This window comes from Methylobacterium goesingense, from assembly GCF_022179225.1.
Taxonomy (GTDB): Bacteria; Pseudomonadota; Alphaproteobacteria; order Rhizobiales; family Beijerinckiaceae; genus Methylobacterium; species Methylobacterium goesingense.
Map to the genome: position 1 here is coordinate 1 of NZ_BPQL01000074.1, position 42,236 is coordinate 42,236.

The 42,236-nt window shown below is 70.7% G+C and carries 41 protein-coding genes and 2 pseudogenes; 21 read left to right on the forward strand and 22 right to left on the reverse strand.

All coding sequences use genetic code 11. From position 1 onward, the window contains the following. The 5 genes from MFF30_RS14255 to gloB all read right to left on the reverse strand — a co-directional run. On the reverse strand, window positions 1–542 hold a 542-nt coding region (locus MFF30_RS14255; RefSeq protein WP_444543513.1), incomplete at its 3' end, for a succinate--CoA ligase subunit alpha. A gap of 8 nt (window positions 543–550) precedes the next feature. Then, window positions 551–1,747 carry an ADP-forming succinate--CoA ligase subunit beta gene (sucC, locus tag MFF30_RS14260; protein ID WP_238280055.1) on the reverse strand — a complete coding sequence of 399 codons (1,197 nt, stop codon included), beginning with the start codon at window positions 1,745–1,747 and terminating at the stop codon, window positions 551–553. Window positions 1,748–1,856: 109 nt separating this feature from the next. Continuing rightward, entirely contained in the window at window positions 1,857–2,819 is a 963-nt protein-coding gene (gene mdh, locus MFF30_RS14265) for a malate dehydrogenase (RefSeq protein WP_238280056.1), read from the reverse strand. 272 nt (window positions 2,820–3,091) lie between these two features. Beyond that, window positions 3,092–3,721, reverse strand: coding sequence for a TetR family transcriptional regulator (locus tag MFF30_RS14270; RefSeq protein WP_306424579.1), 630 nt, complete (start codon window positions 3,719–3,721; stop codon window positions 3,092–3,094). A gap of 259 nt (window positions 3,722–3,980) precedes the next feature. After that, complete coding sequence (gene gloB, locus MFF30_RS14275) at window positions 3,981–4,778, reverse strand: hydroxyacylglutathione hydrolase (protein WP_238280058.1); 798 nt, start codon at window positions 4,776–4,778, stop codon at window positions 3,981–3,983. A gap of 237 nt (window positions 4,779–5,015) precedes the next feature. Here gloB and MFF30_RS14280 point away from each other — a divergent pair, with 237 nt between their 5' ends. From MFF30_RS14280 to MFF30_RS14305, 6 genes are all read left to right on the forward strand, one after another. Further along, a complete protein-coding gene (locus tag MFF30_RS14280; RefSeq protein ID WP_238280059.1) occupies window positions 5,016–5,750 on the forward strand; it encodes a class I SAM-dependent methyltransferase in 735 nt (244 codons plus the stop codon). Window positions 5,751–5,754: 4 nt separating this feature from the next. Further along, window positions 5,755–6,456: a MarC family protein gene (locus tag MFF30_RS14285; RefSeq protein WP_238280060.1), complete on the forward strand. Its 702-nt coding sequence runs from the start codon at window positions 5,755–5,757 to the stop codon at window positions 6,454–6,456. A gap of 78 nt (window positions 6,457–6,534) precedes the next feature. Next, window positions 6,535–7,332, forward strand: a complete 798-nt coding sequence (dapB, locus tag MFF30_RS14290) for a 4-hydroxy-tetrahydrodipicolinate reductase (protein ID WP_238280061.1) — start codon at window positions 6,535–6,537, stop codon at window positions 7,330–7,332. Between the two features lie 165 nt (window positions 7,333–7,497). Then, a complete protein-coding gene (locus tag MFF30_RS14295; RefSeq protein WP_238280062.1) occupies window positions 7,498–8,136 on the forward strand; it encodes a 2,3-bisphosphoglycerate-dependent phosphoglycerate mutase in 639 nt (212 codons plus the stop codon). Between the two features lie 11 nt (window positions 8,137–8,147). Beyond that, a complete protein-coding gene (locus MFF30_RS14300) occupies window positions 8,148–8,825 on the forward strand; it encodes an alpha-ketoglutarate-dependent dioxygenase AlkB (RefSeq protein ID WP_238280063.1) in 678 nt (225 codons plus the stop codon). 120 nt (window positions 8,826–8,945) lie between these two features. Further along, a complete protein-coding gene (locus MFF30_RS14305) occupies window positions 8,946–9,920 on the forward strand; it encodes a hypothetical protein (protein ID WP_238280064.1) in 975 nt (324 codons plus the stop codon). Window positions 9,921–10,003: 83 nt separating this feature from the next. On the opposite strand, the gene grpE is transcribed toward MFF30_RS14305, so the two are convergent. After that, a complete protein-coding gene (gene grpE / locus MFF30_RS14310; protein WP_238280065.1) occupies window positions 10,004–10,633 on the reverse strand; it encodes a nucleotide exchange factor GrpE in 630 nt (209 codons plus the stop codon). An 82-nt stretch (window positions 10,634–10,715) separates the two neighbouring features. Further along, a complete protein-coding gene (locus MFF30_RS14315; RefSeq protein ID WP_238280066.1) occupies window positions 10,716–13,505 on the reverse strand; it encodes a [protein-PII] uridylyltransferase in 2,790 nt (929 codons plus the stop codon). 238 nt (window positions 13,506–13,743) lie between these two features. Between MFF30_RS14315 and MFF30_RS14320 the strand changes: the two genes are divergently transcribed. The 4 genes from MFF30_RS14320 to MFF30_RS14335 all read left to right on the forward strand — a co-directional run bounded on the left by MFF30_RS14320 (window position 13,744) and on the right by MFF30_RS14335 (window position 18,032). Beyond that, a complete protein-coding gene (locus tag MFF30_RS14320) occupies window positions 13,744–14,277 on the forward strand; it encodes a hypothetical protein (RefSeq protein ID WP_238280067.1) in 534 nt (177 codons plus the stop codon). Window positions 14,278–14,420: 143 nt separating this feature from the next. Continuing rightward, window positions 14,421–16,454 (forward strand): YgiQ family radical SAM protein, encoded by a 2,034-nt coding sequence (locus tag MFF30_RS14325; protein WP_238280068.1) that lies wholly within the window; start codon window positions 14,421–14,423, stop codon window positions 16,452–16,454. Between the two features lie 195 nt (window positions 16,455–16,649). Then, on the forward strand, window positions 16,650–17,357 hold the full coding sequence (gene rpiA / locus MFF30_RS14330) for a ribose-5-phosphate isomerase RpiA (RefSeq protein ID WP_238280069.1): 708 nt from the start codon (window positions 16,650–16,652) through the stop codon (window positions 17,355–17,357). Between the two features lie 60 nt (window positions 17,358–17,417). Further along, the gene (locus MFF30_RS14335; protein WP_238280070.1) at window positions 17,418–18,032 is read left to right on the forward strand and encodes a DUF2059 domain-containing protein; all 615 of its coding nucleotides are present in this window, start codon (window positions 17,418–17,420) and stop codon (window positions 18,030–18,032) included. A 22-nt stretch (window positions 18,033–18,054) separates the two neighbouring features. Here the strand turns inward: MFF30_RS14335 and MFF30_RS14340 are convergent, their stop codons facing one another. Together MFF30_RS14340 and MFF30_RS14345 are read right to left on the reverse strand one after the other, a co-directional pair. Then, window positions 18,055–19,428, reverse strand: a complete 1,374-nt coding sequence (locus tag MFF30_RS14340) for a PleD family two-component system response regulator (RefSeq protein ID WP_238280071.1) — start codon at window positions 19,426–19,428, stop codon at window positions 18,055–18,057. A 63-nt stretch (window positions 19,429–19,491) separates the two neighbouring features. After that, entirely contained in the window at window positions 19,492–19,872 is a 381-nt protein-coding gene (locus MFF30_RS14345; protein WP_238280072.1) for a response regulator, read from the reverse strand. An 81-nt stretch (window positions 19,873–19,953) separates the two neighbouring features. Here MFF30_RS14345 and MFF30_RS14350 point away from each other — a divergent pair, with 81 nt between their 5' ends. Then, a complete protein-coding gene (locus MFF30_RS14350; protein WP_238280073.1) occupies window positions 19,954–20,250 on the forward strand; it encodes a DUF3572 domain-containing protein in 297 nt (98 codons plus the stop codon). A gap of 133 nt (window positions 20,251–20,383) precedes the next feature. After that, a complete protein-coding gene (locus MFF30_RS14355) occupies window positions 20,384–20,791 on the forward strand; it encodes a DoxX family protein (protein ID WP_238280074.1) in 408 nt (135 codons plus the stop codon). A 4-nt stretch (window positions 20,792–20,795) separates the two neighbouring features. On the opposite strand, the gene MFF30_RS14360 is transcribed toward MFF30_RS14355, so the two are convergent. Continuing rightward, window positions 20,796–21,455: a class I SAM-dependent methyltransferase gene (locus tag MFF30_RS14360; protein WP_238280094.1), complete on the reverse strand. Its 660-nt coding sequence runs from the start codon at window positions 21,453–21,455 to the stop codon at window positions 20,796–20,798. A gap of 11 nt (window positions 21,456–21,466) precedes the next feature. Further along, window positions 21,467–22,069: a hypothetical protein gene (locus MFF30_RS14365; protein ID WP_238280075.1), complete on the reverse strand. Its 603-nt coding sequence runs from the start codon at window positions 22,067–22,069 to the stop codon at window positions 21,467–21,469. Window positions 22,070–22,157: 88 nt separating this feature from the next. Here MFF30_RS14365 and MFF30_RS14370 point away from each other — a divergent pair, with 88 nt between their 5' ends. From MFF30_RS14370 to MFF30_RS14380, 3 genes and pseudogenes are all read left to right on the forward strand, one after another. Next, window positions 22,158–23,369, forward strand: coding sequence for a DNA topoisomerase IB (locus MFF30_RS14370; protein WP_238280076.1), 1,212 nt, complete (start codon window positions 22,158–22,160; stop codon window positions 23,367–23,369). A gap of 247 nt (window positions 23,370–23,616) precedes the next feature. Beyond that, a complete protein-coding gene (locus tag MFF30_RS14375; RefSeq protein ID WP_238280077.1) occupies window positions 23,617–24,624 on the forward strand; it encodes an SDR family oxidoreductase in 1,008 nt (335 codons plus the stop codon). Window positions 24,625–24,793: 169 nt separating this feature from the next. Beyond that, window positions 24,794–25,258 (forward strand): annotated as a pseudogene (locus tag MFF30_RS14380) (cytochrome ubiquinol oxidase subunit I); the annotation flags it as partial. Between the two features lie 75 nt (window positions 25,259–25,333). On the opposite strand, the gene MFF30_RS14385 reads toward MFF30_RS14380, so the two are convergent. The 8 genes from MFF30_RS14385 to crcB form a co-directional block, all read right to left on the reverse strand. After that, on the reverse strand, window positions 25,334–26,023 hold the full coding sequence (locus tag MFF30_RS14385) for a LuxR C-terminal-related transcriptional regulator (RefSeq protein WP_238280079.1): 690 nt from the start codon (window positions 26,021–26,023) through the stop codon (window positions 25,334–25,336). A gap of 253 nt (window positions 26,024–26,276) precedes the next feature. Next, a complete protein-coding gene (locus MFF30_RS14390) occupies window positions 26,277–27,173 on the reverse strand; it encodes a diguanylate cyclase domain-containing protein (RefSeq protein WP_238280080.1) in 897 nt (298 codons plus the stop codon). Window positions 27,174–27,253: 80 nt separating this feature from the next. Next, on the reverse strand, window positions 27,254–27,718 hold the full coding sequence (locus MFF30_RS14395) for a hypothetical protein (protein ID WP_238280081.1): 465 nt from the start codon (window positions 27,716–27,718) through the stop codon (window positions 27,254–27,256). A 194-nt stretch (window positions 27,719–27,912) separates the two neighbouring features. Beyond that, a complete protein-coding gene (locus MFF30_RS14400; protein WP_238280082.1) occupies window positions 27,913–28,167 on the reverse strand; it encodes a hypothetical protein in 255 nt (84 codons plus the stop codon). A gap of 170 nt (window positions 28,168–28,337) precedes the next feature. After that, window positions 28,338–28,496: a hypothetical protein gene (locus tag MFF30_RS14405; RefSeq protein ID WP_238280083.1), complete on the reverse strand. Its 159-nt coding sequence runs from the start codon at window positions 28,494–28,496 to the stop codon at window positions 28,338–28,340. A gap of 94 nt (window positions 28,497–28,590) precedes the next feature. Next, a complete protein-coding gene (locus MFF30_RS14410) occupies window positions 28,591–28,941 on the reverse strand; it encodes a hypothetical protein (RefSeq protein ID WP_238280084.1) in 351 nt (116 codons plus the stop codon). Next, entirely contained in the window at window positions 28,938–29,120 is a 183-nt protein-coding gene (locus MFF30_RS14415; protein ID WP_238280085.1) for a hypothetical protein, read from the reverse strand. The genes MFF30_RS14410 and MFF30_RS14415 overlap by 4 nt, the downstream gene beginning before the upstream one ends. Window positions 29,121–29,433: 313 nt before the next feature. Continuing rightward, entirely contained in the window at window positions 29,434–29,802 is a 369-nt protein-coding gene (crcB, locus tag MFF30_RS14420) for a fluoride efflux transporter CrcB (protein ID WP_238280086.1), read from the reverse strand. A 377-nt stretch (window positions 29,803–30,179) separates the two neighbouring features. Here crcB and MFF30_RS14425 point away from each other — a divergent pair, with 377 nt between their 5' ends. Beyond that, window positions 30,180–31,274, forward strand: a complete 1,095-nt coding sequence (locus MFF30_RS14425) for a DUF2778 domain-containing protein (RefSeq protein ID WP_238280087.1) — start codon at window positions 30,180–30,182, stop codon at window positions 31,272–31,274. A 74-nt stretch (window positions 31,275–31,348) separates the two neighbouring features. On the opposite strand, the gene MFF30_RS14430 is transcribed toward MFF30_RS14425, so the two are convergent. Genes MFF30_RS14430 through MFF30_RS14440 form a run of 3 tightly spaced genes read right to left on the reverse strand, consistent with a single transcriptional unit; the run spans window position 31,349 to window position 35,128 of the window. Further along, the gene (locus tag MFF30_RS14430) at window positions 31,349–33,601 is read right to left on the reverse strand and encodes a xanthine dehydrogenase family protein molybdopterin-binding subunit (protein ID WP_238280088.1); all 2,253 of its coding nucleotides are present in this window, start codon (window positions 33,599–33,601) and stop codon (window positions 31,349–31,351) included. A gap of 10 nt (window positions 33,602–33,611) precedes the next feature. Then, complete coding sequence (locus MFF30_RS14435) at window positions 33,612–34,625, reverse strand: FAD binding domain-containing protein (protein ID WP_238280089.1); 1,014 nt, start codon at window positions 34,623–34,625, stop codon at window positions 33,612–33,614. After that, complete coding sequence (locus tag MFF30_RS14440) at window positions 34,622–35,128, reverse strand: (2Fe-2S)-binding protein (RefSeq protein ID WP_238280090.1); 507 nt, start codon at window positions 35,126–35,128, stop codon at window positions 34,622–34,624. Before MFF30_RS14440 ends, MFF30_RS14435 begins: the two co-directional genes overlap by 4 nt. A gap of 386 nt (window positions 35,129–35,514) precedes the next feature. Between MFF30_RS14440 and MFF30_RS14445 the strand changes: the two genes are divergently transcribed. From MFF30_RS14445 to MFF30_RS14465, 5 genes and pseudogenes are all read left to right on the forward strand, one after another. Then, window positions 35,515–36,909 carry a M20/M25/M40 family metallo-hydrolase gene (locus MFF30_RS14445; protein ID WP_238280091.1) on the forward strand — a complete coding sequence of 465 codons (1,395 nt, stop codon included), beginning with the start codon at window positions 35,515–35,517 and terminating at the stop codon, window positions 36,907–36,909. Between the two features lie 200 nt (window positions 36,910–37,109). Further along, entirely contained in the window at window positions 37,110–37,817 is a 708-nt protein-coding gene (locus tag MFF30_RS14450) for a hypothetical protein (RefSeq protein ID WP_238280092.1), read from the forward strand. After that, the gene (locus tag MFF30_RS14455) at window positions 37,814–39,853 is read left to right on the forward strand and encodes a glycosyltransferase (protein ID WP_306424578.1); all 2,040 of its coding nucleotides are present in this window, start codon (window positions 37,814–37,816) and stop codon (window positions 39,851–39,853) included. Before MFF30_RS14450 ends, MFF30_RS14455 begins: the two co-directional genes overlap by 4 nt. Beyond that, entirely contained in the window at window positions 39,850–41,919 is a 2,070-nt protein-coding gene (locus tag MFF30_RS14460) for a glycosyltransferase (RefSeq protein WP_238280093.1), read from the forward strand. Before MFF30_RS14455 ends, MFF30_RS14460 begins: the two co-directional genes overlap by 4 nt. Next, window positions 41,916–42,236, forward strand: a pseudogene (locus MFF30_RS14465) (hypothetical protein); the annotation flags it as partial. The gene MFF30_RS14460 and the pseudogene MFF30_RS14465, both read left to right, overlap by 4 nt.

Below are 42,236 nucleotides of genomic sequence, written 5' to 3' on the forward strand. Positions count from 1 at the left end.
TCGCCGCCGATGCCCACCGCCGTGGTCTGGCCGAGGCCCGCATTGGTGGTCTGGAACACCGCCTCGTAGGTCAGCGTGCCGGAGCGCGAGACGATGCCGACCGAGCCCGGCTTGAAGATGTTGGCCGGCATGATGCCGATCTTGCACGCGCCCGCCGTGACGATGCCGGGGCAGTTCGGGCCCACCAGGCGGGACTTCGAGCCTTCCAGGGCGCGCTTGACCCGCACCATGTCGAGCACCGGAATGCCCTCCGTGATGCAGACGATGAGCGGAACCTCCGCCTGGATCGCCTCGCAGATCGCGTCCGCCGCGCCCGGCGGCGGCACGTAGACGACGGATGCCGTCGCGCCGGTGGCTTCGCGCGCCTCCGCCACCGTGTCGAAGACCGGCAGGTTGAGGTGCTTGGAGCCGCCCTTACCGGGCGAGGTGCCGCCGACCATCTTGGTGCCGTAGGCGATGGCCTGCTCGGAGTGGAAGGTCCCGTTCTTGCCGGTGAAGCCCTGGCAGATGACCTTGGTGTTCGCGTCGATCAGGATGGACATGGGTACTCTCAGCCCTTCTTCACGGCGGCGACGATTTTCTGCGCGGCGTCGTCGAGATCGTCGGCCGGGATCACGTTCAGGCCGGAATTCCGGATGATCTCCTTGCCCTTCTCGACGTTGGTGCCTTCAAGCCGCACAACCAGCGGCACCTGGAGGCCGACAGCCTTGACCGCCGCGATCACGCCGTTGGCGATCACGTCGCACTTCATGATCCCGCCGAAGATGTTGACCAGGATGCCCTTCACCTGCGGGTCGGCGGTGATGATCTTGAAGGCCGCCGTGACCTTCTCCTCACTGGCGCCGCCGCCGACATCGAGGAAGTTCGCCGGCTCCTCGCCGTAGAGCTTGATGATGTCGAGGGTCGCCATGGCGAGGCCCGCGCCGTTGACCATGCAGCCGATGGTGCCATCGAGGGCAATGTAGGCCAGGTCGTACTTGGAGGCCTCGATCTCCTTGGCGTCCTCCTCGGTCTCGTCGCGCAGGGCCACGATGTCGGGGTGGCGGTAGAGGGCGTTCGAGTCGAAGGAGATCTTGGCGTCGAGGCACTTGAGGTGGCCGTCGCCGGTGAGCACCAGCGGGTTGATCTCCAGCATGCTCATGTCCTTGGCGGTGAACGCCGCGTAGAGCTTGGTGGTGAGATCGCCGGCTTCCTTGGCCTGGGCGCCGGAGAGGCCGAGCGTCTTGGCGACGAGGCGGCCGTGATGGGGCATCACCCCGGTGGCGGGATCGACCGAGAAGGTGACGATCTTCTCAGGGGTGTCGTGCGCCACCGTCTCGATGTCCATGCCGCCTTCCGTGGAGACGACGTAGGCCACCCGGCCGGTCTCGCGGTCGACGAGCATCGAGAGGTAGAACTCCGCCTCGATCTGGGCGCCCTCCTCGATGTAGAGGCGGTTGACCTGCTTGCCGGCCTCGCCGGTCTGGATCGTCACCAGGGTCTGGCCCAGCATCTCGCCGGCGAATTGCTTGACCTCGTCGAGGGACTTGGTGACGCGCACGCCACCCTTGGCGCCGGCCGGCGCACCCTTGAAGGTGCCCTTGCCGCGGCCGCCCGCGTGGATCTGCGACTTCACCACCCAGACCGGACCGCCGAGTTCTTTCGCGGCGGCCTCGGCCTCCTCCGGCTTGAAGATCGCCACGCCCTTGGAAACGGGCAGGCCGAATTCCTTCAGCACCGCCTTGGCCTGGTATTCGTGAATGTTCATGAACGTTTCTCCGCCTCGTCCCGGCGCCGGGCGCGGGAGTTCAGGACACGACACCGGCACCGTCGCGCCGGCCGCGAAAGCGGCCGACACGCGATGCTTCTCACTGTGGTCAGGCCAGCGCGGGGTTCACGCCCTTGCAGGCCTCGATCAGGGTCTTCACGGCGCCGACCGACTTGTCGAACATCGCCTTCTCGTCGCCGTTGAACTCGACTTCGAGGACGCGCTCGACGCCGTTCGCGCCGATCACGATCGGCACGCCCACATACATGTCGGAGACGCCGTACTCGCCGTTGAGGTAGGCGGCGCAGGGGAGCACGCGGCGCTTGTCGCGCAGGTAGCTCTCGGCCATGGCGATGGCCGACGCCGCGGGCGCGTAGAAGGCCGAGCCGGTCTTGAGCAGGTTGACGATCTCGCCGCCGCCCTTGCGGGTGCGCTCGACCATGGCGTCGAGCTTCTCCTGGCTGGTCCAGCCGAGCTTGACCAGGTCGGGGAGCGGCACGCCCGCCACGGTGGAGTAGCGCACCAGCGGGACCATGTCGTCGCCGTGGCCGCCGAGCACGAAGGCGGTGACGTCCTCGACCGAGACCTTGAACTCGTCGGCGAGGAAGTGGCGGAAGCGGGCGGAATCGAGGACGCCGGCCATGCCGACCACCTTGTGGGTGGGCAGGCCTGAGAACTTCTGCAGGGCCCAGACCATCGCGTCGAGGGGGTTGGTGATGCAGATCACGAAGGCGTCGGGCGCGTGCTCCTTGATGCCGGTGCCGACGGCCTCCATCACCTTGAGGTTGATGCCGATCAGGTCGTCGCGGCTCATGCCGGGCTTGCGCGGCACGCCGGCGGTCACGATCACCACGTCGGCCCCGGCGATCGCCGCGTAGTCGCTGGCGCCGGTGTACTTGGCGTCGAAACCGTCGACGGGCGCGGATTCGGCGATGTCGAGGCCCTTGCCCTGCGGGACGCCGTCGGCGATGTCGAACAGCACGACGTCGCCGAGTTCCTTCAGGCCCGCCAGATGCGCGAGGGTTCCACCGATCTGTCCGGCGCCGATGAGCGCGATCTTGCTGCGTGCCATGGGGGAAACGAACCTCCGCTCTTGAAGTGACGGGTCACGTCGCTCGGGGCTCGTAAAACCACCGGCGCGTTGCTGCGGCGGTGTGTGGCCGAAAAGGCCCAGAGCTTCAACCGAGACACCCGTTACAAAGCAGGGTTCGGGCCAAGCCGTGGGCGGCACGCCTCGCGCCGCAGTTGAAAAAAGCTCTGTCGGCGCAATTGCTTAGGAAAGATCGACGCGATGCCGTTCGACGGCAAAGCTCAAGTGACAAGATTTCCAATCTGTCACTTCACCTAGAGCGTGCCAGTCCGCAGCACCTTCTGGATGGCCAGGATCACCGCACCGAGACGCGCCTCAACGAGGTCGCGCGGCAGGTCCGCATCGTGCTGAATCGCCAGTGGATGGGTGAAGCGGTAGCTCGCGTCGAAGATGTGGGCGATGGCCCGCTCGCGGTCGCGCGCCACGAACGCCCCGGCCCCGATGCCCTCTTCCACTACGCGCTCCACGAGGCTGCGCAGGCGCACCCGGTGGCGCCGGGCGATGGGCCGCGCGGCCACGGTGGCGTCGAGGTGGACCGCGAACAGGTTCGGCTCGTGGACCAGGGTCTCGCGCTGGACGCTGGCGAGCGCGGTGAGCAGGCGCTCGATCTTGTCGTCGGCCGGGTCGGGCGCATCCGCGATGCGAGCGAGTTCGGCCTCCACGTCGCGCAGCCAGCGCCCCGCCACGGCATCGAGGAGCGCGTCCTTCGAGGGGAAATAGCGGTAGACGTTGGCGTGCGTCATGCCCGCCTCGGCCGCCACGGCCACCACGGTGACCCGCTTGGGCCCAAGGCGGCGCAGATGCTCGGTGGCGACGGCGAGCAGGCGCGCATCGACGGCCAGGGGTGCCGCGGCCCGTGGGGCCGGGCGGGCGACGCGCGGCACCGTGATGCGGACGGCGCCCTCCCGGGCCGCCTGATCCTCCGAGGGTTCACTTCCCCGATCAAGGCTGAGGTCGATCTCGTGCCCGAAGGCGAAGGGCGGGCCAGGCGGCTGCATCAAATCGGACACCGGGGCTCGTGATGGACGGGACGGCACCTGCCGGAGGAGTTCCGCTTCCTCAGAGGCGGGCTTCATACCGGAAAGTCCAAGGAGGCCAACATCAATGACAGCACCAGCCTCGCTGTAACGCCCCTTTAACGACTCAGAACCGGTTCTTCCAGGCCCTTAGTGCAGTAAAGACAACCGACGGCTGGGTGCCGGGCGCGAGATCCACGCTTCGGACGAGGTTCGGATCGCCGACGCGCAGGAACGGGTTGGTCGCACGCTCCGCCCCCATCGTGCTCGGGATCAGGAATCGGCCCTCCGCTTTGGCCCGCTCGGCCTCGGCCGCGCGGGCGGCGAGCGCGGCGTTGCTGGGCTCGGCCGCCAGGGCGAAGCGCGCGTTGGAGAGCACATAGTCGTGCCCACTATAGACCGCCGTGTCGTCCGGCAGGGGCAGGAAACGCTCCAGGGAGCGCCACAGGGTGGCGGGCTCGGCCTCCATCACCCGGCCGCATCCGAGGGTGAACAGGGTGTCGCCGGCGAACACCACGCGCGCATCCGCGAACCAGTAGGTGACGTGGTCGGCACAGTGTCCCGGCGTCTCCCAGACCTGCGCGGTCAGGTTGCCGATCCGGACAACGTCCCCCTCGCGCACCGTGACGTCGACCTCCGGCACCGCGTCGCCCGCCTTCAGGGGCGCCGTGACCCGGGCTCCCGTGCGGCGCTTCACCTCCGGGATGCCCTCGACGTGGTCGCCGTGCCGATGGGTGACGAGGATGTCGGTCAACGTCCAGCCGGTCTCGTCGAGGGCCTTCAGGACGGGCCCCGCCTCCGGCACGTCGATCGCCGCGCAGGCCCCGGTGGCGGGGTCGCGGACGAGCACGCCGATATTGTCGCTGCGGCAGAGGAAAGTGCGGATCTCGGGAGCCGGGGACGATGGGGTGCTCTGGGCGGTCATGGGAAGGCTCCTGGCCGGACTGGAGATCGGTGGTCGTTCGGGAGATGGTCCCCGCGCACGCCGGGTCCAGGGGGTGCGTGTCCCCCACCCGGTTTACCCCGCTCGGTTTCCCCCGCTCGGTTTCCCCCGCTCCTTGGACGGCCGAGGCCGATCCGGGCTTGTCGCGGGGGGCGGCGGCCCCCATTGATGCCCTGCACCCGTTTTTTCGCGCCGCGCCGGCCGCACGAAACCCGCCCCATGCGCCTCGACGTCACAGACCTGCGCGCCTTCTACGCGAGCCCCCTCGGGGGCGTGACGCACCGCATCGTCGCGCGCGCGATCCACGGCTTCCTCGGCTCGGTCTCGGGCCTGCGCGTGCTGGGGCTCGGCTACGCCACGCCCTATCTCGGCCCCGTCCACGTCATCGCCGAGCGGACGCTGGCCTTCATGCCGGCGACCCAAGGGGTGGTGAACTGGCCCGGCAGCGGACGCTCCTGCTCGGCGCTGGCCGACCCCACCATGATGCCCCTGCCGGAAGCGGCGGTGGACCGGGTCATCCTCGTCCACGCGCTGGAATCCGTGGAGAGCCCGACAGAGCTGCTGCAGGACGTCTGGCGGGTGCTGACCCCGGGCGGGCGCATGATCCTGGTGGTGCCGAACCGGCGCGGCGTCTGGGCCCGGCGCGACGCGACGCCCTTCGGGCACGGCCAGCCCTACAGCCGCTCGCAGCTCGCCCGACTGATGCGGACCACCCAGTTCTCCCCCGAGGGCTGGGCCGAAACGCTCTACATGCCCCCGGTGGAGAACCGCCTGCTGCTGCGCACGGCGAGCGCCTGGGAGCGGATGGGCACCGGCCTGTCGATGCCCTTCGCCGGGCTGCACGTGGTGGATGCCACCAAGCAGCTCTACCGGCCCGTCGCCGTGCGCCGAGTGCGCAGGGCCACCCGCCTCGCCCCGGCCCGCGTGCTGGTGCCGGCCCCCTCCCCCGGCTGAGCGCATGCTGAACCTCTTCGCCCCCGAGGTGGCGCTCCAGAGCTTCGTGCTCGCCTTCTCCTCCCTGTTCTCCATCGTGAACCCGGTGGGCTCGTCCCTGATCTTCGCGCAGGTGGCGGCCGCCCACTCGCATGGCGAGCGCCTGGAACTCGCTAAGCGCATCGGCCTCTACGCCGCCCTGATCATGCTGGCCGCCCTCTGGGCGGGGGCGCCGATCCTGAATTTCTTCGGCGTCTCGCTCAGCGCCCTACGCATCGCCGGCGGCCTCGTGGTGGCGGCCTCGGCCTGGACTCTGCTGACGGCCCCCGAAGCGCGCGAGGCCCGCAAGCAGGCGGAGGCGACGCGCGATCCCGCCGGCAACACCGCCGGCAACCTGGCCGAGATCGCGTTCTTCCCCCTGACGCTGCCCTTCACCACCGGCCCCGGCACCATCGCGGTGGCGATCGCGCTCGGCTCCAGCCGGCCGGCACCCGGCCCCGAGCGGATCGGCTTCTACGTGGGCATGTCCCTGGCGGCCCTGGCCATCGCCGTGCTGGTGCGCTTCACCTACGGCTCGGCCGACCGGGTGGTGACCTGGATCGGCCCCGTCGGCGCGCGGGTGCTGGGACGCCTCTTCGCCTTCCTGCTCCTCTGCGTCGGCACCCAGATCACCGTCAACGGCGTCACCGATGTGCTCGGGCCGCTGCTGGCGCAGGTGGGGCGCTGAATCCTTGTCCGCTCCGGCCGGAGGCTGTACCGCAGCGCGGACGCGACAGGTGGCGACAAGCTCTGGAGGCTGAGGACGATGCGGCTCGTGGTGGTCGGCGCCGACGGGCGCATGGGGCGGATGCTGATCCGCGCGGTGGCGGAGACCGAGGGCTGCACCCTGTCGGGCGCCATCGAGCGGGAGGGCTCCGCCGCCCTGGGTCAGGATGCCGGCACGCTGGCGGGCCTCGGCGCGCTCGGCGTGCACGTCACGGACGATCCGCTGCCGGTCTTCGCGGCGGCCGAGGGCGTTCTCGACTTCACCGCGCCCGCCGCCACCACCTTCTTCGCCGAACTCGCCGCCCAGGCCCGGATCGTCCACGTGGTCGGCACCACGGGGATGCAGGAGGCGGATCTCGCCAAGCTGACGGCGGCCGCCCACCACGCCCGCATCGTGCGCTCGGGCAACATGTCGCTGGGCGTCAACCTCGTCGCCGGCCTCGTGCGGAAGATGGCGGCGGCCCTCGGCGAGGATTTCGACATCGAGATCGTCGAGATGCACCACCGCATGAAGGTGGACGCTCCCTCCGGCACCGCGCTGCTGCTGGGCGAGGCGGCGGCGGAGGGGCGCGGCGTGGCGCTCTCCGACACCCGCGTCTCGACGCGGGACGGCCATACGGGCGCCCGCCGGCCGGGCGACATCGGCTTCGCCACCCTGCGCGGCGGCACGGTCGTGGGCGACCACAGCGTGGTCTTCGCCGGACCGGGCGAGCGCATCACGGTGAGCCACCACGCCGAGGACCGGGCGATCTTCGCCCGCGGCGCCGTGCGAGCCGCCCTCTGGGCCTTCGACAAGCCGCCGGGCCTCTACGGCATGGCCGACGTGCTCGGCCTCTGATGCTGGCCCGGGACCGGACATCGGCCCCGCGTCATCCTGCGTTCAGATTCAGGCGCGCAAGAGCGCGCGCGTCACGGTTTCGTTGCGCTGCAACATGTGGCAGACACCAGCCCCCAACCCGTCTCGCAGACCCACCCCGTCAGAGACCAAGAGGATCGTCCCCCGATGGAGCGCCTTCTCGTCCTCGCTCGCCACGGCCAGAGCGACTGGAATCTCAAGAAGCTGTTCACGGGCTGGCGTGACCCCGAGCTGACGGATCTCGGCGTCGAGGAGGCGCGCAACGCCGGTCGCTGGCTCAAGGAGCAGGGCTACGGCTTCGACGTGGCCTTCACCTCCAACCTCAAGCGGGCCCAGCGCACCTGCGCGCTGATCCTGGAGGAGATGGACCTCGGCGACATCGAGACCATCCGCAACGAGGCCCTGAACGAGCGCGACTACGGCGACCTCTCCGGCCTCAACAAGGACGATGCCCGCGAGCGCTGGGGCGATGCCCAGGTGCACCAGTGGCGCCGTTCCTACGACGTGCCCCCGCCCGGCGGCGAGAGCCTCAAGGACACCGCCGCCCGCGTGCTGCCCTACTACATCCAGTTCATCCTGCCCCGCGTCATGGCGGGCGAGCGCGTGCTGGTGGCCGCGCACGGCAACTCGCTGCGCGCCCTCGTGATGGTGCTCGACGGCATGACCACGAAGACCATCGCCAGCCTCGAGATCGCCACCGGCATCCCGCTCGTCTACCAGCTCAAGGCCGACACCACGGTGGAGAGCAAGACGGTGCTCGAGCACGACATCGACCACAAGGTCTGACGCCAGTCGCCGTGGCGTCCGAAGATCCAGCCGGGATCGTCCTCGTTCCCGGCCTGATCCACGTCCCGGGCTACCTCGACGGGGCGGCGCAGGCGCGCCTCGCCGCCGCGCTGGACGCGGCGCTGGAACGGGCGCCGGCCTACACGCCCTGCATGCCGGGCACCGGGCGTCCGTTCTCGGTGCGGATGTCGAATTGTGGCCCCCTCGGCTGGGTTTCCGACCGGGCGGGCTACCGCTACCAGCCTCACCATCCCGGGACGGGACGGCCCTGGCCGCCGATTCCGAACGTGGCCCTGGCCGCTTGGGAGGCCCTCTCGGGCTATCCGGCACCTCCCGAGGCCTGCCTCGTCAATCTCTACGCCAGCGACGCCCGCATGGGCCTGCACCAGGACCGGGACGAGGACGACCTCGACGCGCCCGTGGTCTCGCTGTCGCTCGGGGCCACCGCCCTGTTCCGCTACGGCGGCCTCGCCCGCAACCACCCGACCCGTTCGGTGCGCCTGCGCGCCGGTGACGCTCTCGTGATCGGCGGCCCCGCCCGCCTGATCCACCACGGGGTGGACCGGCTGATCCCGGAGGCGCCCGACCTGCTGCACGGGGGCGCCGGCCCGGCGCCGATGCGCACCCTGCCGCCGGGCGGCCGTTGCAACCTGACCCTGCGACGCGTGACGCGTCCCTCGGGCGCTTGACAGCGGCGGGGTTGTGGGCCGACCCATCGCGTCAGTTTCACGGCGGCGCGCCCATTCCGGCGGACGTGCCGGCCGACCTGCCCGGCGCGAGAGACCGGGGCCTTGCGGAGAATCGATGCGATGCGTCTGCGTAACCTCGTCCGTCCCAGCTCGATCCTGCCCGTCTCGATCCTGGCCCTCGTCCTGGGGCTGACGGGCCCCGCCCTGGCGGCCGACCCGGTGTTCCCGCCGAGCTCGCGTTTCGGCTTCGATCCGCCCTCCGACATGGTGTCCTCGAAGCGCTTCTCCGGGCTGGAGCGGCTGGAGGGCGGGGCGACGGTCTCGGTGGTGGAACTGCCGGCCAATGCGTTCGCCGACCTCGAGACCAACTTCACCGACGAGAACCTGAAGGCGCAGGGCTTCGTCGTCTCGAGCCGGCAGGCCATCAAGGTCGCGGGCGACGTCGACGCGGTGCTGTTCACCGGCGAGCAGCCGGCCCTGGAATCCGCCGGCACGCCCACGATCAAGAAATGGATGCTGCTGGTCGGCGATCCGACCGTCACCGGCATCATCATCGCGCAGGCGACGCCCGATGCCGCGACCGAGGAGACGATGAAGCGGCTCCTTACCGGCATCCACATCCGCGCGGCGCTCACCCTGGAGCAGCAGGTCGCCGCCCTGCCCTTCCGCATCGGCAACGAGGCCGGCTTCCGGCCCGTGCGGGTGCTGGCCGGCAACTCGGTGCTGCTGACGCAGGGGACGAAGGACGAGATGCTCGGCCTGGAGCAGCCGATCCTGGTGCTGGCGCAGGCCGTGCAGCCCCCACCGGCCACGGAGCAGCGCGACGCCTTCGCGCGCGCCGCCCTCTACTCCAATCAGACGATGAAGGACTTCGTGATCGAGCGGGCCCAGAGCTACCGCCAGAACGGCGTCGACTGGCACGAGATCGTGGCGCGCGCCGTGGACACGGCCTCGAGCACGCCGGTGGTCATCTCGCAGACGATCCGCTTCGCGCCGGACGGCTACCTGCGGGCGGTCGGTGTGGTCAAAGCCGAGAACCGCGAGGGTGTGCTGGCGAAGTTCCGCGAGGTCGTGGACAGCGTGCAGCTGCGCTAGGGGCCGGAACACGCGCTCCCCTCCCCCTTGTGGGGAGGGGGGAGGTACAGAGAAAGTGCCTTCGGGGTAGGCTGAACGCCCGCTCAGGCCGCGTCGGCCGGGGCCGCGCTCGGCTTCGGGCCGCCCTTGGCCACGCCGACCAGGGCGGGGCGCAGAACGCGGTCGCCGATGACGTACCCGGCCTGCATGACCTGGACGACGGTACCGGTGGGAACCTCGGGGTCGGGCACCTCGAACATCGCCTGGTGGCGGTTCGGGTCGAAGCGCTGGCCCTTCGGTTCGATCAGCTTGACGCCGTGGCGCTCCAGGGTCTTGGCGAGGTCGCGCTCGGTGAGCTCGATGCCGTCGATCAGCGCCTTGAAGGCGCCGTCCGCGCTCGCCCGGTCCGCTTCGGGGATGCTCTCCAGGGCGCGCCGGATGTTGTCGGCGGAGTTCAGGAGGTCGCGGGCGAAGTTCGTCACCGCGTAGGCGCGCGCATCGGCGACCTCGCGCTCGGTGCGCCGGCGCAGATTCTCCATCTCGGCCAACGTGCGCAGGACCCGGTCCTTCAGTTCGTCGCGCTCGGCCAGCAGGGGCGCCAGGGCGTCGGCCTGGGGGGCCGCCTCGGCGGCGGGGGTCTCCGGAGCCTGCGGGGCGCCTGAGGTCTCGCCCGGGGTCTCATGGACCGCCTGGGTCGGGTCGCGCCGCTCGTCGTGCATGTCGTTCGCCATCATGGGATATCGTCGGGGACGGGTGTCGGGGTTGGCGCTGATATCAGGCGACGTCGCCGTGAAATCAAGCGCGCCCGGCCTGGGGTCACGCCTCCCGGGGGGGCGGCGAGTCGATCAGCGCGTCGAGTCCCTCGGCCCGCAGGGCCGCGACGTCACTGGCGAAGACCTCCATCACGGCGGAGCGGATCGCCACTTGGCGGTCGGGCTGCGTCACCCGGGTGCCGGTGAGGTCGGTCACGTAGAACACGTCCACCGCCCGCTCGCCGAAGGTCGCCACATGGGCCGAGGTGATGTTGAGGCTGAGCCGGCTCAGCGCCGTGGTCAGCTCATAGAGCAGGCCCGGCCGGTCGAGGCCGGTGATCTCGATCACGGTCTCGCGGCTCGACAGGGCGTTGTCGATCGCCATGTCGGGCGGCACCAGGAAGGTCCGCGCCCGCTCGCTCGGGGGGTGCTTGTCGGCCACGAGATCGGCGATGCGGATCTCGCCGCGCAGGGCCTTGGCGATGGCGGTGGTGATGCGACCGGCCCGGCGCAGCTCGTCCTCGTCCCGCTCGAAGGCGCGTGAGATGAAGATTGAGTCGAGGGCGAAACCGTCCGTGGTGGTGAAGATCTGCGCGTCCACGATGTTGCCGCCCGACGCGGCGCAGGCTCCCGTCACGATGGCGAGCAGGCGCGGATGGTCGGGCGAGTAGATCGTCAGCTCGGTGACGCCGCGGACCGGGTCCGTCTCGGCCGCGGTCGCCACCGTGCGCCCTTCGGCCGACAAGCCCTTGATGAAGCCCGCGTGCTTGAACTGGCGCGTGGTGTCGACCTTGAGCCAGTAGGCTTGGTTGTGGCGCGCCGCGTAGGCGTCGAAGGTCTCCGATTCCCAGTCGCTGAGCTGTTCGCGCAGGGCCATCTGGATCAGGCGCACTCGATCGGTGCGGGCGATCTCGGAATGGCCGCCGGAGAGCACCACCTCGGTCTCGTCGTAGAGGGTGCGGATCAGGGTGCCCTTCCAGGCGGTCCAGACGCCGGGGCCCACGGCCTTGATGTCGGACACCGTCAGGATGGTGAGGAGCTTCAGGCGCTCCAGGGTCTGCACCACGCCGGCGAACTTCTCGATGGTCTTGGGGTCCGAGAGGTCGCGGCTCTGGGCGGTCATCGACATCAGCAGGTGGTGCTCCACCAGCCAGGCCACCATCTCGGTCTCGGCCGCGGTGAGGCCGAAGCGCGGTCCGAGCTTCTCGGCGATCGCCGCCCCCGCGATGGAATGGTCCTCCGGGCGGCCCTTGGCGATGTCGTGCAGGAGCACCGTGACGTAGAGCGCGCGCCGGTGGCTGATCGTGTCGATGAGCCGGGTAGCGAGCGGATGCTCCTCCTCGGTGCGCCCCGATTCGATCGCCGAGAGCACGCCGATGGCGCGCAGCAGGTGCTCGTCCACCGTGAAGTGGTGGTACATGTTGAACTGCATCATCGCGACGATGCGGCCGAAATCCGGGATGAAGCGGCCGAGCACGCCGGCCTCGTTCATCAGCCGCAGGATGGTCTCGGGCGAGTTCTTCGAGGTCAGGATGTCGAGGAACAGCCGGTTGGCCTCCTCGTCGGCCCGCAGGGAGTGGCCGATGAGGCGCAGGGAGCGGTTGGCCGCGCGCGTCGCGTCGGGGTGGATCGGCAGGTTGTGGCGGTCGGCGAGCCAGAACAGCCGGATCAGGTTCACGGGATCGCGGCTGAAGGCGTCGGCGTCGCGCAGGTTGATGCGGCCGTGGTCGTCGACGAAGTCCTCCGCCTCGATGGCGGTGGCCCGGAAGCGGTCCCGGAACCGGCCGATCCAGCGGTCGAGCACGGGCGTGCGCTTGGCGTGGCGGGCCTCCAGCGCCGCGCACACGATGGCGGTGAGGTCGCCGACCTCCTTGGCGATGAGGAAATACGCCTTCATGAAGCGCTCGACGCCCGAGAGGCCGCCGCGCGGCTCGTAGCCGAAGCGCTCGGCGATCCTGGGCTGCAACCCGAAGGACAGGCGCTCCTCGGCCCGGCCGGTGACGAAGTGCATATGGCAGCGCACCCGCCACAGGAGCTCGTCGCAGCGCTCGAACACCCGGTACTCCTCCGGGGTGAACAGGCCGGCGGCCACGAGTTCGCTCTGATCGCGGACCCGATAGGTGTACTTGGCGATCCAGAACAGGGTGTTGAGGTCGCGCAAGCCTCCCTTGCCGTCCTTCACGTTGGGCTCGACGAGGTAGCGCGAGGCGCCCGCCTTCGAGACCCGGGCGTCGCGCTCGCGCAGCTTGGCCTCGACGAATTCGGGCGCGGTCCACATCACCAGTTCGGTGTCGAAGCGGGTGACGAGTTCCTCGAACAGGGCGCGGGTGCCGAACAGGTAGCGCGCCTCGAGGAGCGAGGTCCGGATCGTCATGTCGGCCCGGCCCTCGCGCAGGCACTCCTCCACCGAGCGGGTGGCGTGGCCGACCTTCAGTTTGAGGTCCCACAGCACGTACAGCATCGCCTCGACGACGCTCTCGGACCAGGCGGTCTGCTTGTAGGGCAGCAGAAACAGGAGATCGATGTCCGAGCCCGGCGCCATCGTGCCCCGGCCGTAGCCGCCGGTGGCCACCACGGCGAGCTGCTCGCCCGTGGAGGGGTTGTCGTTCGGGTAGAGCCGCCAGACCACCGCGTCGTGAATGGTCCGGATCACCGCGTCGGTGAGCCGGCTCAGGCGCTGGGCGCAGGCGATGCCGTCGCGCTCCTCCAGGAGGCGCTCCTCGGCATCGGCCCGCCCCAGCTCGATCACCCGCCGCAGTTCCGGCACCAGCACCGCCCGCAGGCGCGTCGCCTCGCGGGCGTCGCGGTCCAGATTCTGGAGAATGTCGTTCAGGGCGGCGACGGCGTCGAACATGGTCAACCCCGTTAGCATGTTGGCGGAACGACGCCAGCCGCTTCACCGCGCCCGGCGGAGGGCCGATGCGGGATCGGACGGAATTTCCCGCCTGCGAGGCGTCCCGAGCGCCGCGCCCGCGCCGAAGAGCCACGGTTGCGCCGCAAGGCCGCCGTAACGGTTTTGGCCGATCTCCCGACGCTTTCCCGTCGCCACGACGGGCCCGGCCCCGACCGGCCGGCATTCACGAAGGCCCACGATGCGCTCGACCTTTCGTTCGTCCCTGCGTGCCACCCAGCGAGCGGCGCGCCCCCGCGCGCTGCCCTCACGCCCGGCCGCGGCGGCCCTGGCGGCAGCCGGCCTCCTGGCGGCCCTCGGCGCGCCGGCCCGGGCGGCCTCGTTCGAGTTCGTGCCGGCGCCCCAGATCGACCTCAACCGGGTCTACCGGGTCGACACGGTGACGGGCGAGGTCACCTCCTGCCAGTACGGCCTGCGCGAGGGCGCCGTGGGCAGCGTCGGCCTCACCGTCTGCTACGGCGCGGGCGAGGGCGCGAGTGCGCAGGCCCCCTCGCAATACGGCCTCGTCGCCTCGCGCCACACCCGCGAGGCAGGCGTGTTCCGGGTCAATTACCGCACGGGCGAGATGAGCATCTGCTACGTCCAGCTCCAGAAGGAAGCGGTGGTGTGCACCGCGCAGGCCAATCCGGCGAGCCCGGGCGCGGACGAGCCCGCCAGCGGCCCCGCACCGGGCCGCGCCGTTCCCAGCGCGACGCCGCCCCAGGGCGGGCGGTGAGATCGCCGCGCGCCCGTCCGTGAGCGGACACGCTGACCGGACCGCTTTGCAGGCAAGCGGCGGGCCTCGGCCGCCTCGACGGCGTCGCGACTTCCGGCGTCCTTCATTGAGCTCGCGGCCCTGGCGGTCTATGCACGGCCCCCATGGAACTCCGCGCGTCCGCCGAACCCTCCGTCGTCCCCTTCGCCTGCAAGCCGCCGCCCAACGGAACGGCGGCGCCATTCCTGCCGATGAGCCGTGCCGAGATGGACAGGCTCGGCTGGGACGCCTGCGACATCGTGCTGGTGACGGGCGACGCCTACGTGGATCACCCGAGCTTCGGCATGGCGATCATCGGCCGGCTCCTCGAAGCGCAGGGGTTCCGGGTCGGCATCATCGCGCAGCCCGACTGGCAATCGGCCGAGCCGTTCAAGGCCCTGGGCAAGCCGACCCTGTTCTTCGGCGTCACCGGCGGCAACCTCGATTCGATGGTGAACCGCTACACGGCGGACCGGCGCCTGCGAAGCGACGACGCCTACACGGCGGGCGGCGAAGGGGGCGCCCGCCCGGACCGCTGCACCATCGTCTACACGCAGCGCTGCCGCGAGGCCTACAAGGATGTGCCGATCATCCTCGGCGGCATCGAGGCCTCCTTACGCCGCATCGCGCACTACGATTACTGGTCCGACAAGGTGCGCCGCTCGATCCTGGCGGACGCGAAGGCCGACCTCCTCCTCTATGGCAATGCCGAGCGCGCCGTGGTCGAGGTGGCGAACCGCTTGGCTGCCGGCGAGGCGCCGCGCGACCTCGACTCCGTCCGGGGCGTCGCCCTGTTCCGCCGGGTGCCCGAGCATTACGCGGAACTCCCCGCCGACGATCTCGATTCCGCCGACGAGGCCGCCGCCCGCAAGCCCGGCGAGACCGTGATCCGGCTCCCCGCCTACGACGAGGTCAAGGACGACAAGGAGGCCTATGCCCGCGCCTCGCGGGTGCTGCACCGGGAGGCCAACCCCGGTAACGCCCGCCCCCTCGTCCAGCGCCACGGCGATCGCGACCTGTGGCTGAACCCGCCGCCGATCCCGCTCTCCAGCGCGGAGATGGATGCGGTCTACGACCTGCCCTACGCCCGCGCACCGCATCCCGCCTACGGCGACGCGAAGATTCCCGCCTGGGACATGATCAAGTTCTCGGTGACGATCATGCGCGGGTGCTTCGGCGGCTGCACCTTCTGCTCCATCACCGAGCACGAGGGTCGCGTCATCCAGAACCGCTCGGAGGAGTCGATCCTGCGCGAGATCGAGCTGATCCGCGACAAGACGCCGGGCTTCACGGGCGTGATCTCCGATGTGGGTGGACCCACGGCCAACATGTACCGGATGGCCTGCAAGGACCCGAAGATCGAGGCGGCGTGCCGTCTGCCGTCCTGCGTCTTCCCGGACATCTGCCCGAACCTGAACACCTCGCACGACGACCTGATCCGGCTCTACCGCAAGGTCCGCGAGGTCGAGGGCGTCAAGAAGGTGATGGTGGCGTCGGGCGTGCGCTACGACCTCGCGGTCCGGAGTCCCGAATACGTCGAGGAACTCGTGACCCACCACGTCGGCGGGCGCCTCAAGATCGCGCCTGAGCACACCGAGCGCGGCCCCCTCGACCTGATGATGAAGCCGGGGATCGGCACCTACGACCGCTTCAAGGAGATGTTCGACGCCGCCGCCAAGAAGGCCGGCAAGAAATACTACCTGATCCCGTACTTCATCGCGGCGCATCCGGGCACGACGGACGAGGACATGATGAACCTCGCCCTTTGGCTCAAGAAGAACGACTATCGCGCCGACCAGGTCCAGACCTTCCTGCCGTCCCCCATGGCGACGGCCACGACCATGTACCACACCGAGATCAACCCGCTGCAGGGCGTGCGGCGCGGCGGCAGCGAGCCCGTCGACGCGATCAAGGGGATGCGGCAGCGCCGGCTGCACAAGGCCTTCCTGCGCTACCACGACCCCGAGAACTGGCCCGTGTTGCGCGAGGCGCTGCGGGCGATGGGCCGGGCGGATCTCATCGGGCCGAGGCCGGACCAGCTCGTGCCGTTCTCGCAGCCGCCGGGCACGGGGGCGGGCAAGGCGGGCGGCCAACCGCGCCCCTCACGCCATCCGGGCGCGCCGCGTTTCACCACGAAGGGCGTGCCGCTGAGGAAGTGACGGTCCCGCGCGCGCCCGGGTCACCGGGTGTTCCAGGGGGCGCTTCTCGGGCGCGTTGGACGGGCCGCCCGGGCATGCTAGGGGCTCAACCTCAAGCCGGTGGTCGCGCCCGTTGCCGGCCGCGCCCCTCCTCGTCCCTCGCCCGAGCCGTCCCATGACGAACGTCCTCCCCTCCCCGGCCCGCGGAGCGTCCGCGTGAGCGGCCCGGATCTCCGCCGTGCCGCCGCCGAGGTCGCGGTCGGGCTCGTCACGCCCGGCATGCGTCTCGGGATCGGCACCGGCTCCACCGCCAACGTCTTCGTCGAACTGCTGGGCGAACGCGTGCGCGCCGGGCTCGACGTCGTCGGCGTGCCGACCTCCGAGGCGACCCGGGTCGCGGCCGAGGCCGCCGGCATCCGCCTCGCCACCCTGGAGGAGATGCCCGAGCTCGACCTCACCATCGACGGGGCCGACGAGATCGACGCCGCGATGCGCCTCGTGAAGGGCGGCGGCGGGGCGCTGCTGCGCGAGAAGATCGTGGCCTTCGCCAGCCACCGCATGGTGGTGATCGCGGACGGCGCCAAGCGCGTGGACACCCTGGGCGCCTTCCCGCTGCCGGTCGAGGTCAACGCCTTCGGCCTCGGCTCCACCCGGCGCGCCGTCGCCGCCGCTCTGCGGGCCTGCGGCTGCACGGGCGAAATCGTCCTGCGGGCCCGCGACGGCGCGCCGTTCGTCACCGATGGCGGCCACCACATCCTCGATGCCCATCTCGGCCGCATTCCCGATCCGGAAGCCCTCTCGGCCGCCCTCTGGGCCGTGCCGGGCGTGGTCGAGCACGGCCTGTTCCTCGGCTTGGCCACAGGCGCCATCCTGGCCGAGGCACGGGACGGGCAGGCCGTGGTGACCCGGCTCGGAACCGTCTGAGGGCGTCACCCGCCCGCCCCGCCTCATCCCCTTGCCCTGACCCTTTCCGGAGCGTCCGCCATGTCCCGCCGCCTCGCCGCCCTGGCCGCCCCCTTGGCTGCCCCCTTGGCTGCCTCCTTGGCCGCCCTCGTCCTGACGGGCGCCGTCCCCGCCCTCGCGCAGGCACCGGCGCAGAAACCGCCGGCGGCCAAGCCCGGCGCCAACCCGGCCGCCCCGGCCCCGGCCCCGAACACGCCCGCCGCGCAGACCCCGGCCTTCACGCCGAATCACCTGGCCCTCGCCCGCGAGGTGATGCTGAGCTCCGGCATCGCCCGCTCGTTCGACTCGATCATCCCCGCCTTCAGCGAGCAGATCCGCCAGAACGCGGTGACGCGGCCGGAGCTGACCAACGACCTCAACGCCGTGCTGACCTCCCTCGCGCCCGAGATGGAGATGCAGAAGCAGTCGATGATCGACACCGCCGCGCGCATCTACGCCAGCCGCCTGAGCGAGGCCGAGTTGACGGAGGTCGCGGCGTTCTTCCGCTCGCCCGCCGGCAAGCGCTACGTCGAGACTCAGCCGCAGGTGCTCGACGACATGGTCGGGGCCATGCAGACCTGGACCCAGGAGGTCTCGGAATACATCATGGTCCGCGTGCGCGCCGAGATGACGAAGAAGGGCCACCAGCTCCAGTAAGGGGCCACCGGGGGCCGCCGGCTCAGGCGGCGGCGGCCTCGACGCGGTTGCGGCCGGCGCTTTTTGCCCGGTAGAGCGCCACATCGGCACGCTTGAGCATGTCGGCGGGGCTGGCATCGGCCGGGCGGCGCCAGGACACCCCGATGGACACGGTGACGGAGACGGTGCGGGTGTCGCGCTGGATCGCGAAGGGCACGGCCTCGATGCGCTCGCGGATGCGCTCGGCGATGCCGTAGGCGCCCTCGGCCTCGGCGTCGGGCAGGATGATGACGATCTCCTCGCCGCCGTAGCGGGCCACGATGTCGATGCCGCGTGTATGCGTGCGGACGCGGTCGGCGAAGGCCTTGAGCACCTCGTCGCCGGCCTCGTGACCGAAGGTGTCGTTGATCGTCTTGAACCGGTCGATGTCGAGCATCAGGGCCGCCACCGGGCGGTTGCGCAGGGTCGCCTCCCGGAACAGCGCCCCGAGATGGCTGTCGAGATAGCGCCGGTTGTGCAGTCCCGTGAGGCCGTCTGTGATGGCGAGTTCCATCGAGGCCTGCACGGCGCCCCGCAGGGTGTCGGAGAAGCGGCGGCGGCGCACCTGCGTGCGCACACGGGCCACGAGCTCGTTCCGGTCCACGGGCCGCATCAGGTAGTCGTGCACGCCGAATTCGAGGCCCCGGGTCACCCGCGCCCGGTCGTGCGTCTCGGCGATCATCATCACGGGCATGGTCCGGGTGCGATCGAGGGAGCGCAGCTGGCTGCACAGGCGCAGGCCGTCGAAGCCCTGGAGGTCGAGGCTGACCAGGGCGAGGTCGAAGGCTCCTTCCGTGGCGAGCACCAGGGCCTTGTGCGGGTCGCCCTCCACCGTGAGCGTGTGGTGCTGGCCGAGCGCCGCCGCGAGGCGGTCGGCGGAACCGGGGCGGTCCTCCACGAGGAGGATCGAGGCGTCGAGGCCGGTCTCGGCGGCGGCGAGCGCCAGGGGGTCGCCCATGCCGAAATCCCGCGAGGCCATGGCGCGGGAGCGCAACTCGTCCGTCACGGCCTTCAGGCGCACGAGGCTGCGCACGCGGGTGAACAGGGCGGTGTCGTCGATGGGCTTGGTGAGGAAGTCGTCGGCGCCCGCATCGAGGCCCCGCAGGCGATCGGAGGGCTGGTCGAGCGCGGTGACCATGACCACCGGCAGGTGGGCGGTGTTGGGGTTGCTCTTGAGGCGCCGGCAGACCTCGAAGCCGTCCATGCCCGGCATCATCACGTCGAGGAGCACGAGGTCGCACAGGCCCTTCTCGCAGATCGCCAGGGCGTCGGGCCCGTTCATCGCCGCGAGCACGTCGAAGTATTCCAGCGAGAGCTTGGTCTCCAGGAGCTTCACGTTCGGGAAGAGATCATCGACGATCAGGATTCGGGCCGACATCGTTCCTCGCGCGGGCATCGTGGTCTGGGTCGTCGGGGACGGCGTGTGCGAGGGCCGCTTGTGTCAGGCGGGGCGGCTGTCGCCGAGGTACTGACGCACGGTCGCGAGGAACTTCGCGACCGAGATCGGTTTCGACAGATAGGCCTCGCATCCGCCCTCGCGGATGCGCTCCTCGTCGCCTTTCATGGCGAAGGCCGTGATGGCGATGACCGGGATGCCCTTGAGGTCGTCGTCCTCCTTGAGCCACTTCGTGACCTCCAGTCCGGAGACTTCGGGCAGCTGGATGTCCATGAGGATGAGGTCGGGGCGGTGGGCGCGGGCGAGCTCGATCGCCTCGATGCCGTTGGCCGTCTTCAACGTGGCATAGCCATGCCCCTCCAACAGGTCGTTGAAGAGCTTCATATTGAGTTCGTTGTCCTCAACGATGAGCACGGTCTTCTTCATGGCCCGTTGTTCCCGGTGCGTGGACGGCCCATTGTCGTTCGACGCATGCCCCGCCCTAGGAGATTTAGCGGATACATGTTGATGAAACGCAAACCCCATGGGGGAGAGGACGGGCCGGAGGGCCTCGCCCTGGCGGCCCTCGCCTGGATGGCCACCGACGACGAGCGCCTGTTTCCTTTCCTGGAGGCCACCGGCGTGACTCCCGACACCCTGCGGGCGAGCGCTCAGGACCCTGGGTTCCTGGCAGGCATCCTCGACCATATCATGGCCGACGAGGCGACGCTGCTGGCCTGCGCCGAGGCCCTCGACGTCAAGCCCGAGCGGATCGCGGCGGCCTGGCGCAAGCTCGGCCCGCCGGACTTCGACGACGGGATGTGACGGCTCCGGCCGCACTTCGGCCGGACGATATCCCCGCGCGAATGGCGGGTCGAGGGTCGCCGCGTCCGCTGCGGCGCGGTATGGCTCGGGGGACCCCCTTCGTCGCGCACCGGTATCCGGAGATCCCCCGATCATGAACCTCGCCGCCCTCTCGGCCACCTGGGCCCCGCGCCTCCTCAGCGTCCTGCGCATCATGAGCGGCCTGCTGTTCCTGGAGCACGGCACGCAGAAGCTGTTCGGCTTTCCCGCCCGCATGGGCGGCGGAGCGGCGCCCGAGCTCCTGTCGCTGCCCGGCATCGCCGGCTGCCTCGAGCTCGTGGGCGGGACACTGATCGTCCTCGGCCTCTTCACCCGGCCGGTGGCCTTCCTGCTCTCGGGCCAGATGGCGGTGGCGTATTTCCTTGCCCACGCCCCGAAGAGCCCGTTCCCGGCGCTGAACGGGGGCGATGCCGCGATCCTGTTCTGCTTCGTCTTCCTGTACTTCGCCGCCGCCGGCGCCGGCCCCTGGAGCCTCGACGCGCAGCGCCGCGGCCGGATCTGAGGGGTCAGGCGCTGAAGCGCCAGACGCTGCTGCGCTTGATCTCCGCATCCTCCAGGGAGCGGCTCACCGGCACCGTGTAGGTGGCGAGTTCGGTGAGCCGGTCGCGGGGGAGGTAGGAGCGGCCGGGATCTCCCAGCAGCACCGTGGCGCCCCGCGCGTGCAGGCCGGAGAGCCAGCCGGTGACGCGGCCCGCGAGGTCCTGCTCGTAGAAGATGTCGGCGGCCAGCACCACGGCCGAGCCCGGATCGGAGCCGATGAGGTCGCGCGACACCGCCTCGATCCGCTCCGCGACGCCGTTGGCCGCCGCGTTGAGGCCGATGGCCGGGATCGCGAAGGGGTCGAGGTCGCTGGCGGTGACGTGGAGCGCGCCGACCTGCGCCGCCGCTATGGCGACGAGGCCCGAGCCCGACGCGAAGTCGAGCACCCGGCGCCCCGCCACGAGGGTGGGATTGTCGAGGACGTAGCGGGCCAGCGCCTGCCCGCCGGCCCAGGCGAAGGCCCAGAACGGCGGCGGCAAGCCGATCGCCGACAATTCGTCCTCGGTCTTCTGCCAGAGCTCGGTGGCCTCATCGGCCACGTGCAGGACGATCTCGGGCGCGTGCGGCACCGGGCGCAGCCGGGTGTTGGCCCGGATGAAGGCGAGGGGATCGGCCGAAGCGATCATGGTTTTCGCGCTCATGCCCGGGCGAACTCGCCGTAGAGCGTCGCGGCGGCGGCTCCGAGCCCGTCCGCGCCCACCAGGGCCAGCGCCGTATCGGCCGGGTCGAGCCCGAGAGCGGCGGCATCGGCCGTGGTCTCGCAGAGGTACCGGGTGGTCCGGGTGGCGAGCGCCCCCCGCAGCGCCTGACGTAAGGTGAAGCGCGTCAACCGCCCGGCGGCATCGGTGCGGGCGCCCAGCGCCGCGAGATCGTCGGGCTGGTAGATCCGCGCGCCGATCCCCGACATCGCCGCCGCCGTGCCGCCCACCACGATCGCCCGCAGGCCGATGGCGTGGAGGAGGTCGGCCTCCAGGGCCTTGAGGATGCCGGCGAGCTGCCCCGCCTCGTAGCCCGCCGCCATCGGGTTGATCCGCGAGGTTCCGAGCGCGAAGGGCACGACCCGGGCGCCCGCCGCCTCGATCGCCCCGCGATGCGCATCCACCCGCGTCACCACCGTCGCGGCGAGCCCGGCGGACCGGGCGGCCGCCACCAGGGGGAGGAAGCGGGCCGCGAAGCCCGTATCGTCGGGGGCGAGGAGGACGAGGCGGCGGGGCGCGCCGCCGGGAGCGGGGTTATCCATCGGACCGGATGTAGCACGCCCCGCCCGGAACAGCGCATGGCGCGGCTCCGTTGACGGCGAACGAGTCATCACAGGGACGGGAGCCAGCATGGCCACGGCGCGCGACGAAGAGGGCACGGTCGCCGACCCCCGCGACGCCGCCGAGGACGCGGGCCTGCGCTATGTGGACGACGCGATGCCGGGGCTGACGCGCAGGAAGAGCGGCACGGGCTTCAGCTATCGTGACGCGAAGGATCGGCCGGTGCGGGACGCGAAGACCCTCGCGCGCATCCGCTCGCTGGCGATCCCGCCGGCCTATACCGACGTGTGGATCTGCCCCCGGGCCAACGGCCACATCCAGGCGACGGGTCGCGACGCGAAGGGGCGCAAGCAGTACCGCTACCACCCGGATTTCCGGGCCGCCCGCGACCTCACCAAGTTCGAGCACGTCATGGCCTTCGCCGACGCGCTCCCGGCCATCCGCGCCCGGGTGGATGCCGACATGGGCAAGCGCGGCCTCCCCCGCGAAAAGGTGCTGGCGACCGTGGTCCACCTCCTCGAGACCACGCTGATCCGCGTCGGCAACGACGATTACGCCCGCACCAACAAGAGCTTCGGCCTCACCACGCTGCGCGACCGGCATGCCCGGATCGAGGGCTCTGAGCTTACCTTCCGGTTCAAGGGCAAGAGCGGCAAGACCTGGGACCTCGGCCTCAAGGACCGGCGTGTCGCCCGCATCGTCAAGGCCTCCCAGGACCTGCCGGGCCAGGAACTGTTCCAGTACCGCGACGCCGACGGCACCGTGCGCGACGTGACCTCGGCGGACGTGAACGCGTATCTGCGCGAGATCACGGCTCAGGACATCACCGCCAAGGATTTCCGGACCTGGGCGGGCACGGTGCTGGCCGCCCTGGCGCTGCAGGAATTCGAGGCCTTCGACAGCGAGGCCAAGGCCAAGAAGAACCTGCGCGCTGCCATCGAGGGTGTCGCCGCGCGGCTCGGCAATACGCCGACCATCTGCCGCAAATGCTACATCCACCCCCAGGTGCTCGACTGCTACCTCGAGGGCGCGCTCCTCCTGCAGATCAAGGACGCGGTGGAAGATGAATTGCGCGCGGACCTCGCCGGGCTGAAGCCCGAGGAGGCCGCCGTGCTCGGCCTGCTCCAGGCCCGCCTGTCCGGGGTGAAGGACGGCCGGGGGCGGGACCTTTCGGACCGGGGGGCGGCTAAGAAGGCCGGGACGGCGGCGCGCAAGCGGGTCGCGAAGGCGGCCAAGGCACGTGCGGCGGCACCGGAGTCCGGCCAGGGCCAAGCCGCCTGATTCGAAGTTGCGAGAAGGCTCGGCCTCGGCGCGCCCATTCCCCCTCTGCAGAGCAGGCGGGAGAAGGGGAGACCTCTCCGGATAAGGCACTCCCCCTCTCCCGCAGGGGGGAGAGGGAGACGCGTGGACGGCATCGACCATGACGAAGCCGCTTCCCCCGTGTCGTTTGGGCACGCGGGCCGGCAGGCAACAGCCGTCCTCCTTGAGCCGTTGGCGCAGGTTGTCGCCGAACGGGAATGTGAACATCATGAAGGTCGCTGTCGTCACGGGCGGAACGTCCGGCATCGGGCTCGCCACCGCCCATCTCTTCGCCCGGCGCGGCTGGGCCGTGGCGGTGATCGCCCGCGATCCCGACCGCTTGCGCGACACGGAGGCCGCCCTGGTGGCGTATGGCCGTCCCGTCCTGGCGATCTCGGCCGACGTCGCCGATGCGGAGGCGGTGGATGCCGCCGCCGCGCGGATCGAGCGGGAATTCGGGCCGATCCGGGCCTGGGTCAACAACGCCATGGCGACCATCGTGAATCCGGCCGACCAGATCACCCCCGCGGAATACCGGCGCGTCACCGAGACGACCTATCTCAGCCAGGTCTACGGCACGCTCGCGGCCCTGCGCTTCATGAAGCCGCGCAACCGCGGTGCCATCATCCAGGTCTCGTCGGGGCTCGGCATCCGCGCGGCCCCGTTGCAGGCGCCCTACTGCGCGGCGAAGTTCGCGGTCTCGGGTTTCACCGACGCCCTGCGCTCCGAGCTGATCCACGATCGCGTGGATGTCTCCCTCAGCGTGGTCTACCTGCCCGCCGTCAACACCCCGCAGTTCAACTGGGCCCGCAACCGCACCGGCCACGGCCAGTATGCCCCCGACCCGGTCTACGATCCGCGCCTCTGCGCCGAGGCCATCGTCGCGACGGCCGAGAAACCGAGTCGCGAGGTCTGGGTCGGCCACAGTACGGTGATGATGGCCGCCGCCCAGGCCCTGATGCCGGGCTACGCCGACTCGAAGGCTGCCACGATGTGGTCGGCCCAGCTCACCGATGCACCCGCCCCCGACAAGGCCGGCAACCTGTTCGCGCCGGTGCCGGGCGATGTCGGCATCGACGGGCGCTTCTCGGACCGGACCAAGGCCACGCGCAGCGCCTACTGGACCAGCCGCGACCGCGACCTTCTCGTGGCCAGCCTGACGGGCGTGGTGGCCCTCGGCCTGTTCGGCGTCGCCACCCTCGCTCGCGCACCGCGCCGCCTGCTGCCGCGGCGCTGAGCCCCCGGGGGCCCGGGCGACCTTGGCGCGATTCGCGAACCGGATGCAGCTCGGGCGCCTTCACGCGATAGCTGTTCCAAGGTTTCCCGGTTCAGGATCCCGTATCGGACGAGGTTCGGCATTGACGTCGACGCGCTGCTGCTTTCGCGCATCCAGTTCGGCTTCACCATGGCGTTTGTTCGACTCGTTCCGCATCATGGTGGCGATCGGCATGGCGATGCTGGGCTTGAGCCTGTGGAGCCTCTACCTGCGCTGGCGGGGCACGCTCTACACGAACCGCTGGTTCCTCAACGCGGCGATGCTGATGACGCCGTCTGGGTTCGGTGCGGTGCTGTTCGGCTGGTTCACCGCCGAGATCGGGCGCCAGCCCTACATCGTCTACGGGCAGCTGCGCACGGCGGACGCGCACGCGCCCCTGACGGTCAATGCCGTGACGACCTCGCTGGTCGCGTTCCTGATCGCCTACGCGTTCATCTTCGGCTTCGGCAGCTACGATCTCGCCAAGCTCCTGCGCAAAGGGCCCGCGCCCCTGGAGGAGGCCATGCGCGGCGACGACATCGCCCGGACGCCCAAGCGTCCGCTCTCGGCGGTCGACGAGAGCCTCACACCCGCCAAAGGGCGGGTGCCTGCCTAAGGGCGGCCCGCTTGAGGGCGGGTCGGGTCGCCGAGACGGGGGAAGGAACGCGCGGGAGCCCCGCGCCGGCCCGGCTCAGAGCCGGGCCAGCAGCTCCTTCGGGGCGATGCGGGTCACGCGCGCCCGCAGGCCGTTGTCCTGGCGCACCGGCTCGGCATCCAGCACCGGCGCCAGACCGAGTTGGCGGGCCAGGGCGACGAGGTCCTTCAGACGACCGGTCTGGGTCTTGCGGCGCAGGTTGAGCCGGTGGGTCTCTACCGTGCGCACGCTGAGGCTCAGGCGGCGGGCGACCTCCTTGTTGCTGAAGCCGGCACTGAGAAAGCGCAGGATCTCGGCTTCCCGAGGCGTCAGGCCGTCGGCCGTCGTCGCGTCGGGTCGGAGCGCGGCATGCTGCGGCTCGGGGTTCGCCGCGAGGCCGAGGATCGCGGCGCAGACGTCGCGCGGCGCGGCGCTTCGAGCCACGAAGGCATCGGCCCCCGCCTGGACCAGTCGGCCCAGCAGATCGGCCCGCAGGACGTCGAAGGCCACCAGCACGGTGACGCCGGGCCGGCGCCCCTTCAGCATGGCGATGCGCGACAGGGTCGCCGCGCCGGACTCAGCGCCGACGAAGACCAGGGCGACGCTGCGCGCGGGTGCGCCGGCCCCCGGGAGCAGGTCCGCCTCGCCCACGGTCTGAAGGCGCGGCTCGTGCTCCAGCACGGCCCGAAGGGTCGATTCGAGCTCGCAGGGCTCGTCAACGATCAAGACGCCCACAGGTTGGTTCACGACTGTCATCCCCCATTGTCCCAGCGCGATACATCGCGCTCTTCCCAGGGGAGATCAGATCAAGTTCCGTTCCAAGGCTCTATTCACCAAGACTCTCGTCGCAGAAGGACGGCGACGGGGCAAGACTCGCTAGACTTTGCCCGAGACTCCGGGGCCACGCGCCAAATCTGTCGCCGCATTGAACAAATCGGCGTTTCGCAACGGCACAATCTCCGCCCCGCGTCGGCCGTCAAAACGGTACAGGCCGGACCCGTCAGCCGGCGCGGGCCAGGACGAGGTCGGCGGCCGCGCTGACGACGCGGTTGCGGCCCGTCGTCTTGGCCTCGTAGAGGGCGATGTCGGCGCGCTTGATCAGACCCTCGATGGTGTCGCCCTCGAACCATTCGCTCACGCCGAAGCTGCAGGTCAGGCGGATCGGCACGCGGCCGCCGCGGATGCGCAGGGACTCCACGGCGCGGCGCAGGCGCGTGGCGGTGGCCTCGGCCTCCGAAGCCGGCCGGTGGGGCAGCACGATGCCGAACTCCTCGCCCCCGAGGCGGCCGACGATCCCCTCGACGGCGAGTTCGCGGCAGACCGCCTGGATGGCGGCGTCGCCGACATCGTGGCCGTACTCGTCGTTGATGCGCTTGAAATGGTCGATGTCGAGGAGGATCGCCGCCATCCGCCCGTGGTCGCCGACGCGCTCGGCCGCGTCCCTGGCCTTCTGCAGGAAGGCCCGCCGGTTCAGGATACCGGTCAGCGAATCCGTCTCCGCGAGACGGATCAGCTCACTCTGCATGGTGGTGAGGCGCTCGGCGGCCCGCAGGCGGGCGTGCAGTTCCTCGGGCGTCGGCGGCTTCTCGATGAAGTCGTCCGCCCCGCTATCCAGGGCCTCGGCGAGGTTCCGGGCGTTGCGGGCCGAGGACATGGTGATGACGTAGAGAGGCCGGTTGGACTCCGCCAGCAGGCGGGCCGACCAGCACAGTTCCAACCCGCCGAGGGGCCGGACCTCGAGGCTGGTGATCAGTACACGGACCGAGGCCGTGTCTTCGACATACGCGAGTGCCTCGGCGGAATTCGTGAAAGCCGTAACCGTATGGCCGTTCGGCTCAAGCAGCGCCGCGATCATCTTGAGGACGACCCGACTGGTGTCGACGAGGACGATGTGCATGGGGCCGCCGGACCGAGTTTCGGAAGTGTCGGTCACCCTGGCACGGAACAGATTAAGGCCCTCTCAATCCGGAGAGCGCCTCAGCGCAGATCCGCCTGCCGCTGCGGCACGCCCACGGTGATCACGCGGGCGCTCCCGGAACGCCGCTCCGCGACCGGCGCGAAGTGCGGGTGGGGGGCCCGCGACAGGACCCGGGCCCGCGTCCGGCGCGTTTCGGATGTCGCCGTCCGGGGGGCTTCGATCACGTAGACGGTGGGTGTCCCGACGGGAGCGCTGCGGATACCCGCCACGGTAGGGACGCCGTAGGTGCCGTAACCCCAGGCGCTCGGAACGAGTTCGCTCGGCCGGGGAAAGCGGGTGAGCGGCGCACCGATATAGTCGCCGCGCAGCAGGGGACCCGCATAGCTGTCTTCGTAGCCGAAGGGCACGGATCGGACGCCGTAGGACACGACCTGGGCCTGGGCGGAGCCCGCGAGGCCCGTCGCGAAGAGAACACCGAGGAGGCCGAGGCCGTGACGCCGGCGGGACGCTGAGGACGCGATCATGCGAGGCCGAACTCCTACCGTGGTCAATGCCCTGACCGATCGTGGATGAACCGCGCCGGACGCCCCGTCGTTCCAGAATCCGGCGCGGCTGTCCCGCGTCGAAGACTGCTTAGGCGCGCATGCGAGCATGAAAAACCCCGCCTCGCGGCGGGGTTCGGGGACATCGCATCGTATCGACAGTCGCAGGGTTCCGCTCAGCGGCAGGTGGTCACCCGGCGTACGATCCAACCCTCGCCCTCGACCCAGAGCCGGCGGCGGGAGCGGCTGCAATTGGCCGCGTCGTCCTCGGCCTCGGTCACGGCGGCCACGGGTGTGATCGCCGCTGTCGGGTTCGACACCTTGTCGGAACCCTGGCTCGTCAGGGGGGCGGCCTGGACGGCCGTGAGGCCGGCGCCGGCCAGCAGGAAGACGCCCGCCAGTGCGGACGCGCGCAGTCGATTGGCTCGCATCGAAGGTCTCGCTCGCATATCCGCGCCGGGACATGCTCTCAACGTGTCGGGATCATGCAGCGAGGCGGGCCTCGCATCTCGAACAGTTAAGTCGCGAGACCGTGAAAGGGTTGCAGTCAAGCTGACCGAACCTCACGAAACCATGATCCCGGGATGCGGACCCGAATGCCTCAGGGCGTGGCCGTCACACTGAGCATCGGTAGCGTCACGGCGAGTTGCGTGACCGCCGGGCGCGGCGGTGCCCGCTCCGACAACGCGAAGGCGCCGAGCCCGAGGAGCAGGCTGAAGGCGATCAGCGACGTCTCGATGCCGCGATAGAACCCGTCCATCTCACTGCTCCCCGCATTGGGCCGCCGGCCGGCCCCTGGCCGTCCGGCATGATCCGCCCGGGAGTGTGAGGGAATCGTAACCAGCCCGCGCCTGTCAGGCGTGCCCGAGGGTCACCATGCGGGCGAGGTCGGGCTCGGGCGGGTGCAGCAGGGCGGCGGCGAGGTTGGCCTCCAGCACGATGAGGTCGCAATCCGGGTCCGGTTCCCAGCCGCAGCGGCAGCCGTCGGCCCCTTCGTGCGCCCGCGCCACCTGGCGGTAGAGAGCGCCCACCACCCGGGCCGCCACCTCCAGGGCCGTCATGGCGGGCAGCGGCGCCCGGTTCAGGCTCTGCCAGAACGCCCGGCGCAGGGCCTCGTCGAGATGTCCCTCGGGGGACAGGACCTCGGCACAGGACGCGGCCGTCGACGCCGCGGCGGGGCCGATGCGACCGTCGCGCTCGCTCATGCCCGCTCTCCCAGTCGCTCGCGCCAATGGGCGGGCACCAGGCCGGGCTCCGCCTCCGGCACGCTCGCGAGGGCATCGATGAAGTCGGTCAGCCGGTGCAGGCGCAGGTCGACGGCGGACCCGTCCCACCACGCGATGCGCGCGCAGCCGCGCACCCAGTCCAGTGTGCGTTCCATCATTCCGCTCTCCTCGTCGATCGGGGCTACGAGAGCGTGTTTGAAAGCTTATCCTGCCCTTGGCAAGCAATAACCAAAACATTGGAACAGATGTAATATTGGTCAAGCACAGTCGTTCGAAGATCTCGATTTGGAAAAATTCCAGTCGTGGCGAAAACGACTGCCTTCGTCCGGGCTTATCGCCGGGCCCGCACCCGCACCGCAGCATCGACCGCGACGGAGCCGGCGACGCGGGGACGATCGGGCCACGGGCGTGCCCGCCCCGATCCGGCCGCTCGGGCGAATCACGCATCGGGACGGATTTGCGAATCGGCCTTCACAGCACGAGACGCATGAGCATCAGGCCGAGGAGGAGGCCAGCGAGACCGAGGACCACCGATCCGAGAATGTAGATCAGGGCCGCACCCACCTCGCCCCGCTCCAGCAGGAGAACGCCTTCGAGGGCGTAGGACGAGAAGGTGGTGAAGCCGCCGAGCAGGCCGGTGGCGAGGAACAGCCGCACGGGCTGGCTGCCGCCCCGCATGGCGTACCACCCGGCGAGCACGCCCATCAGGAGCGAGCCCAGGATGTTGATGCCCATGGTGCCGTAGGGAAAGGCCGTGCCGAATCGCAGAGCGATGAGCCCGACCCCGTGCCGGGCCATGCCACCGAGGCCCGCCCCGAGGAAGACGATGAGGAAACCCATTTCGTGCCCTCTCCTGAAGCCGGGCTCCGAGGCATGCGGCGCGCCAGACTAGGCGGAAAGTCCGGGCGCTTCGCCGGGCGGCGACGGCTTACCCCCGAGGTCCACAGGGGCGGCCACGCCTTTCGCGCCGCCCCGGTGCGATTTCCTTCCCGCAATCGGCCGGCGACGGCATCCCAGTGGAGCACAAAAGGTTTTTCGTGAGATCACCCGCTGTCCTTCAGATCAGATTAACCAAGATCTGGCTGAATCGCGGCAGTCAAGGTTGATGTTCTCCTTACAGGCACTGTCCGTCTTCCGTCTCTCGCTTAACCTTTTCTTGAGGTTTGCGGGACCGAACCGGTGCCCGTGCGGGGACTGCGTATCCGAGTACCGCCCGCATGAACGACGCTGTGTCCCTGTCCGGCCGTCGCATCCGCCGCCATCGCCGGCCGCGGGGTCGGGTCCTTTTCCGCAGCTCTGCGGTGGCGCTTCTCTGCGCCGCCTTCCCGCACCTGACCGCGCAGGACGGCCCCGTTCCGGCAGGGCCGGGACGCCCCGCCCTGGCGGTCGCCGCCGCACCGAGCGCCTATGCGTGGATGCTCGACCCGACACCGACGCTCGGCGCCGCCGCCTACGGATCGAAGGCCGCCGGCTTCACCGCCGCCCCCCTCGCCGCCGCCCTGGTCCCCCCGGCAGCCCCCGCCACGCTCCTGGCGATGGCCGCTCCCCGTCCGGCGCGCGCGCCGGCCGCGATACCCGAGCGGGTCGCCCAACTCACGCCCCTGCCCATTCCCCGCCCGGCCGGCCTCGCGGCGCCGAGCGAGCCGCCACGGCTCGCCCTGCGGGCGGCTCCGGCCCTGCGCAACCTCGCGGCACGCCGCACCCAGATCGCCCGGGCCGCGACCGACGCGGAGGCCGAGCGCTCGTTCTTCGACACCGTGTTCGGCACCCGCCCGGAGCCGGAAACGCCGGCCCCTCGGACCACCCTCGCCTACGCGGCCGTCGACCCCAGCGTCGATCCGGGTCCGCGCCGAGTGCTGGAGAGCAATCCCGGGGTGAGCGCGGGGACGGCCGTCTACGACATCACGGCGCGCACCGTGACCCTGCCGAGCGGCGAGCGGCTGGAGGCGCATTCCGGGCTCGGCGAGAGCATGGACAACCCGCGCCACGTCCACCGCCGGATGCGCGGCTCGACCCCACCGGGCACCTACGACCTCACCGAGCGCGAGGCGCTGTTCCACGGGGTGCGGGCGATCCGTCTCAACCCGGTGGGCGGCAGCGCCGCGATCCACGGCCGCGACGGCATCCTGGCCCACACCTACATGCTCGGCCCCAGCGGCGCCTCGAATGGCTGCGTCTCGTTCAAGGACTACAATCGCTTCCTCCAGGCCTACCTGCGCGGTGAGGTTCGCCGCCTCGTCGTGGTGGCCGGGGGCCGGGGCGATGCCAGCCCGAGCTTCGCCGAGCGCCTGTTCGGCCGCGCCACGCGCTGACCTTCAGCCCATTCACGACGAAGCCGCGCACCCAGGGGGTGCGCGGCTCGAGCGAAGTCGGAACGCGTGGTCGATCAGCCGATGATCTTGTCGATGGTGATCGGCAGTTCGCGGATGCGCTTGCCGGTGGCGTGGAACACAGCGTTGGCCACCGCCGCCGCCGTGCCGACGATGCCGATCTCGCCCAGGCCCTTCACGCCCATCGGGTTGGCCTTGTCCTCTTCGTCCACGAAGATCACCTCGATGTCGTGGATGTCGGCGTGGACCGGCACATGGTACTCGCCCAGATTGTGGTTCATGAACCGGCCGATGGTGTGGTCGAGCATGGATTCCTCCTCCAGCGCCGAGCCGATACCCATCACCACGCCGCCGAGGATCTGGCTGCGCGCCGTCTTGGTGTTGAGGATCTTGCCCGCTGCGATCGCCGAGACGACGCGGGTGACGCGCACGACGCCGAGATCTTCGTCGACCTTCACCTCGGCGAAGACGGCCGAGTGCGTGTAGCCGGCGAAGTCCTGGGCATGGCCGGAATCCGGGCCGGCCGAGCCGGTGGCCTCGATCTTGTCCATGCCCCCCTTCGCCATCACCTCCGTGATGGCGATGCTGCGGGACGGATCACCCGCCACCGAGATGCGCCCCTCCTTGAAGACCGCACGCGCGAAATCGACGTTGGCCAGCGGCGAATCGTCGAGGCCGCGGGCCAGGGTGAAGACCTGGGCGGCGATGTCGTAGCAGGCCCGCATTACCGCCGTGCCGGAGGAGGCCGCCGTCCACGAGCCGCCCGCGAGCGGTGCGTCGGCGAGCTTCGAGTCGCCGAGCTTCGTCGTCACGTCCGTCATCGGCAGGCCGAGCGCGTCGGCGGCGATCTGGGTCAGGATCGTGTAGGTGCCGGTACCGATGTCGCCGGTCTGGTTGCCGACCACGAGCTTGCCGTCGGCGGTCAGGGTCGCCTGGGCACTCGACTGCATCATCATCGATTCCCAGATGCCGGTGGCCATGCCCCAACCGACGAGCTCGCGCCCGTCCCGCATGGAGCGCGGCTCCGGGTTGCGGGCCGACCAGCCGAAGCGCTCGGCGCCCTCCGCATAGGCCGCCCGCAGCGACTTGGAGCTGAACGGCTTGTCCTGGGTGCGGTCCTTCTCGGCATAGTTCCGCAGGCGCAGGTCGATCGGGTCCTGCCCCGTCTGATGGGCGAGTTCGTCCATCGCCACCTCGAGGGCGAACACCCCCGTCACCGCGCCGGGAGCCCGCATGTCGGAAGGCGTGTAGGTGTCGATCTTGGCGAGCCGGTAGTCGAGGGCGACGTTCGGGCAGTCGTAGAGGACGCCCGACCAGTTCACCACGACCTCCTGGTAATCCTCGAAGCCGGAGGTGCCGGAGATCGCCTCGTGCCGGATGGAGGTCAGCGCGCCGTCGGCCTCGGCCCCGAGGGCGACGGTCTGGCGCACGTCGGGCCGGTAGCCGAAGGTGAACATCTGGTCGCGGGTCAGGGTCACCCGCACCGAGCGCTCCAGTTCCCGCGCGGCCATGACGGCGAGGAAGAGCTGGTATTGCGGACGAAGCCCCGAGCCGAAGCCGCCGCCGAGATAGGGGTTGAGGACGTGGACGTCGTCCTTCTTCATCCCGAACACACCGGTGATGTAGCCGAGGCTGTTCGAGACGCCCTGGATCTTGTCGTAGACGGTGATCTTGCCGTCGCCCTCCCAGACCACCGTCGAGGCATGGGGCTCCATCGGGTTATGGTGCTCCACGGCCATATGGTAGTGGTTGGTGAGCTGGACCGGGGCGGTCCTGTAGGCGCCGTCCGCATCGCCCCAGGGCGCCGGCGGCGGCTTGATGCCGGAGCGCTTCTTGGGCGGCACGTAGGCCGCATCCTCCAGCGCCCGGAGATCGGTCGTCGGCGCATCGGCCTCGTAGGTGAGCTTTACCAGCGAAGCGGCGTAGCGCGCCGTGCCGAAATTCTCCGCCACCACCAGGGCCACGGGCTGGCCGCTGTAATGGATCTTGTCGTCATAGAGCGGCCGGAAGGGCGAGCCGGGGGGCGCGACCTGGTCCTGGTAATTGTAGTCGAGCCAGGCGGTGCGCGGCCGGTTCGCGTGGGTGAAGACCTTGAGGACTCCCGGCACCGCCTCGGCGGCGGCGGTGTCGATGGACAGGATGCGGCCGCGAGCGATTCCGCTCGAGACCACGTAGCCGTGGGTCAGGTCGGGGGCGGCGAACTCGCCGGCATACTTCGCCTGGCCGGTGACCTTGGCGGGGCCGTCGACGCGGCTCTGCGCGGTGCCGACATAGGTGTCGGTGCCTGAAGTGCTGATGCTGTGGGCCATGGGGGTTCCTTCAGGCGATGCGCTTGTCGGACTGAGACTGGGGCGTGCCGGCGGCGGCCTGGGTCAGGCCGCGAATGATGGCGCGCCGCGCGAGTTCGATCTTGAAGCCGTTCTCGGATTGGGGTCGTGCCTCGGCCACCACGATGTTGGCGGCCGCGGCGAAGGTCTCCTGGGTTGCCGGCTTGCCGGCCAGGAAGGCTTCCGCCTGCGCGTCGCGCCAGGGCTTGTGGGCGACGCCGCCCAGCGCGAAGCGCGCGCTCGCGATGGTGTCGCCGTCGAGCCGCATCACGGCGGCCACCGAAACCAGGGCGAAGGCGTAGGAGAGGCGGTCGCGCAGCTTCAGGTAGGTGTGGTGGGCGCCGAAATCCGCGTCGGGCAGATCGACCGCGAGCACGATCTCGTCCGCCCCGAGGGTGGTGTCGCGCTCGGGCGTGTCACCCGGCAGGCGATGGAAGTCGGCGAAGGGGATGGTGCGCTCGCCGCCCGGACCGGCGACCCGGACCGTCGCCTCAAGGGCGGCCAGCGCCACGCACATGTCGGAGGGGTGGGTGGCGATGCAGGACGAGCTCGTCCCGAAGATGGCGTGGATGCGGTTGACTCCGCCGATGGCGGCGCAGCCGGTGCCGGGCTCGCGCTTGTTGCAGGGCGTGGCGTCGTCGTAGAAATAATAGCAGCGGGTGCGCTGCAGCAGGTTGCCGCCGGTGGTGGCGGCGTTGCGCAACTGGCCCGAGGCGCCGGCCAGGATCGCGCTCGACAGCAGCGGATAGCGCGCCTTGACCCGGTCGTCGTAGGCCACCGTGGAATTCGTCACCAGGGCGCCGAGGCTGAGGCCGCCGTCGCGCTCCTCGATCCGGTCGAGGGGAAGCCGGGTGATGTCGACGAGGCGCTCGGGCCGCTCGACGTTGTACTTCATCAGGTCGACGAGGTTCGTGCCGCCGGCGATGAAGCGGGCGTTCGCACCGGACGCGATCGCGCGCACCGCCTCGTCCACGGTGGTGGGGCGGACGTAATCGAAGCGGTTCATTTCGCGACTCCCGCGTGCATCACGTCTTCGATGGCATCGACGATGTTGGTGTAGGCGCCACAGCGGCAGATGTTGCCGCTCATCGCCTCGCGGATCTCGTCCCGCGAGTGGGCGTGCCCCTCGGAGAGCATGCCCACGGCCGAGCAGAGCTGGCCGGGCGTGCAGTAGCCGCACTGGAAGGCGTCGTGCTCGACGAAGGCGGCCTGGAGCGGGTGCAGCCCCTCGATGCCGGCCAAGCCCTCGACGGTGGTGATGCTGGCCCCGTCCTTCATCACCGCCAGGGTCAGGCAGGAATTGATGCGGGTGCCGTTCACCAGCACCGTGCAGGCCCCGCATTGACCGTGGTCGCAGCCCTTCTTGGTGCCGGTGAGGTCGAGATCCTCGCGCAGGAGGTCGAGCAGAGTGGTCCAGGGCGCGACCTGAAGCGACCGGCTCTCGCCGTTGATCGTCAGGGTGATGCCGATGGTGTTCGCAGCATCGGTGGAGCCGCTTTCGATGAGCATGGCGGTATCCGTGGCTTGTGCGGCGCGAGAGGTGCGACGTCGCTGGTCTTCGAGGAAACGCGCGCGGGCTGACGCGGGGAAAAATCATCCGCCCCAGCCCGGTCCACTCGATAACAGTTCCAAAAAGCCGGTGTTCCCGCCGTGCATCGGTATGCCGGGCTCGCGTTCGACGAGAGCACCATTTCACGGGCCGATTTCACCCTCGGATGGGCGAAGGAGCCGGGCCGTCGTTCGGGGTCTCTGGCCTTGGCTCGCTGGCCCAAGGTTGCTTGCCCAAGGTTGCTTGCCAGGGTTGCTTGCCAAGGTTGCTTGCCCAAGGTTGCTTGGCCCAGCCGCCATGGGCTAACCCGGGGGGGCCGCCGCTCGCCTTCGATCAAGGACGCCCGATGACCGCGCTCGCCCCCGTTCTCAACGATATCGACCGCGACCTCGACAACGCCCTGGAGCGGCTCTTCGCCTTCCTGCGCATCCCCTCGATCTCCACCGACCCGGCCTTCGCGCCCCAGTGCCGCGATGCCGCCACCTGGCTCGCCGGCACCCTGACGGCGCTCGGCTTCGAGACCGGGATCCACGAGACCTCCCTGCACCCGGTGGTGCTGGCCCATGCGCCGAAGCCCGGCACCCCGCACGTATTGTTCTACGGACACTACGACGTGCAGCCGGTGGACCCTCTGAACCTCTGGGAGACCCCGCCCTTCGAGCCGCGCATCGCCCTGAACGACAAGGGCGAAAAGAAAATCGTCGGGCGCGGCGCCTCGGACGACAAGGGTCAGGTGATGACCTTCGTGGAGGCCTGCCGAGCCTTCAAGGCGATGGAGGGCGAGTTGCCCTGCGGCGTCACCATCCTGATCGAGGGCGCCGAGGAGAACGGCTCTCAAGGGTTGCCCGAATGGGTCGCGGCCAACCGCGACAAGCTGTCCGCCGACATCGTGCTCGTCTGCGACACCAGCATGTGGAACCCGGCGACGCCCGCCATCACCACCTCCCTGCGCGGCCTCGCGTATTTCGAGGTCAAGGTGACCTGCGCCGACCGCGACCTGCATTCGGGCTTCTTCGGAGGCGCGGCGCGCAACCCGATCCACGTCCTGTCGAAGATCATCGCCGACCTGCACGACGCCGACGGGAAGGTGGCGCTGCCGGGCTTCTACGAGGGCGTGCGCGAGACGCCGCCGGAGGTGCTGGAGCAGTGGCGCGGCCTCGACTTCACGGCAGAGAGTTTTCTCGGGCCCATCGGCCTGTCGGAGCCGGCCGGCGAGCGCGGCCGTATGCTCATCGAGCTGATCCAGTCGCGCCCCGCCTGCGACGTCAACGGCATCATCGGCGGCTATACCGGCGAGGGCACCAAGACGGTGATCGCCGGGCAGGCCAGCGCCAAGGTCTCGTTCCGCCTCGTCGACGACCAGGACCCTGAGCAGCTCGCCCGCACCTTCGAGGCCTTCGTGCGCGAGCGCATCCCCGCCGACTGCTCGGTGGAGGTGATCTGCTACAAGGGCAGCCGCGCCATCAGCCTGCCCTTCGACATGCCCGAACTCGAGACCGCGCGCGCAGCGCTCGCCGAGGAATGGGGCGTGCCCGCCGTGACCATCGGCGCCGGCGGCTCGATTCCCATCGTGGGCGACTTCAAGCGGCTTCTGGACCGCAACACGCTCCTGATCGGCTTCGGCCTCGACGACGACCGCATCCATTCGCCCAACGAGAAGTACGACCTGAACAGCTTCCACAAGGGCACCCGCTCCTGGGCCCGCATCCTCGCGGCTTTCGGGGCGCAGCGGGTGGGCTGAGGCCGGGTCTCACACGGCACCTCTGCGCGGCGCCGACCGGCTCGCCTCCCCCTCGTGGGGAGGCGTTGGGGGTGGGGGTGGCTCCGCTGGCCTCGGCCGGCCGAGGGGCACCCAACCACCCCCACTCCTGACCGTTGCGGCAGGAGAGCCCCCACCCGACACGGGGCAAACGTCCAAAGCGAAATCGACCCCAAGGGCGCATGACAGCCATTCCCGACAGCCGAGACCCTAGCGAAGGCCGCCTGTTCGCGGCCGGCAACGGCGTGCTGGTCTGCCGCTACCCGGTGGCCACCGATCTGCCGATCCCCCTCGGCATCACCGCGCCGGCCGGATTACGCCTGCTCACCTGGGCCTTCACCGGCTTCGGCGGCACCGAGCCCGATCCCGCCGGGCTCCTCGTGCTGCACGACGCGCAGGCCGCCCTCGCCGAGGGCGGCGCCCTGACCCTGGAGACGCATTTTCGCGACGTGGCGATCGCCTGCCCGCGTCCGCGTCCCGTCGCCGAGCTGACGCACCCCGAGCGGGGGGCCCTCGGCGGCGCCGTGCTGGCGGCGGTGACGCCGGAGACCCTCGACGCCCTGGCGACGCTGTTCACCCTGCTGGCGCCGGCCGTCGCGGACGCCCCCGTACCGGCGAACGCCCCGCGCCTCACCCTGGCGCGCGACGGCGACGGCGCCGCGACGCTCAGTGGCGCCAGCGTTCCGAACTACCTGCTGATCCGGGCCCGGACGACCTGGAGCTGCGCCCGCGTCGCCCAGGCCACCCTGCGCTTCGGCCCCGCCCCGGAGGCGAGCCTCACCCTGGCGCCGGCCTGGGGCACCCCGCGGGACGCCCCCGTCGAGGCCGCCCTGCTGCTCGGGGCCGGAACCGCCACGGCCGCCGCTCTGCCGGCCGGGGGCCGCCGGTGAGCGCCCCCGCGATTCTCGTGGTGGCGCCGATGCCGGCCTTCCCCACCAGCGCCGGCAACCGGCGCCGGCTGCTCACCACCTGCACGGCGCTCCAGCGCGGGGGATTCGCCGTCGATCTGGCGTATTACGCGCACGAGGACCAGATCTACCGCCGGTTCGGCCAGCATCCCCCCACCGACGAGGCCGAGGCGGCCGGGCTGTTCCGCCACACCTTCCGGATCGAGCCCCGCGCCACCATCCCGCTCACCACCCGCGCGCGCTGCTTTGCCATCGACGATTGGTGCCCCGAGGCGCTCGACGACTTCGTGGCCTGGTACGGCCAGGCCTACCCCGAGACCCGCGCGATCCTGATGAACTACGTGTTCCTGTCGCGGGCCCTCGGGGCCGTGCCGCCGGGGATGCTCCGGCTCGTCGACACCCACGACCGCTTCGCCGACCGGCAGCGCCAGTACCGCCCGTTCCGGGCCGAGCCGAACTTCTTCTACACCGACCGGGCCGGCGAGGCGGCGGGCCTCGCCCGCGCCGACATCGCCTTGGCGATCCAGTCGGAGGAAGCGGCCTACTTCCGCACGATCACCGACCGCCGCGTCCACCTCCTGCCGCCGCGCTTTCCCGCGCACCGCCCCTTCGCGACCCCGGCGCGCCTCGCCCGCATCGGCTTCATCGGCCACGGCAACGATCCGAACCTGTTCTCGATTCGGCGCTTCGCCGCGGCCTGGTCGGAGGGCTGGACTCCGGACCGGCCCGAACTCGTGATCGCGGGCGAGATCGGCGCCAGCTTCGGGCAGACCCCCGGCCCGGGAATTCGGCTGGCCGGCTACGTGGCGCGGCTGGAGGACTTCTACGACACGGTCGACCTCGTGGTCGCGCCGATGCTGATGGGCAGCGGCCTCAAGATGAAGGTCGCGGAGGCGCTGTCCTTCGGCAAGCCGGTGGTGGGCACGGGCCTCGGCTTCGAGGGCTTCGCCCCGGTCGTGCCGGAGCATCGCGCGCGCACGGCGGAGGAGGTCCGGGCCGCGGTTCTGGCGCTGGTCACGGATGCCGACGCCCTCGCGCGGCTGACCCGGGCCTGCGCCGACCTGCTCGCCGGCTACAACGCGATCGCGGACGCGGCGGAGGCGGACCTGCTGGCGATGCTCGCACAGGACAGCCTCGGACGGCTGGATCGTAGCGACTCCGCTTTCCCGGAAGACGACGGCATCCCTTCATCGCGCGGGCATCGCGGGTTCCCTCTCCTGGAAGGAGAGGGACAGGGTGAGGTGCGTGACCTCTCCGGAGATGGACCACACCTCACCCCGACCCTCTCCTTCCAGGAGAGGGAGCCCGGTGGCGCCTCGTCCGCCGGCCGGCTCCCGGATGCCCAAGCGACGTGGGAAACCGTCACCCTCGCGGGCGGCACCCTGACCCGCGGGACCTCCCTGCGCTCGAACCTGACCGACGATCCCGAGCGCGGCCGGCTCGTGGCGACGGAGCGCGGTCCACCGCCGGGCGCCGGGCGCTATTCCCCGCTCCGGCGACGCTGGTTCGCGAAACCCGGGCCCGGCTCCACCGAGGCCGCGCCCGATGCCGGGCTCGCGGGCCTCGACCTCGCCCTCGCGCCCGAATGGGTGCGCGACCCGCGCCTGCCCACCGCCTTGCGCGCGGAGATCGCGACGCAGCTCGCCGGGATCGCGGCGGATTGGGAGGCCGAGGCGCGCCTCGTCGGACTCACCGGCAGCGGGGCGATCCTCGCCCTGTCGCTCCCACGCCACCTCGTCACCGGCACCCACCCCAATGTCGCCTTCCTCATCGGCGCGCCGACGCGGGCGCTCGTCCTGGAGCGGGTCCTACCCCTGAACGCCGCGCCGGCCCTGGCCTACGCGGCGCGCCGGCCCGACCTGCCCCGCGCCCCGGCCGCCGTGACCTTCGTGGGGTTGACCTGCGCGGGGCTCACGGAGCCGGCGGGGCCGGGGACCATCCTGGTCCTTCACGACGACCTCGTCGGCCGCATCCGGATCGTGGCCGAGGCGCCCGTTCCGCAGGAGAGCCCGCCATGATGGCCGCGCCCGACATCCTCGACGCCCCCTCGGGGCGCAAAGCGGCCCTGGTCGAGGCGGCCCTGATCTGGAACGCCCTGTTCCTTAACGACGTGCGCATCGCGTTCCGCGCGGAATCGGCCCCGACGATCTCCGTGGTGATGGTGTCGCGGGGCGCCCGCCACCTCCTGGCCTGGACCCTGACGAAACTCGCCGCCCAACAGGCCTTCGCGGGCTCGCGCTTCGAGGTCATCCTGGTCGACAATGCCTCGGACCCCGAGACGGCCAAGCTGTTCGGGCGGATCGACGGCGCGCGCATTCTGCGGAACGCCCAGAATGTCGGCTTCGGCCCGGCCTGCAACCAGGGCGCGGCCGAGGCGCGCGGACGCTACCTCCTGTTCCTCAATCCCGACGTCGACCTGATGCCGGGGGCCCTCGACGCCCTGGTGGCGGCGTTCGCGCAGGCCGACGACGTCGGCATCGCGGGCGCGCGGCTCGTCTTTCCCGGCGGCATCCTGCAGGAGGCCGGCGCCGGTTTTCAGGACGACCCGCAGTTGACCCACCCGTACGGGCGGGGCGGGCTCGACCCTTTCGCCCCTGAGGCGTCCTATGCCCGCGACGTCGGCTACGTCTCGGGTGCGGTCCTGATGATCGAGGCCGGGCTGTTCGCCGAACTCGGCGGCTTCGATGACCGTTTCGCGCCGGCCTATTTCGAGGACACGGACCTCTGCCTGCGCTGCCAGCAGGCAGGCCGGCGGGTGGTCTACCAGCCGCGCGCCATCGCGATCCACGTGGAGAACGCCACCAGCGTCCGGCGCTCCGACGTAGAGGCGCTGCTCGACCGGAACCGCGTGCGCTTCCGCGAGCGCCACGGGACCTGGCTGTTCGGGCAGGGACCGCCGCGTAGTGGCTTCGCCCCCCGGGACGACGCGCCCTTCGCCCTGCGGGTCCTCTACGTGGACGACCGGGCGCCGCACCAGGACCTCGGGGCCGGGCTCCCGCGCGCCAACACGATCCTCAACGCCATGGCGGAGCTCGGCTACGCGGTGACGCTCTGCTCGGTCTACGGCGAGCGCGAGGAGCCGGCGGCCACCTACCGCGACCTCTCGGACCGCATCGAGGTGATCGAGCCCTGCGGCCGCGAGGGATTCCGCCGCCTCGTCACGGAACGCGCCGGCTTCTACGACGTGCTCTGGGTCAGCCGGCCGCCCCATATCCGGATGGTCTGCGAGGTCCTGCGGGACCTGGGCCTGACGCCCCGCGACGTCGGGCGCAGCCGCGTGGTGTTCGATTCCGAATCCCTCTACGCCCTACGCGAATTCGTGGTCGACGCCCTCAACGGCCGCCCGGCCTCCGAGCCGGGCCTGGCCCGGGCCTCGGCGGAGGAGATCCGGCAGGCGGCGGCGGCCGACCACGTCGTCTGCGTCTCGGAGGCCGATGCGCGGCTGCTGCGCCGGGCCGGCGTTCCCGACCCGGTGGTGCTCGGCCACGTCCAGGCGCCGGATGTCCGGGCACCGCACGCCGACGCGCCCGGTTTCTCGGCCCGGCGGGGCTTCGTCTTCATCGGCTCGCTCGCCCGCGAGGGCGAGCCCAACATCGATTCCCTCGACTGGTTCTTCGGCCATGTTTGGGAGCGCCTGCGCGCGGCCCTGCCCGACGCGCATCTCACGATCATCGGCACCGTGGCGCCCTCCATCGCCGAGCGCCTGTCCCGCCCCGGCGTTACCGTGCTCGGCCGGGTCGACGACCCGGGGCCGGCGCTGGACGCGGCCCGGGTCGCCCTGGCACCGACGCGCTACGCCGCAGGCCTCCCGCACAAGGTGCTGGAGACCGTGACGCGGGGCCTGCCCGGACTGGTGACGCCGATCCTCGCCGGCCAGATGGGCTGGCCGGACGGGACCGGCTACCGGGTCCGGGACTGGCACGATCCGGAGGGGTTCGCGCGGGGCCTCGTGGACCTTCACGAGGATGCGGACGAATGGGCGCGGGTGCAGCGCGCCGGGCTCGACCAGGTCGGCCGCGAATGCGACGCCGCGGGCTACCGGGCGATCCTGCGCCGACTTTGCGAGGCACCGGTTTTCGCATGACCAGCCCGCTCCGCCTCCGCGTCGTGCGCGCGGCCACCGCCCTGTATCGCCGCCTGACCCTCGGCCGTGTGCCGAAGCTGTTCGACGAAGGCCATTACCGGGCGACTTACCCGGACGTCGCGCGCTCGGGCATCGACTCCTACCTGCACTACGTCCGGCGCGGGGTGGCGGAGGCCCGCGACCCCGCCCCCGACTTCGATACCGCTTTCTATCTCCGCCAGAGCGGCCGGACCCGCCTCGACCCCGTGCGCCACTACCTGCGCGTGGGCGCCAAGGCCGGGCTCGACCCGAACCCGGGCTTGGCGCCCACGCGCAGG

Bases quoted from the DNA above. Each gene is read 5' to 3' on its own strand.
- MFF30_RS14400 (WP_238280082.1), bottom strand. From the start codon at position 28,167: ATGCGAGCCAATCGACTGCGCGCGTCCGCACTGGCGGGCGTCTTCCTG.
- dapB (WP_238280061.1), top strand. From the start codon at position 6,535: ATGCGGCTCGTGGTGGTCGGCGCCGACGGGCGCATGGGGCGGATGCTG.
- MFF30_RS14325 (WP_238280068.1), top strand. From the start codon at position 14,421: ATGGAACTCCGCGCGTCCGCCGAACCCTCCGTCGTCCCCTTCGCCTGC.
- MFF30_RS14340 (WP_238280071.1), bottom strand. From the start codon at position 19,428: ATGTCGGCCCGAATCCTGATCGTCGATGATCTCTTCCCGAACGTGAAG.
- MFF30_RS14395 (WP_238280081.1), bottom strand. From the start codon at position 27,718: ATGATCGCGTCCTCAGCGTCCCGCCGGCGTCACGGCCTCGGCCTCCTC.
- MFF30_RS14345 (WP_238280072.1), bottom strand. From the start codon at position 19,872: ATGAAGAAGACCGTGCTCATCGTTGAGGACAACGAACTCAATATGAAG.
- grpE (WP_238280065.1), bottom strand. From the start codon at position 10,633: ATGATGGCGAACGACATGCACGACGAGCGGCGCGACCCGACCCAGGCG.
- crcB (WP_238280086.1), bottom strand. From the start codon at position 29,802: ATGGGTTTCCTCATCGTCTTCCTCGGGGCGGGCCTCGGTGGCATGGCC.
- MFF30_RS14365 (WP_238280075.1), bottom strand. From the start codon at position 22,069: ATGGATAACCCCGCTCCCGGCGGCGCGCCCCGCCGCCTCGTCCTCCTC.
- MFF30_RS14445 (WP_238280091.1), top strand. From the start codon at position 35,515: ATGACCGCGCTCGCCCCCGTTCTCAACGATATCGACCGCGACCTCGAC.
- MFF30_RS14315 (WP_238280066.1), bottom strand. From the start codon at position 13,505: ATGTTCGACGCCGTCGCCGCCCTGAACGACATTCTCCAGAATCTGGAC.
- MFF30_RS14430 (WP_238280088.1), bottom strand. From the start codon at position 33,601: ATGGCCCACAGCATCAGCACTTCAGGCACCGACACCTATGTCGGCACC.
- MFF30_RS14410 (WP_238280084.1), bottom strand. From the start codon at position 28,941: ATGAGCGAGCGCGACGGTCGCATCGGCCCCGCCGCGGCGTCGACGGCC.
- MFF30_RS14450 (WP_238280092.1), top strand. From the start codon at position 37,110: ATGACAGCCATTCCCGACAGCCGAGACCCTAGCGAAGGCCGCCTGTTC.
- MFF30_RS14460 (WP_238280093.1), top strand. From the start codon at position 39,850: ATGATGGCCGCGCCCGACATCCTCGACGCCCCCTCGGGGCGCAAAGCG.
- MFF30_RS14320 (WP_238280067.1), top strand. From the start codon at position 13,744: ATGCGCTCGACCTTTCGTTCGTCCCTGCGTGCCACCCAGCGAGCGGCG.
- MFF30_RS14335 (WP_238280070.1), top strand. From the start codon at position 17,418: ATGTCCCGCCGCCTCGCCGCCCTGGCCGCCCCCTTGGCTGCCCCCTTG.
- gloB (WP_238280058.1), bottom strand. From the start codon at position 4,778: ATGACCGCCCAGAGCACCCCATCGTCCCCGGCTCCCGAGATCCGCACT.
- MFF30_RS14375 (WP_238280077.1), top strand. From the start codon at position 23,617: ATGAAGGTCGCTGTCGTCACGGGCGGAACGTCCGGCATCGGGCTCGCC.
- MFF30_RS14370 (WP_238280076.1), top strand. From the start codon at position 22,158: ATGGCCACGGCGCGCGACGAAGAGGGCACGGTCGCCGACCCCCGCGAC.
- MFF30_RS14425 (WP_238280087.1), top strand. From the start codon at position 30,180: ATGAACGACGCTGTGTCCCTGTCCGGCCGTCGCATCCGCCGCCATCGC.
- MFF30_RS14405 (WP_238280083.1), bottom strand. From the start codon at position 28,496: ATGGACGGGTTCTATCGCGGCATCGAGACGTCGCTGATCGCCTTCAGC.
- mdh (WP_238280056.1), bottom strand. From the start codon at position 2,819: ATGGCACGCAGCAAGATCGCGCTCATCGGCGCCGGACAGATCGGTGGA.
- MFF30_RS14360 (WP_238280094.1), bottom strand. From the start codon at position 21,455: ATGATCGCTTCGGCCGATCCCCTCGCCTTCATCCGGGCCAACACCCGG.
- MFF30_RS14295 (WP_238280062.1), top strand. From the start codon at position 7,498: ATGGAGCGCCTTCTCGTCCTCGCTCGCCACGGCCAGAGCGACTGGAAT.
- MFF30_RS14285 (WP_238280060.1), top strand. From the start codon at position 5,755: ATGCTGAACCTCTTCGCCCCCGAGGTGGCGCTCCAGAGCTTCGTGCTC.
- MFF30_RS14415 (WP_238280085.1), bottom strand. From the start codon at position 29,120: ATGATGGAACGCACACTGGACTGGGTGCGCGGCTGCGCGCGCATCGCG.
- MFF30_RS14390 (WP_238280080.1), bottom strand. From the start codon at position 27,173: ATGCACATCGTCCTCGTCGACACCAGTCGGGTCGTCCTCAAGATGATC.
- MFF30_RS14440 (WP_238280090.1), bottom strand. From the start codon at position 35,128: ATGCTCATCGAAAGCGGCTCCACCGATGCTGCGAACACCATCGGCATC.
- MFF30_RS14305 (WP_238280064.1), top strand. From the start codon at position 8,946: ATGCGTCTGCGTAACCTCGTCCGTCCCAGCTCGATCCTGCCCGTCTCG.
- MFF30_RS14280 (WP_238280059.1), top strand. From the start codon at position 5,016: ATGCGCCTCGACGTCACAGACCTGCGCGCCTTCTACGCGAGCCCCCTC.
- sucC (WP_238280055.1), bottom strand. From the start codon at position 1,747: ATGAACATTCACGAATACCAGGCCAAGGCGGTGCTGAAGGAATTCGGC.
- MFF30_RS14355 (WP_238280074.1), top strand. From the start codon at position 20,384: ATGAACCTCGCCGCCCTCTCGGCCACCTGGGCCCCGCGCCTCCTCAGC.
- MFF30_RS14435 (WP_238280089.1), bottom strand. From the start codon at position 34,625: ATGAACCGCTTCGATTACGTCCGCCCCACCACCGTGGACGAGGCGGTG.
- MFF30_RS14350 (WP_238280073.1), top strand. From the start codon at position 19,954: ATGAAACGCAAACCCCATGGGGGAGAGGACGGGCCGGAGGGCCTCGCC.